This window comes from Pseudomonas sp. TWP3-2 (assembly GCF_049897765.1).
GTDB lineage: Bacteria > Pseudomonadota > Gammaproteobacteria > Pseudomonadales > Pseudomonadaceae > Aquipseudomonas.
Genome location: NZ_JAFCWW010000026.1, coordinates 1 through 57671, shown reverse-complemented (window position 1 = coordinate 57671; position 57671 = coordinate 1). Strand labels below are relative to the sequence as shown.

The 57671-nt window shown below is 59.1% G+C and carries 52 protein-coding genes, 1 tRNA gene and 2 pseudogenes (1 of these 55 running past the window's edge); 25 read left to right on the top strand and 30 right to left on the bottom strand.

Going from position 1 to position 57671, the window contains the following annotated elements:
• From ACP7EE_RS25375 to ACP7EE_RS25355, 5 genes and pseudogenes are all read left to right on the top strand, one after another.
• A protein-coding gene (locus tag ACP7EE_RS25375) for a TonB-dependent receptor (protein ID WP_426237614.1) crosses the window boundary here: on the top strand, window positions 1–1966 show its 3' portion. Its footprint begins 593 nt before the window's first position; 1966 of the gene's 2559 nt are visible here — the last part of the coding sequence; its start codon lies beyond the left edge, outside the window; its stop codon occupies window positions 1964–1966.
• A 111-nt stretch (window positions 1967–2077) separates the two neighbouring features.
• Entirely contained in the window at window positions 2078–2674 is a 597-nt protein-coding gene (locus tag ACP7EE_RS25370) for a biliverdin-producing heme oxygenase (protein ID WP_426237612.1), read from the top strand.
• Window positions 2675–2840: 166 nt separating this feature from the next.
• Window positions 2841–3230 (top strand): YbaN family protein, encoded by a 390-nt coding sequence (locus tag ACP7EE_RS25365; RefSeq protein WP_426237610.1) that lies wholly within the window; start codon window positions 2841–2843, stop codon window positions 3228–3230.
• 276 nt (window positions 3231–3506) lie between these two features.
• Window positions 3507–4862: pseudogene (locus ACP7EE_RS25360) on the top strand (HAMP domain-containing protein); the annotation flags it as partial.
• Window positions 4863–4964: 102 nt separating this feature from the next.
• Complete coding sequence (locus ACP7EE_RS25355) at window positions 4965–5720, top strand: methyl-accepting chemotaxis protein (RefSeq protein WP_426237628.1); 756 nt, start codon at window positions 4965–4967, stop codon at window positions 5718–5720.
• 222 nt (window positions 5721–5942) lie between these two features.
• Here the strand turns inward: ACP7EE_RS25355 and arcD (ACP7EE_RS25350) are convergent, their stop codons facing one another.
• Entirely contained in the window at window positions 5943–7370 is a 1428-nt protein-coding gene (arcD, locus tag ACP7EE_RS25350) for an arginine-ornithine antiporter (RefSeq protein WP_426237608.1), read from the bottom strand.
• Between the two features lie 401 nt (window positions 7371–7771).
• Between arcD (ACP7EE_RS25350) and arcD (ACP7EE_RS25345) the strand changes: the two genes are divergently transcribed.
• From arcD (ACP7EE_RS25345) to ACP7EE_RS25290, 12 genes are all read left to right on the top strand, one after another.
• Window positions 7772–9199 (top strand): arginine-ornithine antiporter, encoded by a 1428-nt coding sequence (gene arcD / locus ACP7EE_RS25345; RefSeq protein WP_426206246.1) that lies wholly within the window; start codon window positions 7772–7774, stop codon window positions 9197–9199.
• Between the two features lie 34 nt (window positions 9200–9233).
• Window positions 9234–10490, top strand: a complete 1257-nt coding sequence (gene arcA, locus ACP7EE_RS25340) for an arginine deiminase (RefSeq protein WP_426237606.1) — start codon at window positions 9234–9236, stop codon at window positions 10488–10490.
• 69 nt (window positions 10491–10559) lie between these two features.
• Window positions 10560–11570 carry an ornithine carbamoyltransferase gene (locus ACP7EE_RS25335; protein WP_426237604.1) on the top strand — a complete coding sequence of 337 codons (1011 nt, stop codon included), beginning with the start codon at window positions 10560–10562 and terminating at the stop codon, window positions 11568–11570.
• A gap of 160 nt (window positions 11571–11730) precedes the next feature.
• Window positions 11731–12660: a carbamate kinase gene (gene arcC / locus ACP7EE_RS25330; protein ID WP_426237602.1), complete on the top strand. Its 930-nt coding sequence runs from the start codon at window positions 11731–11733 to the stop codon at window positions 12658–12660.
• Between the two features lie 12 nt (window positions 12661–12672).
• Complete coding sequence (locus ACP7EE_RS25325; protein ID WP_426206249.1) at window positions 12673–13035, top strand: DUF5064 family protein; 363 nt, start codon at window positions 12673–12675, stop codon at window positions 13033–13035.
• Between the two features lie 258 nt (window positions 13036–13293).
• On the top strand, window positions 13294–14802 hold the full coding sequence (locus ACP7EE_RS25320; RefSeq protein ID WP_426237600.1) for a sigma-54-dependent transcriptional regulator: 1509 nt from the start codon (window positions 13294–13296) through the stop codon (window positions 14800–14802).
• 433 nt (window positions 14803–15235) lie between these two features.
• The gene (gene gcvH / locus ACP7EE_RS25315; RefSeq protein WP_426237598.1) at window positions 15236–15619 is read left to right on the top strand and encodes a glycine cleavage system protein GcvH; all 384 of its coding nucleotides are present in this window, start codon (window positions 15236–15238) and stop codon (window positions 15617–15619) included.
• 10 nt (window positions 15620–15629) lie between these two features.
• Window positions 15630–18482: an aminomethyl-transferring glycine dehydrogenase gene (gene gcvP, locus ACP7EE_RS25310; RefSeq protein ID WP_426237596.1), complete on the top strand. Its 2853-nt coding sequence runs from the start codon at window positions 15630–15632 to the stop codon at window positions 18480–18482.
• A 202-nt stretch (window positions 18483–18684) separates the two neighbouring features.
• On the top strand, window positions 18685–20061 hold the full coding sequence (locus tag ACP7EE_RS25305; RefSeq protein ID WP_420646321.1) for an L-serine ammonia-lyase: 1377 nt from the start codon (window positions 18685–18687) through the stop codon (window positions 20059–20061).
• Between the two features lie 154 nt (window positions 20062–20215).
• The gene (gcvT, locus tag ACP7EE_RS25300) at window positions 20216–21340 is read left to right on the top strand and encodes a glycine cleavage system aminomethyltransferase GcvT (protein ID WP_426237594.1); all 1125 of its coding nucleotides are present in this window, start codon (window positions 20216–20218) and stop codon (window positions 21338–21340) included.
• A gap of 402 nt (window positions 21341–21742) precedes the next feature.
• Complete coding sequence (locus ACP7EE_RS25295; protein ID WP_003227496.1) at window positions 21743–21955, top strand: cold-shock protein; 213 nt, start codon at window positions 21743–21745, stop codon at window positions 21953–21955.
• Window positions 21956–22052: 97 nt separating this feature from the next.
• Window positions 22053–22541: an RDD family protein gene (locus ACP7EE_RS25290; protein WP_420646319.1), complete on the top strand. Its 489-nt coding sequence runs from the start codon at window positions 22053–22055 to the stop codon at window positions 22539–22541.
• A gap of 54 nt (window positions 22542–22595) precedes the next feature.
• On the opposite strand, the gene nadA is transcribed toward ACP7EE_RS25290, so the two are convergent.
• The 19 genes from nadA to ACP7EE_RS25195 all read right to left on the bottom strand — a co-directional run bounded on the left by nadA (window position 22596) and on the right by ACP7EE_RS25195 (window position 37740).
• Window positions 22596–23654, bottom strand: a complete 1059-nt coding sequence (gene nadA / locus ACP7EE_RS25285; protein WP_426237592.1) for a quinolinate synthase NadA — start codon at window positions 23652–23654, stop codon at window positions 22596–22598.
• A gap of 270 nt (window positions 23655–23924) precedes the next feature.
• Window positions 23925–24000: transfer RNA gene (locus ACP7EE_RS25280), tRNA-Lys, on the bottom strand.
• Between the two features lie 63 nt (window positions 24001–24063).
• Window positions 24064–24756, bottom strand: coding sequence for a 7-cyano-7-deazaguanine synthase QueC (queC, locus tag ACP7EE_RS25275; protein WP_426237590.1), 693 nt, complete (start codon window positions 24754–24756; stop codon window positions 24064–24066).
• 1 nt (window position 24757) lies between these two features.
• The gene (gene queE, locus ACP7EE_RS25270; protein ID WP_401393477.1) at window positions 24758–25405 is read right to left on the bottom strand and encodes a 7-carboxy-7-deazaguanine synthase QueE; all 648 of its coding nucleotides are present in this window, start codon (window positions 25403–25405) and stop codon (window positions 24758–24760) included.
• A gap of 166 nt (window positions 25406–25571) precedes the next feature.
• On the bottom strand, window positions 25572–26408 hold the full coding sequence (gene ybgF / locus ACP7EE_RS25265; RefSeq protein ID WP_420646315.1) for a tol-pal system protein YbgF: 837 nt from the start codon (window positions 26406–26408) through the stop codon (window positions 25572–25574).
• Window positions 26409–26414: 6 nt separating this feature from the next.
• Window positions 26415–26912, bottom strand: a complete 498-nt coding sequence (pal, locus tag ACP7EE_RS25260) for a peptidoglycan-associated lipoprotein Pal (RefSeq protein WP_003178634.1) — start codon at window positions 26910–26912, stop codon at window positions 26415–26417.
• Window positions 26913–26964: 52 nt separating this feature from the next.
• Complete coding sequence (gene tolB, locus ACP7EE_RS25255) at window positions 26965–28245, bottom strand: Tol-Pal system beta propeller repeat protein TolB (protein WP_420646678.1); 1281 nt, start codon at window positions 28243–28245, stop codon at window positions 26965–26967.
• A 17-nt stretch (window positions 28246–28262) separates the two neighbouring features.
• On the bottom strand, window positions 28263–29345 hold the full coding sequence (gene tolA, locus ACP7EE_RS25250) for a cell envelope integrity protein TolA (protein WP_426237588.1): 1083 nt from the start codon (window positions 29343–29345) through the stop codon (window positions 28263–28265).
• Window positions 29345–29797 carry a protein TolR gene (gene tolR, locus ACP7EE_RS25245; RefSeq protein WP_401268701.1) on the bottom strand — a complete coding sequence of 151 codons (453 nt, stop codon included), beginning with the start codon at window positions 29795–29797 and terminating at the stop codon, window positions 29345–29347. The genes tolA and tolR overlap by 1 nt, the downstream gene beginning before the upstream one ends.
• Window positions 29798–29820: 23 nt before the next feature.
• Window positions 29821–30516, bottom strand: a complete 696-nt coding sequence (tolQ, locus tag ACP7EE_RS25240) for a protein TolQ (protein WP_008147369.1) — start codon at window positions 30514–30516, stop codon at window positions 29821–29823.
• Window positions 30506–30973, bottom strand: coding sequence for a tol-pal system-associated acyl-CoA thioesterase (ybgC, locus tag ACP7EE_RS25235; RefSeq protein ID WP_426237586.1), 468 nt, complete (start codon window positions 30971–30973; stop codon window positions 30506–30508). Before ybgC ends, tolQ begins: the two co-directional genes overlap by 11 nt.
• Before the next feature lie 127 nt (window positions 30974–31100).
• On the bottom strand, window positions 31101–32162 hold the full coding sequence (gene ruvB / locus ACP7EE_RS25230) for a Holliday junction branch migration DNA helicase RuvB (protein WP_426237584.1): 1062 nt from the start codon (window positions 32160–32162) through the stop codon (window positions 31101–31103).
• Window positions 32163–32771 carry a Holliday junction branch migration protein RuvA gene (gene ruvA / locus ACP7EE_RS25225; RefSeq protein ID WP_420646311.1) on the bottom strand — a complete coding sequence of 203 codons (609 nt, stop codon included), beginning with the start codon at window positions 32769–32771 and terminating at the stop codon, window positions 32163–32165.
• A 114-nt stretch (window positions 32772–32885) separates the two neighbouring features.
• The gene (gene ruvC / locus ACP7EE_RS25220; RefSeq protein ID WP_420646310.1) at window positions 32886–33413 is read right to left on the bottom strand and encodes a crossover junction endodeoxyribonuclease RuvC; all 528 of its coding nucleotides are present in this window, start codon (window positions 33411–33413) and stop codon (window positions 32886–32888) included.
• Between the two features lie 157 nt (window positions 33414–33570).
• On the bottom strand, window positions 33571–34317 hold the full coding sequence (locus ACP7EE_RS25215) for a YebC/PmpR family DNA-binding transcriptional regulator (RefSeq protein WP_420646309.1): 747 nt from the start codon (window positions 34315–34317) through the stop codon (window positions 33571–33573).
• A 133-nt stretch (window positions 34318–34450) separates the two neighbouring features.
• Complete coding sequence (gene aspS, locus ACP7EE_RS25210; protein ID WP_008080219.1) at window positions 34451–36226, bottom strand: aspartate--tRNA ligase; 1776 nt, start codon at window positions 36224–36226, stop codon at window positions 34451–34453.
• Window positions 36227–36334: 108 nt separating this feature from the next.
• Window positions 36335–36556 carry an FmdB family zinc ribbon protein gene (locus ACP7EE_RS25205; RefSeq protein WP_420646307.1) on the bottom strand — a complete coding sequence of 74 codons (222 nt, stop codon included), beginning with the start codon at window positions 36554–36556 and terminating at the stop codon, window positions 36335–36337.
• 113 nt (window positions 36557–36669) lie between these two features.
• Entirely contained in the window at window positions 36670–37017 is a 348-nt protein-coding gene (locus ACP7EE_RS25200; protein WP_420646306.1) for a ribbon-helix-helix domain-containing protein, read from the bottom strand.
• A gap of 252 nt (window positions 37018–37269) precedes the next feature.
• Window positions 37270–37740, bottom strand: coding sequence for a Dps family protein (locus ACP7EE_RS25195; protein ID WP_426206262.1), 471 nt, complete (start codon window positions 37738–37740; stop codon window positions 37270–37272).
• A gap of 333 nt (window positions 37741–38073) precedes the next feature.
• Between ACP7EE_RS25195 and ACP7EE_RS25190 the strand changes: the two genes are divergently transcribed.
• On the top strand, window positions 38074–38676 hold the full coding sequence (locus ACP7EE_RS25190; RefSeq protein ID WP_420651203.1) for a cold shock domain-containing protein membrane protein: 603 nt from the start codon (window positions 38074–38076) through the stop codon (window positions 38674–38676).
• Window positions 38677–38740: 64 nt separating this feature from the next.
• Here ACP7EE_RS25190 and ACP7EE_RS25185 read toward each other — a convergent pair whose 3' ends face one another.
• Both ACP7EE_RS25185 and ACP7EE_RS25180 read right to left on the bottom strand, forming a co-directional pair.
• Window positions 38741–38947: a SlyX family protein gene (locus ACP7EE_RS25185; RefSeq protein WP_420646303.1), complete on the bottom strand. Its 207-nt coding sequence runs from the start codon at window positions 38945–38947 to the stop codon at window positions 38741–38743.
• Window positions 38948–38950: 3 nt separating this feature from the next.
• The gene (locus tag ACP7EE_RS25180) at window positions 38951–39376 is read right to left on the bottom strand and encodes an HIT family protein (protein WP_426237581.1); all 426 of its coding nucleotides are present in this window, start codon (window positions 39374–39376) and stop codon (window positions 38951–38953) included.
• An 897-nt stretch (window positions 39377–40273) separates the two neighbouring features.
• Between ACP7EE_RS25180 and ACP7EE_RS25175 the strand changes: the two genes are divergently transcribed.
• Window positions 40274–41599, top strand: coding sequence for an OprD family porin (locus ACP7EE_RS25175; protein WP_420646301.1), 1326 nt, complete (start codon window positions 40274–40276; stop codon window positions 41597–41599).
• A 246-nt stretch (window positions 41600–41845) separates the two neighbouring features.
• Here the strand turns inward: ACP7EE_RS25175 and ACP7EE_RS25170 are convergent, their stop codons facing one another.
• Window positions 41846–42685 (bottom strand): mechanosensitive ion channel family protein, encoded by an 840-nt coding sequence (locus ACP7EE_RS25170; RefSeq protein WP_420646300.1) that lies wholly within the window; start codon window positions 42683–42685, stop codon window positions 41846–41848.
• 87 nt (window positions 42686–42772) lie between these two features.
• Window positions 42773–43258 (bottom strand): YajQ family cyclic di-GMP-binding protein, encoded by a 486-nt coding sequence (locus tag ACP7EE_RS25165; protein WP_007912755.1) that lies wholly within the window; start codon window positions 43256–43258, stop codon window positions 42773–42775.
• A gap of 140 nt (window positions 43259–43398) precedes the next feature.
• Here ACP7EE_RS25165 and ACP7EE_RS25160 point away from each other — a divergent pair, with 140 nt between their 5' ends.
• From ACP7EE_RS25160 to ACP7EE_RS25150, 3 genes are read left to right on the top strand one after another with little or no spacing between them, the layout of a single operon-like run.
• Complete coding sequence (locus ACP7EE_RS25160; protein ID WP_426237578.1) at window positions 43399–44316, top strand: putative 2-dehydropantoate 2-reductase; 918 nt, start codon at window positions 43399–43401, stop codon at window positions 44314–44316.
• A gap of 45 nt (window positions 44317–44361) precedes the next feature.
• Window positions 44362–46398, top strand: coding sequence for a sensor histidine kinase (locus ACP7EE_RS25155; protein WP_426237576.1), 2037 nt, complete (start codon window positions 44362–44364; stop codon window positions 46396–46398).
• 3 nt (window positions 46399–46401) lie between these two features.
• On the top strand, window positions 46402–46986 hold the full coding sequence (locus ACP7EE_RS25150; RefSeq protein WP_426237574.1) for a cob(I)yrinic acid a,c-diamide adenosyltransferase: 585 nt from the start codon (window positions 46402–46404) through the stop codon (window positions 46984–46986).
• Between the two features lie 195 nt (window positions 46987–47181).
• Here the strand turns inward: ACP7EE_RS25150 and ACP7EE_RS25145 are convergent, their stop codons facing one another.
• The 5 genes from ACP7EE_RS25145 to ACP7EE_RS25125 form a co-directional block, all read right to left on the bottom strand.
• Window positions 47182–48126 (bottom strand): Nudix family hydrolase, encoded by a 945-nt coding sequence (locus tag ACP7EE_RS25145; RefSeq protein ID WP_426237572.1) that lies wholly within the window; start codon window positions 48124–48126, stop codon window positions 47182–47184.
• Window positions 48123–48749: a glutathione S-transferase family protein gene (locus ACP7EE_RS25140; protein WP_426237570.1), complete on the bottom strand. Its 627-nt coding sequence runs from the start codon at window positions 48747–48749 to the stop codon at window positions 48123–48125. The genes ACP7EE_RS25145 and ACP7EE_RS25140 overlap by 4 nt, the downstream gene beginning before the upstream one ends.
• A gap of 164 nt (window positions 48750–48913) precedes the next feature.
• On the bottom strand, window positions 48914–50131 hold the full coding sequence (gene argJ / locus ACP7EE_RS25135; RefSeq protein ID WP_426206271.1) for a bifunctional glutamate N-acetyltransferase/amino-acid acetyltransferase ArgJ: 1218 nt from the start codon (window positions 50129–50131) through the stop codon (window positions 48914–48916).
• A 122-nt stretch (window positions 50132–50253) separates the two neighbouring features.
• Window positions 50254–52989, bottom strand: coding sequence for a preprotein translocase subunit SecA (secA, locus tag ACP7EE_RS25130; protein WP_426237568.1), 2736 nt, complete (start codon window positions 52987–52989; stop codon window positions 50254–50256).
• An 87-nt stretch (window positions 52990–53076) separates the two neighbouring features.
• Entirely contained in the window at window positions 53077–53298 is a 222-nt protein-coding gene (locus ACP7EE_RS25125) for a hypothetical protein (RefSeq protein ID WP_426206273.1), read from the bottom strand.
• On the opposite strand from ACP7EE_RS25125, the gene ACP7EE_RS25120 reads away from it, so the two are divergent.
• Window positions 53297–53752 carry a DUF721 domain-containing protein gene (locus tag ACP7EE_RS25120; RefSeq protein WP_420646291.1) on the top strand — a complete coding sequence of 152 codons (456 nt, stop codon included), beginning with the start codon at window positions 53297–53299 and terminating at the stop codon, window positions 53750–53752. The two genes, ACP7EE_RS25125 and ACP7EE_RS25120, sit on opposite strands and share 2 nt — an antisense overlap.
• Before the next feature lie 11 nt (window positions 53753–53763).
• Here ACP7EE_RS25120 and ACP7EE_RS25115 read toward each other — a convergent pair whose 3' ends face one another.
• A complete protein-coding gene (locus ACP7EE_RS25115; protein ID WP_426237565.1) occupies window positions 53764–55251 on the bottom strand; it encodes a helicase HerA-like domain-containing protein in 1488 nt (495 codons plus the stop codon).
• Window positions 55252–55439: 188 nt separating this feature from the next.
• Here ACP7EE_RS25115 and ACP7EE_RS25110 point away from each other — a divergent pair.
• Both ACP7EE_RS25110 and ACP7EE_RS25105 read left to right on the top strand, forming a co-directional pair.
• Window positions 55440–56471 (top strand): annotated as a pseudogene (locus tag ACP7EE_RS25110) (HAMP domain-containing protein); the annotation flags it as partial.
• A 93-nt stretch (window positions 56472–56564) separates the two neighbouring features.
• Window positions 56565–57329 carry a methyl-accepting chemotaxis protein gene (locus ACP7EE_RS25105; RefSeq protein ID WP_420646677.1) on the top strand — a complete coding sequence of 255 codons (765 nt, stop codon included), beginning with the start codon at window positions 56565–56567 and terminating at the stop codon, window positions 57327–57329.
• Window positions 57330–57671 lie beyond the last annotated feature (342 nt).

Here is a 57671-nt window from a genome sequence, read left to right as displayed (position 1 = left end):
GACTCAGGTCGACGGCGTGCAAGTGCCCGACAGCTTCTTCAACGGCCCGTACGCGCAGAGCAACCGCAATTACGTCGACCCGGAAATCGTCAAACGCGTGGAAATCCTGCGTGGTCCGGCCTCTGTGCTCTACGGCAGCAACGCCATCGGCGGCGCCGTCAGCTACTACACCCTCGACCCGGACGACATCATCAAGCCCGGCAAAGACGTCGGCGCGCGTCTGAAAACCGGTTACAGCTCCGCCGACGACAGCTGGCTGACCTCCGGCACCGTCGCTGGTCGGACCGGCGACTTTGACGGCTTGCTGCACTTGAGCCAGCGCAATGGTCATGAAAGCGAATCCTACGGCGAAACCGGCGGCACCGGCCTGAACCGCACCGAGGCCAACCCTGAGGATGTGCGCACCACCAACGTCCTGGCCAAACTCGGCTGGAACTACGCCGACGATGCGCGCTTCGGTCTGACCTACGAACACTACAAGGATGATCGCGACACTAACCAGTTGAGCGCCGTCGGCGGGCCATTCAACGCGGGACGTGGTTTCGGTTTCTACAAATCGCGCACCGGCAACGACACGGTCACCCGCGAGCGTTTCGGCCTGGAGCACAGTTTCGGTCTCGACAGCGCGCTGGCTGACCACATCAAGTGGTCGCTGAATTACCAGATCGCGAAAACCGATCAGCGCACCGAAGAAATCTACGCGCCTTCGCGCACTGTATTGCGCGAACGCGAGACCACTTACAAGGATCGCCAATGGGTGTTCGATGCCCAGGCTGACAAGGCCTTCGCCATCGCCGACACCGATCACATCGTCACCTACGGCACCACGATCAAGCAGGACAAGGTCACCGGTCTGCGCACCGGCAGCGGCACTTGCCTGACCGTGGCCGGCGCCTGCCGCGTGATCGGCGCGGCGAGCGCTGCCGATACCCTGACACCGGCCAGCGACTTTCCCGACCCGACCATCAACAGCTACAGCCTGTTTGCCCAGGATCAGATCAGTTGGGGCAACTGGACGTTCCTGCCGGGCGCACGTTACGACTACACCCAGCTCAAGCCGCACGTCACCGATGAATTCCTCGCCACTGCCGACCAGAGCGGCAACGGCTTGGTGAGCGACAAGACCAAGACCTGGCATCGTCTGTCGCCCAAGTTCGGCACCACTTACAGCTTCAACGACAATTACACCTGGTACGGTCAGTACGCTGAAGGCTTCCGCACGCCGACCGCCAAAGCGCTGTACGGCCGCTTTGAAAACCTCAGCGGGGGCTATCAGGTCGCACCGAATCCGGATCTCGATCCGGAAAAGAGCAAAAGCTATGAAACCGGTCTACGCGGGCAGTTCGAGGCCGGCACGTTCGACGTGGCCGTGTTCTACAACAAGTACCGTGATTTCATCGACGAAAACGCCATCACCCCCGGCTATTCCGAAACCACCTTCCAGAGCAACAACATCAAGCACGCCACCATCAAGGGTTTGGAACTCAAGGGCCGTCTGAACCTCGATACGTTCGGGGCGCCTGCCGGCCTCTACACGCAGGGCTCGATGGCCTACCTGTATGGCCGCAACGATGACAGTGGACAACCACTCAATAGCGTCAATCCACTGACCGGCGTGTTCGGCCTCGGTTATGACCAGGACAACTACGGTGCTCTGCTCAGCTGGACGCTGGTCAAGCGCAAGGATCGTGTCGACAGCAGCAGTTTCAAAACGCCGGATGGCACCAGCACGCAGTTCAAGACACCGGGTTATGGCGTGCTCGACCTCGCCGGGTTCTACAAGGTCACCGACGACGTGACGCTGAATGCCGGACTCTACAACCTGACCGACAAAAAGTACTGGCAGTGGGATGACGTGCGCGGTTACGACAGCGTTGGCGAAGCTTCGGTAACGCAACCGGCCAACCTCGATCGCCTGACTCAACCGGGTCGCAACTTCGCGATCAATCTGGTCTGGGACATCTGATCCGGACTGCCCCACGGCGCGCATTGAATGGCGCGCCGTGAGGTTTTTTTACTGTCCGGCGCATGCCCGAACGTCTCGTTATCAAGCGCCTCTTCTTTTCAAGGACACCTCATGACCACCACGGACAAAGCCCTGCGTTCGCAACGCCTGAACCAGATCACCCACGAGCCGCACGCTAAGCTCGACGCACTGGTCAAAGCCCACGCCCCGTTCGAAACCCGTGCCAACTTCGCGCGCTTCGTGGTTGCGCAATACCTGTTCCAGTCGGAACTGGTGGGGTTGTACAACGACCCTGAACTGCGCGAAATCGTTGCCGATCTGCCGGCGCGTTGCCGCGCGGATGCGGCCAAGGCTGACCTGGCTGATCTGGATACCGAAGTACCGGCGCCGGTTGCAGGCGCGGTGAAGAACCCGGGCAAGGCGCGCGCCTTGGGCTGGATCTTCGTTTCCGAAGGTTCGAAGCTCGGTGCGGCGTTTTTGATCAAGCGTGCGGTGGCGCTGGAGCTGAGTGAAAACTTTGGTGCGCGTCACTTGGGCGAGCCAGAGGGTGGCCGCGCTGAAGGCTGGAAGCGTTTTGTCAGAACCCTCGACGCACTGGAGTTTACCGCTGAGGAAGAAGCCGAAGTCGAACAAGGTGCGATCGATGCGTTCAACCGCTTCACGGTGTTGCTCGAACAGGCCTACTCAACCCAAGCCGAACCCGCCTGAAGCCACACTGCAAGAACCTGTGGGAGCTGGCTTGCCAGCGATGACGGAGTGTCAGCCAACATTTATGCCGACTGACACACCGCTATCGCTGGCAAGCCAGCTCCCACAGGGATCTACGCAAGTCTGTAAGATTCCCATCCCGCTTCAGAAGTAACTTGCTGAGCCCATGCCCCAACCCGCCCACTCCAAACTCGCCCGCCTGCTGTTCGGCCTGCTCGCCTATGTCAGCCTCGGCATCGGCCTGATCGCGATCGTCGTGCCCGGCCTGCCGACCACCGAGTTCATCCTGCTCGCCGCGTGGGCCGCGACGCGCAGTTCGCCGCGCCTGAGTGCCTGGCTGGAAAACCATCGCTTGTTCGGCCCGATCCTGCACAACTGGCGCAACGGCAGAATCATCGCGCGCCGCGCCAAGGTCAGCGCCACTGTCAGCATGCTGCTCTGCGCAACCTTGATGCTGGTGATGCTCGATCACGGCTGGCCGATCTATCTGGCCATTGCCGGCATGAGCATGGGCAACCTATGGATATGGTCACGCCCGGAAGCCCTCCCCGCTTAAATCCCTGTGGCGAGGGAGCTTGCTCCCGCTCGGCTGCGCGGCAGTCGTAAATCCGGCGAATACAGTTTTTCAGTGATACCGCATTTGCCGGGACTTGGGGCCGCTTCGCAGCCCAGCGGGAGCAAGCTCCCTCGCCACAAAAGCTCCTCACCACGAGGCCAGGACTTCACTGAAAAGCAGCCTCTTTTCAGCACATTGTCCTGCGCAAACGTTTAGCCTCTACCGTTCGTCGGCAAGCCTCTCATGCAAACCTGCCCCCGCGCCGATGAGCATTGAATGGCGCTGAATGGATTTGGCGAACCGGGTCCCTCTGACCGAAGCCAACAGCTTATCCATTTGCGAGAACACCCCATGTTCGACTCCCTGTCCATCCGCCTGAAAATCGTGCTGCTCTCCGGCCTGTGCCTGCTTGGCGTGGTCGCGCTGATCGTCGGCATGAACATCTACCAGACCAACCAGAACGACCAACTGGTCAGTGCCTCCAGCAGCAAGATGCTCACCGCCAGTGTGCAGAACCTGTTGCAGGCCAAGGCGGGCGAACAAGCGATTCGCCTGCAGAAAACCTTTGGCGAAAACCTGTCGGTGATTACCGCGCTGGCGGATCAGATCAAGGACCTGCGCACGATGGCCGCCAAGCGTTCGCTGGACGCCGGTGCCTTGCGCGAAGAGTTGAACCAGAGCCTGAAAACCGCGTTCGAGCGCAACAACAAAGTGCTCGGCATCTGGCTGGCATTCGAGCCCGATGCGCTGGACGGCAAGGACAGCGAATTCGCCAACGACGCTGCGCGCCAGTCCAACGAAGCCGGGCGTTTCGCCAGTTACTGGAGTCGTGCCGGCGGCGCCGCGCTCAATACCATCATGGTTGAAGAAGACCTGACCAAAACCACCATGAGTGTCAGCGGCACGCCCTACAACAGTTGGTACACCTGCCCTCGCGACAACAAGCGCACCTGCCTGCTCGACCCGTATGCGGACACCGTGGGCGGCAAGGAAATGCTCATGACCACGATTTCCGTACCGTTGCTGGTGGATGGCAAAGCCATCGGCGTGGTCGGCGTCGACATTGCGCTCGACGCCTTGCAAGCGGCAGCCGTTGACGCCCAGCGCGAGCTGTTCAGCGGAGCCGGGCACATGTTGATCGTGTCCGGCAGCGGTGTACTCGGCGCCTACAGCACTGACGCAAGCAAGGTCGGTAAAAGCATCGGCGACACCCTCGGTGCCGAAGGCAAGGAAGTGCTGCAACTCCTCGCCGCTGGCACGCCGAAGATTCTCGAACAAGGCGATTTGATTCGCGCGGTGTACCCGGTCAGCCCGATCAGCGACTCCAAAGCGTGGGGCGTAGTCATCGACCTGCCGAAACAAGTGCTGCTGGCTGATTCGGTCAAGCTCCAGGCAGTGCTCGACGATGCACAGGAAAGCGGCACCATGACCGCCATCTCGGTCGCCGTGGTCGCCGGTCTGGTCGGCTTGTTGCTGATCTGGCTCACCGCATCGGGCGTAACCCGTCCGATCAACAGCGTCGCCGAGATGCTGAAGAACATCGCCAGCGGCGAAGGCGATCTGACTCAACGTCTGAATTACAGCAAAAAGGATGAACTGGGCGAACTGGTGAACTGGTTCAACCGTTTCCTCGACAAGCTGCAGCCAACCATCGCGCAGATCAAACAGAGCATCACCGAAGCCCGCGGCACCGCTGATCAGTCTTCGGAAATCGCCCGCCAGACCAGCGAAGGCATGCAGGTGCAGTTCCGCGAGATCGATCAGGTTGCCACCGCGTCAAACGAAATGAGCGCCACTGCCCACGACGTTGCCAACAGTGCATCGAACGCGGCCAACGCAGCCAAAGGCGCTGATCAATCAGCCCGCGAAGGCATGTCGATCATCGAGCGCAGCACCCGCGACATCAATCAACTGGCCGACGAAGTCAGCAAAGCAGTGACCGAAGTCGAAGCGCTGGCGGTCAACAGCGAGCAGATCGGTTCGGTGCTGGAAGTGATCCGCAGCATCGCCGAACAGACCAACCTGCTGGCCCTGAACGCCGCAATCGAAGCGGCACGTGCTGGCGAAAGCGGTCGCGGTTTTGCGGTGGTGGCCGACGAAGTGCGCAACCTCGCCAAGCGCACCCAGGATTCGGTTGAAGAAATTCGCGTGGTCATCGAACGCATCCAGACCGGCACTCGCGGCGTGGTCGCGACCATGCATTCGAGCCAGACTCAGGCGCACAACAATGCCGGGCAGATTCGTCAGGCAGTGGATGCACTGGGCAAGATCAGCGACGCAGTGACGGTGATCAGCGACATGAACCTGCAAATCGCCAGCGCCGCCGAGCAGCAAAGTGCTGTGGCTGAAGAGGTCAACCGCAACGTTTCGGCGATTCGCACCGTGACTGAAACCTTGACCGGACAAGCCACTGAATCGGCAGCCATCAGTAGCCAGCTGAATGCGCTGGCAAGCCAGCAGATGAAGCTGATGGATCAGTTCCGCGTGTAACCAGGAAGCACCAGCGATGGCGGCAGGTCAGTTAATGCATCTGCTAACTGACACACCGCTATCGCTGGCAAGTCGAATCGTCGCACCGCAGCTCCCACAGGTTAAGAGGTGTTGACAGATTTTGTGTACGACTCGAAAACTGTGGGAGCTGCGGTGCGACGATTCGACTTGCCAGCGATGAGGCCCGACCTGTCACCACAAAATCTGATCAACCAAACATCCTCACAGCGACAACAACCCGCTATACAACCCATAAGCCGCCAACCCCGCCCCAATGATCACGCAGGTAAAAATCCCCTTCTCAACCATGGTGAACAACGGCTCACCCTGCTCGCGCTTGGCCTTGGCAAACAGGATCACGCCCGGCGCGTACAACAACGCCGACAGCAGCAGATATTTCACCCCGCCGGCATACAACAACCACACCGCGTAACTCAGGGCGATGCCGCCGATCAGCAGATCCTTGGTGCGCTCGGCCGAGGCGTGTTCGTAGGTTTCGCCGCGTCCGCTCAACAGCACTGCGTACGCCGCCGACCACAGGTACGGCACCAGAATCATCGACGAGGCGAGGTAAATCAGGCTGGTGTAAGTACCGGCGGAGAACAGCGTGATCAACAGGAAAATCTGGATCATCACGTTGGTCAGCCACAACGCATTGACCGGCACATGGTTGGCATTTTCCTTCTTGAGGAACGCCGGCATGGTCTTGTCCTTGGCCGTGGCGAAGAGGATTTCTGCACACAGCAGTGCCCACGACAGCAGCGCCCCCAGTAGCGAAATCGCCAGGCCAATGCTGATCAGCAGCGCGCCCCACGGACCGACCACATGTTCCAGCACCGCCGCCAGCGACGGGTTCTGCAAGCTCGCCAGTTCCGGCTGGCTCATGATCCCCAGCGACAGCACGTTGACCAGCACCAACAGCGCCAGCACGCCGACAAATCCGATCACCGTGGCACGGCCGACGTCGCTGCGCTTCTCCGCTCGCGCCGAGTACACGCTGGCGCCTTCGATGCCGATGAACACGAACACCGTGACCAGCATCATGTTGCGCACCTGATCCATCACCCCGCCGAAATTCGGGTTGCTCTGACCCCAGATGTCACGGGTAAAAATATCAGCCTTGAACGCGACGGCAGCGATGACGATGAACATGATCAACGGCACCACTTTGGCCACGGTGGTCAGCTGATTGATCAACGCCGCTTCCTTGATTCCGCGCATGACCAGAAAATGCACGGCCCACAGCAGCACTGATGCACAGGCAATGGCAATCGGCGTGTTGCCCTGACCGAACACAGGGAAGAAGTAGCCGAGGGTGCTGAACAGCAGAACGAAATAGCCGACGTTGCCCAGCCACGCGCTGATCCAGTAGCCCCACGCCGATGAGAAGCCCATGTAATCGCCGAACCCGGCCTTGGCATAGGCATACACCCCGGAATCGAGTTCCGGTTTACGGTTGGCCAATGTCTGAAACACGAACGCCAAGGTCAGCATGCCAATCGCGGTAATGCCCCAGCCGATCAAAATCGCCCCGGCATCCGCACGCGCCGCCATGTTCTGCGGCAGCGAAAAAATCCCGCCACCAATCATCGATCCGACCACCAGGGCGATCAGTGCGCCAAGGCGCAGCTTTTGCGTCGGTTGCGACATTCCAGTCTCCCTTTATCAATTTCTGAAGCCTGATTACGTTTAATAGATAACCCCAATTAACGTCGATTATTTATAGCCATAAACGCTAACGCTTAGCAGGAGTGTATGACTTTTGTGCGCTAGTCCTGATAAATCAATTCTGTACTGAAAACAGATGCCGAAAATTTGCCAAACGCAGAAAACCAACTAGCGTGTTAATTCGGAAGTAATACGATCCATTCCCAACCAAAACTGGAAAAGCCTTCTAGGACGGGCCTTACAGAGGATAGCTTTATGCCTTTACTTGGTGCCTAAGTCATTCATTAACAATGGAATGTGCCCATGCACTGATCCACGTCAGTTGTTTGAACAGTCAACAGATCTACCCTGTGAACTCTTCTCTCCGGCAATGGAGTCATGCAATGTCTGAAGCTCCCGGAAAACTACGATTAGGTGCACTGGTCGCCTTGGTAGTCGGTTCAATGATCGGTGGCGGGATATTCTCTTTGCCACAAAACATGGCAGCCAGCGCCGACGTCGGCGCAGTACTCATCGGCTGGGCCATCACCGCTGTCGGCATGCTCACCCTCGCTTTCGTCTTCCAGACCCTCGCCAACCGCAAACCTGACCTCGACGGCGGCGTGTACGCCTACGCCAAGGCCGGTTTCGGCGATTACATGGGTTTCTCGTCGGCCTGGGGTTACTGGATCAGTGCCTGGCTGGGCAACGTCGGTTACTTCGTGCTGCTGTTCAGCACCCTCGGTTATTTCTTTCCGGTATTCGGCGAAGGCAACACAGTTGCTGCAGTAATCGGCGCGTCGATTCTGTTGTGGGCCGTGCACTTTCTGGTACTGCGCGGGATCAAGGAAGCGGCGTTCATCAACCTCGTGACCACCGTCGCCAAAGTGGTGCCGCTGGTACTGTTCGTGTTGATCGCGGTGTTCGCTTTCAAGCTGGATATCTTCACCGCCGACATCTGGGGCATAAAAAACCCGGATCTGGGCAGCGTGATGAACCAGGTGCGCAACATGATGCTGGTCACCGTCTGGGTGTTCATCGGCATTGAAGGCGCGAGCATTTTCTCGGCGCGGGCGGAGAAACGTTCGGACGTCGGTAAAGCCACGGTGATCGGTTTCATCACTGTGCTGCTGTTCCTGGTACTGGTGAATGTGCTGTCGCTGGGGATCATGACTCAACCGGAACTAGCCAAACTGCAAAACCCGTCGATGGCTGCCGTGCTCGAGCACGTGGTCGGTCACTGGGGCGCGGTGCTGATCAGCGTCGGTCTGATCATCTCGCTGCTCGGGGCGTTGTTGTCGTGGGTGCTGCTGTGTGCGGAGATCATGTTCGCCGCCGCCAAAGACCACACCATGCCCGAGTTTCTGCGCAAGGAAAACGCCAACCACGTACCGGTCAACGCCCTGTGGCTGACCAACGCGATGGTGCAGATTTTCCTGATCATCACCCTGTTCTCGGCCAGCACTTACCTGTCGCTGATCTACCTCGCCACCTCGATGATTCTGGTGCCTTACCTGTGGTCGGCGGCGTATGCCCTGCTGCTGGCGGTACGCGGCGAAAGCTACGAAGGCTTCGCGGCTGAACGGCGCAAGGATCTGCTGATCGGCGGCATCGCCCTGATCTACGCGGTCTGGCTGCTGTACGCCGGCGGGGTCAAGTACCTGCTGCTCTCTGCTCTGTTGTATGCGCCCGGCGCGATCCTGTTCGCCAAGGCCAAGCTCGAACTCAAACAACCGGTATTCACCAACGTCGAGAAGCTGATTTTCGCCGCAGTGGTCGTGGGCGCTCTGGTAGCAGCCTACGGACTGTATGACGGCTTCCTGACTCTGTAATTGCCAAACGTTTTATCTCTGGAGGATCACTGCAATGACCACGGAAAAAGTTAAGTACGGCGTCCATTCCGAAGCCGGCAAACTGCGCAAAGTCATGGTCTGCTCCCCAGGTCTGGCCCATCAGCGGCTGACCCCGAACAACTGCGATGAACTGCTGTTCGATGACGTGCTGTGGGTGGCTCAGGCCAAGCGCGACCACTTCGACTTCGTGACCAAGATGCGCGAACGCGGGATCGACGTGCTGGAAATGCACAACCTGCTGACCGACATCGTCGCCAACCCGGAAGCGCTGGACTGGATTCTCGAGCGCAAGGTCACCGCCGATTCGGTGGGCCTGGGCCTGATCAACGAAGTCAAATCCTGGCTGAAAAGCCTCGAACCACGGCACATCGCCGAGTTCCTGATTGGTGGCGTGTCTGCCGATGATCTGCCGGACAGTTTCGGCGGCAAGACCATTCAGATGTTCCGCGACTTCCTCGGCCACTCCAGCTTCATTCTGCCGCCGCTGCCCAACACCCAATTCACCCGCGACACTACCTGCTGGATCTACGGTGGCGTGACCCTGAACCCGATGTACTGGCCGGCGCGCCGTCAGGAAACTTTGCTGGCCACCGCCATCTACAAATTCCACCCGCAATTCACCAACGCCGAATTCGAAATCTGGTACGGCGACCCGGACAAGGAACACGGCAGCTCGACCCTTGAGGGCGGCGACGTGATGCCGATCGGCAACGGCGTGGTGTTGATCGGCATGGGCGAACGTTCGTCGCGTCAGGCCATCGGCCAACTGGCGCTGAACCTGTTCAAGAACAAGGCCGTGGAAAAAGTCATCGTTGCCGGCCTGCCGAAATCCCGCGCAGCGATGCACCTCGACACCGTGTTCAGCTTCTGCGACCGCGACCTGGTGACGATTTTCCCGGAAGTGGTGAATCAGATCGTCGCGTTCACCCTGCGTCCTGACGAAAGCAAACAGGGCGGCATCGACATCCGCCGTGAAGAAAGCAGCTTCCTCGACACCGTGGCTGCTGCGCTCAACCTGCCGAAGCTGCGCGTGGTGGAGACCGGCGGCAACAGCTTCGCCGCCGAACGCGAGCAGTGGGACGACGGCAACAACGTGGTGGCCGTGGAGCCGGGCGTGGTCATCGGCTACGACCGCAACACCTACACCAACACCCTGCTGCGCAAGGCCGGGGTCGAGGTGATCACCATCAGCGCCGGTGAACTCGGTCGCGGCCGTGGCGGCGGTCACTGCATGACCTGCCCGATCATTCGCGACCCAATCGACTATTGATTTGTATGCCCTGCTTCGCGCCTATCCGGCGTGAAGCAGGCGGATAACCGAAACCCAAGGAGATCCATCATGGCTTTTAATATGCGTAACCGCAGCTTGCTGAGCTTGATGCACCACACCACTCGCGAGCTCAACTACCTGATCGACCTGTCCCGCGACCTCAAACGCGCCAAGTACACCGGCACCGAGCGTCCGCACCTGCAAGGCAAGAACATCGCGCTGATCTTCGAAAAAACTTCGACCCGTACCCGTTGCGCTTTCGAAGTCGCGGCCCACGACCAGGGTGCTCACGTCACCTACATCGACCCGGTGTCGTCGCAGATTGGCCACAAAGAAAGCATGAAAGACACCGCCCGCGTTTTGGGCCGCATGTTTGACGCCATCGAGTACCGTGGCTTCGAACAGGAAATCGTCGAAGAGCTGGCCAAGTTCGCCGGCGTGCCGGTGTTCAACGGTCTGACCGCTGAATTCCACCCGACCCAAATGATCGCCGACGTGCTGACCATGCGCGAACACAGTGACAAGCCGATGCACGACATCAGCTACGCCTACCTCGGCGACGCCCGTTACAACATGGGCAACTCGCTGTTGATGATCGGCGCCAAACTCGGCATGGACGTGCGCATCGCCGCGCCGAAAGCGCTGTGGCCGCACGCTGACTTCATCGCGCAATGCAAAGAATTCGCCGAAGAAAGCGGCGCGCGCATCACCATCACCGAAGACCCGAAAGAAGCGGTCAAGGGCGTGGACTTCATTCACACCGATATCTGGGTGTCGATGGGTGAGCCGGTGGAAGCGTGGGACGAGCGCATCGAGCAACTGCTGCCGTACCAGGTCAACAGCAACATGATGAAAGCCTCCGGCAACCCACGGGTGAAATTCATGCACTGCCTGCCGGCGTTCCACAACAGCGAAACCAAGGTCGGCAAAGACATCGCCGCACGCTATCCGCACCTGGCCAATGGCGTCGAAGTCACCGAAGAGGTGTTCGAATCCCCGGCCAACATCGCCTTCGAGCAAGCGGAAAACCGCATGCACACCATCAAGGCGATTCTGGTGTCGGCGTTGGCGGATATCTAATTGATCGACACGATCACTGTGGGAGCTGGCTTGCCAGCGATAGCGGTGTGTCAGCCGACAGAAATACTGACTGATACACCGCCATCGCGGGCAAGCCCGGCTCCCACAGGGATCGCATTCGTCCTGCACGAATTCACTGTTTTCTAGAAGGACATGCACCATGCGTATCGTCGTAGCTCTGGGCGGTAACGCCCTGCTCCGCCGTGGTGAACCGATGACCGCTGACAATCAGCGCGCCAACATCCGCATCGCCACCGAGCAAATCGCCAAGATTTATCCCGGCAACCAACTGGTCATCGCCCACGGCAATGGCCCGCAAGTTGGCCTGCTGTCGCTGCAAGCCGCCGCCTACACCTCGGTCGCACCCTACCCGCTGGACGTGCTCGGCGCGGAAACCGAAGGCATGATCGGCTACATCATCGAACAGGAACTGGGCAACCTGCTGGACTTCGAAGTCCCGTTCGCCACGCTCCTGACGCAAGTCGAAGTCGACGCCAACGACCCGGCCTTCAAGAACCCGACCAAGCCGATCGGCCCGGTCTACACCAAGGCCGACGCAGAAAAACTCGCCGCCGAAAAAGGCTGGGCGATTGCTCCCGATGGCGACAAGTATCGTCGTGTAGTGGCCAGTCCACGACCAAAACGCATCTTCGAAATCCGCCCGATCAAGTGGCTGCTGGACAAGGGCAGCATCGTGATTTGCGCGGGTGGCGGCGGCATTCCGACCATGTACGACGAGAACCGCAATCTCAAAGGCATCGAAGCGGTGATCGATAAAGATCTGTGCTCGGCGCTGCTCGCCGAACAGCTTGAAAGTGATTTGCTGGTGATCGCCACCGACGTCAACGCGGCGTTCATCGACTTCGGCAAACCGACCCAGAAAGCCATCGCCCAGGCCCACCCGGATGAACTTGAACGCCTCGGTTTCGCCGCCGGCTCGATGGGGCCGAAGGTCCAGGCAGCTTGCGAATTCGCCCGCAATACTGGCAAGGTCGCGGTGATCGGTTCGCTGGCGGACATCGAAGCGATTGTCCAGGGCACGGCCGGTACACGCATCAGCACGGCGAAACCTGGCATTACTTATTTGTGAGGAGAAACAGCAATGGCAACGTTCGACCCGGGACATTTGCACTTCGAGCGTCACGCTCTGACCAAGGATGATGTCAGCTACGACTTGCACCTTGACTATGAAGTCGTACAGGACGCCAAAGAAGGCAAAGGGATGCAGTTCACACTGCATGGTTCGATCGAAGGCAAGGACGTGAAGGAAACGTTCTTCCTGCCCAAGGACCAGGCGTACAACTTCGCCAGCAACGTCACAAAAATCCTGGAAAAGAACGGCATCCCCAAAGCGCACAGCAGCCTCGGTTCGAGTCACAAGTACTACGACCTGATGTTTGAGGACGTGCGGGTGCAGTTGAATATGAAATCGGGGGATCCGGTTAAACCCGAACATCTGGAGTGAACCTGAAAAGCCCCTCACCCTAGCCCTCTCCCAAGGGAGAGGGGACTGATTGGGGGATGCTCTGGAAATCCGTCGACCTGATCGTGCTTTGCCGAATCCATAATCGACTCGATTTCTCAGGTCGATGTATAGCGTCAGACATCTCGGTCAGCTCCCTCTCCCCGAGGGAGAGGGCTGGGCGGGCGGCGATCCGATGAGGGGGCTTTTGATTTAAGGCATACTTGCCACCCTCCGCAATCCAGAACCCAAATCCGCCCCATGCGTATCCACGTCAGTTTCATCGACCGCGTCGGCATCACCCAGGAAGTCCTGGCCCTGCTCGGTGGGCGCAACCTCAATCTGGATGCGGTGGAAATGGTCCCGCCGAACGTCTACATCGACGCCCCGACGCTGAGTCCGGATGTGCTCGAAGAGCTCAAAGATGCCCTGTTTCGCGTGCTTGGCGTCGAAGCGGTAACGGTGGTCGACATCCTGCCCGGCCAGCGCCGGCACTTGCAGCTTGACGCCCTGCTCGCGGCGATGACCGATCCGGTGCTCGCGCTCGACAGCGCTGGCAAGGTGCTGCTGGCCAACCCGGCATTGATCGCCCTGTACGGCCGCGAACCGGCGGGCGAAAGCGTCTCTGAACTGTTCAACGATCCGGGCCTGCTCGATACCTTGCTCGAATACGGTTTCCGCCTGCCGCTGCGCGAGATCACCGTCAACGGCCAGACCTTGCTGCTGGATGCCACGCCGATCACTGACGCCGGCGCCCTGCTGACGCTGTATCAACCGAACCGCATCGGCGAACAGCTCTCGGCGCTGCACCACGACCACGCCGAAGGTTTCGATGCGCTGCTCGGCGAATCCCCGGCCATTCGCACGCTCAAGGCCCGCGCTCAGCGCGTCGCAGCGCTTGATGCGCCGTTACTGATTCAAGGCGAAACCGGCACAGGCAAAGAGCTGGTAGCGCGCGCCTGTCATGCGATCAGTGCACGGCACAGTGCGCCGTTTCTCGCGCTGAACTGCGCGGCCCTGCCGGAGAATCTCGCCGAGAGCGAGCTGTTTGGCTACGCCCCCGGCGCCTTCACTGGCGCACAACGCGGTGGCAAACCGGGACTTATGGAACTGGCCAACCAAGGCACAGTTTTTCTCGACGAGATCGGCGAGATGTCGCCGTACTTGCAGGCCAAACTGCTGCGCTTTCTCAACGACGGCAGCTTCCGTCGGGTCGGCGGAGATCGTGAAGTGAAGGTCAACGTGCGCATCCTCAGCGCGACCCACCGCGATCTGGAAAAAATGGTCAGCGAAGGCACGTTCCGCGAAGACCTGTTCTACCGGCTCAACGTACTCAACGTCGAAGTGCCGCCGCTGCGCGAACGCGGTCAGGACATTCTGTTGCTGGCGCGCTATTTCATGCAGCAGGCCTGCGCGCAGATTCAGCGACCGGTCTGTCGTCTCGCCCCCGGCACCTATCCGGCGCTGCTGGGCAATCGCTGGCCGGGCAACGTGCGCCAGTTGCAGAACGTGATCTTCCGCGCCGCCGCGATTTGCGAAAGCAGCCTGGTGGACATTGGCGACCTCGACATCGCCGGCACCTCCGTGGCGCGGCAGACTGACAGCGATGTCGACAGTCTCGAACAAGCGGTTGAAGCTTTCGAAAAAACGCTGCTGGAAAAGCTCTACGTGAGCTATCCCTCGACCCGCCAACTCGCCAGTCGCCTGCAAACCTCGCATACCGCAATCGCCCACCGACTGCGCAAGTACGGCATCCCCAACAAACCTTAGCAACGACATAAGGCCCTGTGGGAGCTGGCTTGCCAGCGATGACGTCGGCACAGTCAACAATGAAGGTGACTGACACATCCCAATCGCTGGCAAGCCAGCTCCCACAGATTTTTGTGGTCACCTAAGCATCTGCGTCAAAAACGACCTCCATCTGTACTGAAAGCGCTACAGCGGAACGATATCGTTCCACCCTCCTCCGATCACTGCTGTGCAAGGCTTTGATCCGCTTCAGCTTTTTTCCTCGCCCCATGCTGTAGCGATATCGCTACAGCCCTTGGTTAAACATTTCCGCCTAAGATTTCTAACCAGCTGATTCATATAGACTTTTTAACCTTGGCCGCAATCTTGCTAACCCAACCCTCATAAATAAGGGCCTCTGCGCCCGAGTATTCCACCGCGTCCACCAGACGAGTCTGGCCCCTGAGGAGTTTCCATGAGCGAGTTGCGTTTCACTGAAGATCACGAATGGCTGCGCGCCGAAGCTGACGGTTCCGTCACCGTCGGTATCACCGCTTTCGCGCAGAACGCCTTGGGCGACGTGGTGTTCGTGCAACTGCCTGAGCTGCAGGCTTACGACAAAGGCGCTGAAGCCGCCACCGTCGAATCGGTGAAAGCCGCCAGCGGCGTGTACATGCCGCTCGATGGCGAAGTGCTCGAAGTCAATCCGGCGCTGGACGCCAGCCCGGAACTGGTCAACGAAGATCCGCTGGGCCAAGGCTGGTTCTTCCGCTTCCAGCCAAGCGACGCCGCCGCTGTCGGCAAACTGCTTGATCAAGACGCCTACGACCGTCTGATCAAAGCCCAAGCCGAAGCCTGAGGAATCTGACATGACCCAAGTAAATCTCGGCACCCAAAACGAATTCATCGCCCGTCACATCGGCCCGCGCGCCGGTGACGAGCAGGCCATGCTCAACAGCCTCGGTTTCGACTCGCTCGAAGCCTTGAGCGCCAGCGTGATTCCGGAAAGCATCAAGGGCACCAGCGTGCTCGGCATGGACGACGGTCTGAGCGAAGCCGATGCACTGGCGATGATCAAAGGCATCGCCGGCAAGAATCAGCTGTTCAAGACCTACATCGGCCAGGGCTACTACAACTGCCACACGCCGTCGCCGATCCTGCGCAACCTGCTGGAAAACCCGGCCTGGTACACCGCTTACACGCCGTACCAGCCAGAAATCTCCCAGGGCCGTCTCGAAGCGCTGCTGAACTTTCAGACGCTGATCAGCGACCTCACCGGTCTGCCGATTGCCAACGCCTCCTTGCTCGACGAAGCCACCGCCGCTGCCGAAGCCATGACCTTCTGCAAACGCCTGAGCAAGAACAAGGGCAGCCACCAGTTCTTCGCCTCGATCCACAGCCACCCGCAAACCCTCGACGTGCTGCGCACCCGTGCCGAGCCGCTGGGCATCGACGTGGTAGTTGGCGACGAACGCGAACTGACTGACGTGACGCCGTTCTTTGGCGCGCTGCTGCAATACCCGGCGAGCAACGGTGATGTGTTCGATTACCGTGAACTGACCGAACGCTTCCACGCCGCCAACGCACTGGTCGCCGTCGCGGCCGATCTGCTGGCGCTGACTCTGCTGACTCCGCCGGGCGAGTTCGGCGCTGACGTGGCCATCGGTTCCGCACAACGCTTTGGCGTGCCGCTGGGCTTCGGTGGCCCGCACGCGGCGTACTTCTCGACTAAAGACGCGTTCAAGCGCGACATGCCCGGCCGTCTGGTCGGCGTTTCGGTTGACCGCTTCGGCAAACCGGCGCTACGTCTGGCAATGCAGACCCGCGAGCAACACATCCGTCGCGAGAAAGCCACGTCGAACATCTGCACCGCGCAAGTGCTGCTGGCCAACATCGCCAGCATGTACGCCGTGTATCACGGCCCGAAAGGCCTGACGCAGATCGCCAATCGTATTCACCACCTGACGGCGATTCTGGCCAAGGGTCTGAGCGCTTTGGGTCTGCAGGTCGAGCAAGCGAATTTCTTCGACACCCTGACCCTGGCCACTGGCGCGAACACTGCTGCCCTGCACGACAAGGCGCGTGCTCAGCAGATCAACCTGCGTGTGGTCGATGACCAGCGTCTGGGTCTGTCGGTGGATGAAACCACCACCGCCGCCGACATCGAAACCCTGTGGAGCCTGTTCGCTGACGGCAAAACTCTGCCGGACTTTGCTGCTCTGGCCGCTGCGGTCGAAAGCACCATCCCCGCCGCGCTGCTGCGTCAGTCGCCAATCCTCAGCCACCCGGTGTTCAACCGTTATCACTCGGAAACCGAGCTGATGCGCTACCTGCGCAAACTGGCGGACAAGGATCTGGCGCTCGATCGCACCATGATCCCGCTGGGTTCGTGCACCATGAAACTCAACGCCGCCAGCGAAATGATTCCGGTGACCTGGGCTGAATTCGGTGCGCTGCACCCGTTCGCTCCAGCCGAGCAAAGTGCCGGTTATCAACAACTGACCGACGAACTGGAAGCGATGCTCTGCGCCGCTACCGGTTACGACGCAATCTCGCTGCAACCGAACGCCGGTTCGCAAGGTGAATACGCCGGTCTGCTGGCGATCCGCGCTTATCACCAGAGTCGTGGCGATGAACGTCGTGACATCTGCCTGATCCCCTCGTCCGCCCACGGCACTAACCCGGCCACTGCCAACATGGCCGGCATGCGCGTGGTCGTGACCGCGTGCGATGCGCGTGGCAACGTCGATATCGAAGACCTGCGCGCCAAGGCCATCGAGCACCGCGAACATCTCGCTGCGCTGATGATCACCTACCCGTCGACCCACGGCGTGTTCGAAGAAGGCATCCGCGAAATCTGCGGGATCATTCATGACAACGGCGGCCAGGTGTACATCGACGGCGCCAACATGAACGCGATGGTCGGCCTCTGCGCACCGGGCAAGTTCGGCGGCGACGTGTCGCACCTGAACCTGCACAAAACCTTCTGCATCCCGCACGGCGGTGGCGGCCCGGGTGTCGGCCCGATTGGCGTGAAATCGCACCTGACGCCGTTCCTGCCTGGCCACGGCCATATGCAACGCAAGGAGGGCGCGGTCTGCGCGGCACCGTTCGGCAGCGCGAGCATTCTGCCGATCACCTGGATGTACATTCGCATGATGGGCGGCGCCGGTCTGAAACGCGCTTCGCAACTGGCGATCCTCAATGCCAACTACATCTCCCGTCGCCTGGAAGAGCACTATCCAGTGCTGTACACCGGCAGCAACGGTCTGGTGGCGCACGAGTGCATCCTGGATCTGCGTCCGTTGAAAGACAGCAGCGGCATCAGCGTCGATGACGTCGCCAAGCGCCTGATCGACTTTGGTTTCCACGCGCCGACCATGTCGTTCCCGGTGGCTGGCACGCTGATGATCGAGCCGACCGAAAGTGAATCCAAGGAAGAACTGGATCGCTTCTGCGACGCCATGATCCGCATCCGCGAAGAAATCCGCGCAGTGGAAAACGGCACACTGGACAAGGAAGACAACCCGCTGAAAAACGCACCGCACACGGCCGCCGAATTGGTAGGCGAGTGGACGCACCCGTACAGCCGCGAGCAAGCGGTGTACCCGGTAGCGTCGTTGATCGAAGGCAAATACTGGCCGCCGGTCGGTCGCGTCGACAACGTGTTCGGCGACCGCAACCTGGTCTGCGCCTGCCCGTCGATCGAAAGCTACGCTTAAGGAATGAGGGGCAGGCTTGCCCGCCCCCTTCTCCAGAACAAAACAATTCCCTGTGGGAGCTGGCTTGCCAGCGATGAGGGTGGATCAGTCTCCATCTCTGTTGCCTGACACACCGCCATCGCTGGCAAGCCAGCTCCCACAGGTAGATGTACCCAGTCTGAATTTCCGCCAATTCCTATAACAAGAAACCGGAGAACAACTCATGTCGTTAAGCGTGTTCGACCTGTTCAAGATTGGCATCGGCCCCTCCAGCTCCCACACCGTCGGCCCGATGCGTGCCGCCGCGCGTTTCGTCGAAGGCTTGCGTCGGGAAAATATGCTGTCCGCGACCGCGAGCGTCAGGGTTGAGCTGTACGGATCCCTCGGCGCCACCGGCAAGGGCCACGGTAGCGACAAAGCCGTGCTGCTCGGTCTGGAAGGTGAACACCCGGACACCGTTGATACCGAAACCGTCGCCGCACGTCTCGCGCAAATCCGTGGCAGCGGACAATTGAATCTGCTCGGTGAACACAGCATTGCGTTCAACGAGAAAGAACACCTGGCGATGATCCGCAAGCCGCTGGCCTATCACCCCAATGGCATGATTTTCCGCGCGTTCGATGCAGCCGGTTTGCAGATCCGCAGTCGCGAATATTATTCAGTCGGCGGTGGCTTCGTGGTCGATGAGGACGCGGCCGGTGCCGACCGCATCGTCGAAGACGCGACACCGCTGACTTTCCCGTTCAAAAGCGCCAAGGACTTGCTCAGTCATTGCGCAACCTATGGGCTGTCGATCAGCCAACTGATGCTGACCAACGAAAGCGCCTGGCGCCCGGAGGCGGAAACCCGCGCCGGGCTGCTGAACATCTGGCAAGTGATGCAGGACTGCGTGGCCGCTGGCTGCCGCAACGAAGGCATTTTACCGGGCGGGCTGAAGGTCAAACGCCGGGCGGCGGCGCTGCATCGGCAACTGTGCAAGAACCCGGAATCGGCACTGCGCGATCCGCTATCAGTGCTCGACTGGGTCAACCTCTACGCGCTCGCGGTCAACGAAGAGAACGCTAATGGCGGGCGCGTCGTTACAGCGCCCACCAACGGTGCGGCGGGGATTGTCCCGGCAGTGTTGCATTACTACATGCGCTTCATCCCCGGCGCCAATGAAGACGGTGTAGTGCGCTTTCTGCTGACCGCTGCCGCGATCGGCATTCTGTACAAGGAAAACGCTTCGATCTCCGGCGCCGAAGTCGGCTGTCAGGGTGAAGTCGGCGTCGCTTGCTCGATGGCCGCCGGCGCCTTGTGTGAAGTCCTCGGCGGCAGCGTTTCGCAGGTGGAAAACGCCGCCGAAATCGGCATGGAACACAACCTCGGTCTGACCTGCGATCCGATTGGCGGGCTGGTGCAAGTGCCGTGCATCGAGCGCAACGCGATGGGTTCGGTGAAAGCGATCAACGCGGTGCGCATGGCATTGCGTGGCGACGGCCAGCACTTCGTCTCCCTCGACAAAGTCATCCGCACCATGCGCCAGACCGGCGCCGACATGAAAAGCAAATACAAAGAGACCGCCCGCGGCGGTCTGGCGGTCAACATTATCGAATGCTGATCACGTAATTAACGCCCTCTCCAAAGGGAGTGGGCTGCAACTCAATGTCCTCTCTCGGGAGAGAACACCAAACTAGCCCCCTCTCCCTCCGGGAGAGGGCTGGGGTGAGGGGCTCTTGATCTTGCCCCTGCACCAACATTTCAAGGAGTTCCGCATGTCCACCGAACAACTGTCGAAAACCCCGCTCCACGCACTGCACATCGAACTCGGCGCGCGCATGGTGCCGTTCGCCGGCTACGACATGCCGGTGCAATACCCGTTGGGCGTGATGAAAGAACACCAGCACACCCGCGAGCAGGCCGGGCTGTTCGACGTGTCGCACATGGGCCAGATTCGCCTGACTGGGGCCAATGCCGCCAAAGCTCTGGAAACCCTGGTGCCAGTCGACATCATCGACCTGCCGGTCGGCATGCAGCGCTACGCGATGTTCACCAATGAAACCGGCGGCATCCTCGATGACCTGATGGTCGCCAACCTCGGTAACGACGAACTGTTCCTGGTGGTCAACGCGGCGTGCAAGGATCAGGATCTCGCGCATCTGCAGAAGCACATCGGCGCTGAGTGCAAGATCGAGCCGCTGTTCGAAGAACGCGCCCTGCTTGCTCTGCAAGGTCCGGCAGCCGTGACCGTGCTCGCGCGTCTGGCGCCGGAAGTGGCGCAAATGACTTTCATGCAGTTCAAGCGCGTGACACTGCTCGGCGTGGAATGCTTCGTCAGCCGTTCGGGCTATACCGGTGAAGACGGCTTCGAAATCTCGGTGCCAGCCGCCGACGCAGAAAAACTCGCCCGCGCCCTGCTGGCCGAACCTGAAGTGGCAGCCATCGGCCTCGGCGCGCGCGACTCGCTGCGCCTGGAAGCCGGTCTGTGCCTGTACGGCCATGACATGAACACTGAAACCACGCCAATCGAAGCCAGCCTGCTGTGGGCAATCTCCAAGCCACGGCGCGCTGACGGTGCACGCGCCGGCGGTTTCCCCGGCGCTGACACTATCTTCGCCCAACAACAGAACGGCGTGGTGCGCAAACGCGTGGGTCTGCTGCCCCAGGAACGCACACCGGTCCGCGAAGGCGCGGAAATCGTCAACGAAGCGGGCGAGATCATCGGCAGCGTGTGCAGCGGCGGTTTCGGTCCGACCCTGGGTGCACCTCTGGCGATGGGTTACATCGACAGCGCCTATATCACCCTTGATACGCCAGTCTGGGCAATCGTCCGTGGGAAAAAGGTGCCGCTGCTTGTAAGCAAAATGCCATTTGTTGCGCAACGCTACTATCGTGGTTGATTGACTGTTTCTATAAGTAACGCGATTGCGTTATGCGTGCACTAATGTGTAACGCAATCGCCATAAAATAGTGCAGCGGCTATACATCGATTCGAATATGAACCCGGCTTATAACGTTCGAAAACAATTGAACACTTCAATCGAATAAGCTCAGTCCAGTGAACAACTAACTACCAGCAGGCACAGTAAAACCGGGGCCTTCGCGGGGCTTGTTTTTTCTTTGGTAGTTGGCGTAAAGTTTGTCCACTGTGTTTGCATGGGTCAGCTTTGAATCGTGACCTGGGCAGTAGCCTACAAGTTAGCTACATCCCGCTCGACGTTTTCTTACTCTCCTGCAACCAGCCCCAGTACTCTTTCATGGGAAAGAGGCTGTCATCAATTTATGCGTCAAAGGAATAAGAAATGTCCACACGTCAGAGCGGTACCGTCAAGTGGTTTAACGACGAGAAAGGTTTTGGTTTCATCACTCCAGAAAGCGGTCCGGATCTGTTCGTGCATTTCCGCGCCATTCAGGGCAACGGCTTCAAGAGCCTGAAAGAAGGCCAGAAAGTCACCTTCGTGGCGGTGCAGGGCCAAAAAGGCATGCAGGCTGACGAAGTACAAGCAGAAGCCTAACCTTCTGTAACGAAAAAGCCCCTGATATTGATATCAGGGGCTTTTTTGTGCGCGCGAATCCGTAAAATGCCGGCTAACTTTCCGTCCAGAGGCTGCCATGTCGAAACACCTGCTCGTTCCACAGGGCGATTTCCCAACCGTGGGCCTCGGCCGGCGCCTGGCAGCGATGTTCTATGACTTTCTGCTGTGCACTGCCCTGCTGATTGTCACTGGCGGCATTTACAAGATGATTCAGGCTGCAATCATTGGCGAAGAGCGCCTGCGGGTGTTGACCGATGCCGGGCAACTGGATGGCGATCCGCTGTATTCCACCGTGCTGGTGCTGGTGCTGTTTGGCTTCTTCGCCAAGTTCTGGACCCATGGCGGGCAGACGCTGGGGATGCAGGTGTGGGGCATTCGCGTGCAGAACGCCGACGGCACGGCGATCAGCCTGTGGCAGGCGCTGCTGCGCTTCATGGTGTCGATTGCGTCGTGGCTGTGCGTTGGGTTGGGATTCTTCTGGTCGCTGTATGACAAGCAGAAGCGCACTTGGCATGACATCTACTCCGATACCCAGGTAGTGCGGGTACCGAAGAAACAAAAGTAGCGTCACCGATCACTGTGGCGAGGGAGCTTGCTCCCTCGCCACAACAGCGGGGAATCAGGCGTTACCGGCCAACTTCAGCCGCGCAGCCTGAGTGAAATCCAGCATGCGCTTGAGCGGGCGAATCGCCTGGGGAATCAGCGCCGGATCAACGAAGATCTCGCCAGTCCCCTCTTGCAAGCACTTGAGCGTGCGCTCAAGCGTGTTCATGGCCATCCACGGGCAATGTGCGCAACTGCGGCAGGCTGCGCCATTACCGGCGGTTGGCGCCTCGATGAAGACCTTGTCCGGGCACAGCTGCTGCATCTTGTAGAAGATGCCGCGGTCAGTGGCGACGATCAGGGTCTTGTTCGGCAGCGATTGCGCAGCGGCAATCAGCTGACTGGTGGAACCGACGGCATCCGCCAGTTCGATCACCGCAGTCGGCGACTCCGGGTGCACCAGAATCGCTGCGTCCGGATACAGCGCCTTCATGTCTTCAAGCTGCTTGGATTTGAATTCCTCGTGGACGATACAGGCACCGTCCCACAACAGCATGTCGGCGCCGGTCTTGCGCTGAATGTAGGTGCCCAGATGCTTGTCCGGGCCCCAAATGATGGTTTCGCCGTTGTCCATCAGGCTCTCGACGATCTCCAGCGCGCAGCTGGATGTCACCACCCAGTCAGCCCGGGCTTTGACCGCTGCGGAAGTGTTGGCGTACACCACCACCGTGCGCTCCGGATGCTGATCGCAGAACGCCGAGAACTCATCGACCGGGCAACCGAGGTCCAGCGAGCAAGTCGCCTCAAGGGTCGGCATCAGCACGCGTTTTTCCGGGTTGAGAATTTTCGCGGTCTCGCCCATGAACTTCACGCCGGCAACCACGACGGTCTTGGCCGGATGGGCGTTGCCGAAGCGGGCCATCTCCAGAGAGTCGGAGACGCAGCCACCGGTTTCTTCGGCCAGGGCCTGAATGATCGGATCGCAATAGAAGTGGGCAACCAGCACCGCGTCCTGAGCCTTGAGCTCGGCGGCGATGGCAGAACGGTAATGCGCCTCTTCCTCGGGCGTCAGCGGTTTGGGCTGTTTGGCGTCGAGGTGGGCTTGAACCAGAAGGCGTTCGGAAATCTGCGTCATGTTCGCAAGACCTGCAGGCGCGTTCGCGCGAAAGTCGAGTATACACCCGGCTCCGGACCGCTTGAGGGTACCGCCGGGAGAGTGATTTATATCAGGCACGGACAGCGTTGAAGCTGCGCAAGGCTACAGAATATCCCGTTGATACAAAAGATGATTCTGACCTGCGTCATGACGCGGAGCAGGATTGGAGATATGTCGGAATTGCAGGCAAAAAAAAACCCGGAAATCCTCACTTGCGTGGGCCTTCCGGATTTTCTAAACCGCCAAAAATGGTGGGTCGTGTGGGATTCGAACCTACGACCAATTGGTTAAAAGCCAACTGCTCTACCAACTGAGCTAACGACCCGCTGTGTGGTGGCGCGTATAATACTGATTTTTAAGGACTATTCAACACCTTTTTTGAAATAAATCAGAAATAAGGTGTTGGGTCGCTGATTCCGGCGGCCGCAAAGCCCTCGGAACGCAGACGGCAGCTGTCGCATTTACCGCACGCACGGCCTTCGTCATCAGCCTGGTAGCAGGAAACCGTCAACGCGTAATTCACGCCGAGCTTCACGCCCTCCTGAACAATCTGCGCCTTGCTCAGGTTTTGCAGCGGCGCTTGAATGCGGAAACCGTTGCCTTCCACGCCAGCCTTGGTCGCCAGATTGGCCATGCGCTCGAAAGACTCGATGAACTCCGGACGGCAATCCGGGTAGCCCGAATAGTCCACTGCGTTGACACCAATGAAGATGTCGCGCGCGCCAAGCACCTCAGCCCAACCCAGTGCCAGCGACAGGAACACCGTGTTGCGCGCTGGCACGTAAGTGACCGGAATGCCTTCACCCAGCGCTTCTGGAATGTCGATGCTGGTGTCGGTCAGGGCCGAGCCGCCCATGCCATCCAGATTCAGGCCAATCACTTTGTGCTCAACCGCCCCCAGATCACGGGAAACACGCGCAGCGGCATGCAGTTCAGCGTGCGAGCGCTGGCCGTAATCGAAACTCATGGTGTAGCAGGCGTAGCCTTCAGCGCGGGCCATGGCCACGACAGTTGCCGAGTCCAGGCCACCGGAGAGCAGGATTACCGCACGTCTTTCGCCAGTGTTCAGTTGTTCAGTCATTTCAGCGCCCCGGCTCGTCATTCCACAGATATTTATGCAGCTGCAGTTGCAAACGCACCGGCAGATTGTCCGCCACCACCCAGTCCGCCAGATCCCGAGCGTTCAGGTCGTGGTGACTTGGGGAAAACAATACTTCGCCGGCACGCCGCTCAAGACCGTACTGGATCAGCTTCGATACTGCCCAGTCATAGTCTTCCCGCGAACAGATGACAAACTTCACCTGATCGTTAGGGGTCAACAGCTCGATATTTTCGTAACGGTTGCGATGCGCTTCTTTGGAGCCTGGGGTCTTCAGGTCGACTACGCGGCTTACGCGCGGATCGACTGCGGAGACGTCGAGGGCGCCGCTGGTTTCCAGCGAAACTTCGTAACCGGCATCACAAAGCTGTTTGAGCAACGGAATGGCGTTGGGCTGCGCGAGCGGCTCGCCACCGGTGACACACACATAGCGCGGACGGAAACCGGCCACTTGTTCGAGGATGTCGTCGAGAGTGCGAATCGTGCCGCCGCTGAAGGCATAGGCGCTGTCGCAGTATTGGCAACGCAGAGGGCAACCGGTCAGGCGCACAAAAACAGTGGGCAGCCCGGCAGTCCGCGTTTCCCCCTGCAAAGAGTAGAAAACTTCGGTGATTCTCAATGTGTCTTGCATAGTCGCCACGGGCGTAACAGCTAAACAGGCTGTCCGCCTCCGTCAGGCACTTCAAGCAATCCCGCCAACGCGTAGACCACAAGAAGCGTGTTTCAGAAAAAGGGCGTGAATTCTAACGAAAAAACCCGCAACAAGTGCGGGTTTCTTCGAATCGGTTCAAACAGCCTTACATGCGCTGCAGATCGCGTTGGGCCAACTGAGCGGCGGAAGTGCCCGGGTATTGGGCCACCACCTGTTGCAGAATGCCTTTGACCTTGTCGGTGTGACCGAGGCGGCGCTCTACATCAGCGAGCTTGTACAGCGAATCCGGCACTTTGTTGTGCTTTGGATAGAGCTGCGAAACCTTGGCAAACGCCTGACCTGCACCTTGCAGATCGCCTTTGGCCAGGTTCACTTCGCCCAACCAGTACTGGGCATTGCCCGCGTATTGGCTGTTCGGGTATTTACGCAGGAAAGCGCTGAAAGCCTGGCTGGCCTTGTCGAAATCCTTGGCTTTGATCAGGTCGAAAGCGGCATCGTAATACAGCTTCTCTTTGGCCGGATCAGCCGGCTCACCACCTGCGGCAGGCGCCTGGGCGGCAGCAGCCCCGGCTCCAGCGGCAGCACCGGCAGCAGCACTTGCATCGCCACCGGCAGAAGAATTCTCGGGAGTCGCGGCAGGTGCAGCACCGGATCCTATGCGCCGATCAAGATCCTGGTATCGCTCCAGGGATTCTTGCTTCATGCGCGCAACCTGATTCTGCAGTTCTTCAATCACGCCTTGCTGGCGCGAGATCTGATCCTGCATCTGTTGCAATTGGTTGAACAGCATGCCGTTTGCCGAGGCAGGGGCCGAAGCCGCTCCCCCGGCATAGGCGCCGTTCGTACCGTAACCCGCAGGCGGATAACTGCTCCCGCTATTGTTATAACCGGAGTTGTCATCGACCACAGGAACCGCAGCCCACGCCGCAAGCGGCGCGAGGCTGAGAGCCAAAACAGTTACAGCACGACGGCACGTTCGCATATCGAATTACTTACGCAGTTCGACGCGACGGTTTTGAGCCCAGGACTGCTCGTCGTTGCCGGTAGCAACTGGACGCTCTTCGCCGTAGGAAACCAGTTCCAGCTGAGCTGGGGAAACACCTTGCAGTACCAGGTAGCGTTGAACGGCTTTCGCACGACGCTCGCCCAGTGCCATGTTGTACTCACGAGTACCACGTTCGTCGGTGTTGCCTTCCAGAACAACGCGAGCGCCGTTTGCTTTCAGGTCTTTGGCGTGAACGTCCAGAGCGCGCATGGCTTCTGGCTTCAGGTCCGAGCTGTCGTATTCGAAGTAGAAGGTGGTGATTGCGCGCAGAGCAGCTTCTTCGCTCAGGGAACCGTCAACGGCACCAGTGTTTGCGCCGTAACCAGCGTTTGGATCAACAGCGCCTTCACCGGCGTTGTCGCCGCCTTTGGACGAGCAACCTACAGCTACAGCCATGGCCAGAGCCAGCGCAGCAAATTTACCAAACTTCAGCATTTCCATCGTGAAACTCCTAATGAACCCCAGTGTGTTAAGTAAAACGTGTAGCGCCCGCTCACTTCAGGTAAGGGGACCAGGACGGTTCTCTGACTTCGCCTTGAGCGGTAGGAAGCGGGAGCCTAACGCGTCCATTAATGGACACGAGCATCAAGACTCCCCGGCCCTGTTGGCGGGTGGCGTAGATTACCATGGTGCCGTTGGGCGCAACAGTAGGTGACTCGTCCAGAGTGCTATCAGTTAGGATTTTTACACTTCCGCGCTGCAAATCCTGGGCTGCCACCTTGAAATTAGTGAATCCGTCCTGACGATGGATCATCACCAGGGTCTTTTCATCCGCCGAAAGCTTAGGGTTGGCGTTGTAGTTACCAATAAAGGTCACTCGCTCCGCACCGCCGCCACTTGCGCTGGTTTTGTAGATCTGCGGTTTGCCGCCACGGTCCGAGGTGAAGTAGATGGTCGAACCATCCTTGCCCCAGTACGGTTCGGTGTTGATGCCAGGACCTGCAGTGACGCGGTTGATCTGACGCGAAGCCAGATTCATCACGTAGATGTCCGGGTTACCGTCTTTCGACAGTACGAACGCCAGGCGATCACCATTCGGCGACCACGCTGGTGCGCCATTCAGGCCTTCGAAGTTGGTGATCTGCTCACGGCGACCGGTGTCGATGTTCTGCATGAAGATCCGCGGACGCTTCTGCTCGAACGACACATAGGCAATGCGCTTGCCGTCCGGTGCGAAACGCGGCGACAGGATTGGCTCGCGCGATTGCAACAGAGTCACAGCGCGGGCACCGTCATAGTCCGAACGCTGCAGGGTGTAACGGGTGTTCTTCTCGGAGAAGCGTTCAGCCGTTACATACAGCAGACGCGTCGAAAACGCACCCTGGATACCGGTGAGCTTTTCGAACGACTGGTCGGAGATGAAGTGCGCCATGTCGCGCAGTTGCTCGGTAGTACCGGAGACACTGCCGTCAGCGACTTTCTGCTCGGTCGCCACGTTGAACAATGCCCACTGCACTTGCAGCCGGCCGCCGGCCGGCACAATGCTGCCGACCATCATGTATTGAGCACCCACCGCCTTCCAGTCACGGAAGATGATTTCGCTCGGCTGGCTTGGCTGGCTGATCATGTTTTGCTTTGGAATCGGCGAGTAGTAGCCCGAGTTACGCAAATCGTTACCAATGATTTCAGCCATGTCGTCCGGCAGTACCGCACCGCCCTGGAAGGCGAACGGTACGACCGCAATCGGAGTAGCCCGATCGCTGCCGCTGGTGACCAGAATGTTCTTTTCATCTGCTGCCGCGAAACCTGCCATACAGCAGATCACGACCAGCATTCCTCGAAGAAGGTTTCTCACAAGGCTAGATCCTCAGGTGTGAATGTCATCTTGAATGAACGATACGGAGCGAAATCGCTCGGCTTCATTCCCTGCATTTCCGTCAAACGTCCAATATTCTTGACCGCCGCGACTGCCGAAGCATCGAACGGACCGTCGCCACTGGATTTGGCCACGCCGACCGAAGTCACCGTACCGTCCGGCAACATGCCGATTTGCAGCACGACCGTCATGCCTTTGCGTGCCGAAGGAGGACGTGCCCAACCTTCCGCTGCTCGCGCACGAATCAGGTCATCGAAACTGCCCGCGACTTCGTCACCCTGCTCATCGGCCAAGGCTTGCTGGCGCTGCGGCGTGTCGGAAAGCAAATCGGCCAAGGCCTGAGCCTTTTTGTCTTCGGTCGATTTACGGGCCGCTTCCTGCGCTTTTTTCTTCGCAGCGTCGGCAGCAGCTTTCTTCTTCGCGTCTTCGGCGACTTTCTTCTTCGCCTCTTCAGCTTCAGCTTTCTTCTTGGCGTCTTCGGCGGCTTTCTTCTTCGCGTCTTCGACGATCTTCTTCTTGGCTTCTTCAGCAGCGGCTTTCTTGGCCTCTTCTTCAGCAGCCTTTTTGGCTTCTTCTTCAGATTTCTTCTTGGCTATATCAGCCAATTGTTTCTCTTCAGCCTTTTTGGCTTCGGCGGTCTTCTTGGCTTCGTCGGCTTTCTTGGCTTCATCAGCCTTCTTCGCCTCGTCCGCTTTTTTCGACTCGTCGGCCTTCTTGGCTTCCTCGGCTTTTTGAGCCGCTTCTTCTTTCTTTTGTTCCGCAGCGGCCTTGATCTCTTCCTGCTCGACCTTTTTCTGTTCCATCTGCTCGACTTCGGTCTGACGCGCGGCGGATTTCTTCGCCTCACCCGCAATCTTCTGATTGGTCTGGGTGGTCGCCTGACTTTTCGATTTCAGTTGATACAAGGTCGCCTGGACAATCGGCTTGGCCGGCGGCAGCTCAGGTGTAAAAGCGAAACTGACGAACAGCATGCCGAATACCAGCACGTGCAAGACAATCGCCCAGACACTAGGCCAGAAGAAGCTTTCCGAGGCAGACGGCTCTCGCAGTGGCTGCATCAGGGGGCCTCGGTAATCAAGCCAACATTACCGACCCCGGCTTTCTGCAACCCGCCCATGGCGCCCATGACGGAACCGTAATCGACAGTCTTGTCGCCACGAATGAACACTTGGGTACGCTTGCCGTTACCGTTGCCGGCAGCGATGATTTTTGTCACCGCGCTGGTCATCTGCGGCAGGGTCATGGCCCTGTCCTGTTGCTTCTCGGTGTCGACTTCGCTGCCAAGGTTCCAGTAGTAGGTCTTGTCAGCCTTGATCGAAATGGTCAGGACCTGGGTGTTGTTGTCCTGCGGCAAGGCTTCGCTGGAAACCTTGGGCAGATCAACTTTCACGCCCTGATTGAGCATCGGCGCGGTCACCATGAAGATGACCAGCAGTACCAACATCACGTCGATGTATGGCACTACGTTCATCTCGGCGACCGGCTTGCGCTTTTTGCGAGCTCGAGCGATTAAAGCCATTGGAAATTACCTGCTTATTCTTCGCTGGTGTGCACTTTGCGGTGCAGGATCGCCTGGAATTCATCGGCGAAGGTGTAGTAACGGCCCAGCAGGGTTTCGCTGCGGGCAGCAAAACGGTTGTAAGCGATTACCGCAGGGATTGCCGCAAACAGGCCGATCGCCGTAGCGATCAGGGCTTCGGCGATACCCGGAGCCACAGTGGCGAGGGTCGCTTGCTGGGCAGTGGCCAGGCCACGGAAGGAGTTCATGATGCCCCACACCGTACCGAACAGACCGATGTACGGGCTGACGGAACCTACGGTGGCGAGGAACGGCAGGCTCTGCTCGAGCTTCTCTTCTTCACGCGAAATAGCTACGCGCATGGCACGCGCCACACCTTCCATCACCGCCTCAGGATCAACGCCTGGCTGCTGACGCAGACGGGAGAATTCCTTGAAACCGGCACGGAAGATCTGCTCCACGCCCGAATCCGGATCAGGATTGCTGCCAGCCTGGCGGTAGAGTTTGGACAGATCGATACCCGACCAGAAGCGCTCTTCGAAGCTCTCCAGGGCGCGTCGACCGGCGCGCAGCAGATTGCTGCGCTGAAAGATCATGATCCATGAGGTCACCGATGCGGCCACCAGGATCAACATTACCAACTGCACCACGATGCTGGCATTGCTGACCAGGCTCCACATGGAGGAATGGTCGACGACGTTAGCTTCCACGCTTTATCTCCTGCTTTGAGTGTGTACCCGTGCCGACCGCGCTGGCGAAAGCCGCACGCAAGTCTTCGGGAAGGGCCCGGGGTTTCAAACTGTCGGTGCGCACGCAGGCCACCAAAAACTGCCCTTCGCAGAGCAGCACATTATCCGTCGCCCGCCTGACCTGCTGTTTAAAGCGCAGGCTGGCACGGTTCAATTCGATTACTTCAGCGCTTACCAGAAGCTCGTCGTCCAGTCGCGCCGGCGCGTGGTAACGCGCTTCGCTGGAATGCACGACAAACAACAGATCCTCCCCTGCCAACTGCGATTGGGCAAAGCCCAGTTCACGCAGCCGCTCGGTTCGAGCCCGTTCCATAAACTTGAGGTAATTAACGTAATACACGATGCCGCCCGCATCGGTGTCCTCGTAATAAACGCGACAACGATGTGCGAACGGCTCTAACCCGTTTTGCGCGCGCATACTCTAGTGCTTACTCCTCGGGTTGCCAATCCAGCCAGGCAACTGTTTTTCATCGATCTGCGGCTTTATCGCGAAAGTACCGTCGTCGGACAGCACAAACCCGGAATAAATCGGCACGCAATGTGTATTAATCGTCCGCAGCATCGAGAAACTCGTCTACCACGGGCATCTCGCCCATTCGTGTCGGAATGTTTAAACCAAAGTGCAGATACGCGTGACGAGTCACGACCCGGCCGCGCGGTGTGCGCATGATGTAACCCTGCTGGATCAGATACGGCTCGAGCACGTCTTCAATGGTGTGGCGCTCTTCGCTGATCGCCGCCGCCAGACTGTCGATACCCACCGGTCCACCGTCGAATTTTTCGATCATGGTCAACAGCAGTCGCCGGTCCTGATGATCGAAGCCATGTTCGTCGACATCCAGCAGATTCAGCGCCAGATCGGCCACTGCCTTGGTGATATGGCCCTTGGCGCGGACTTCGGCAAAATCCCGCACGCGGCGCAGCAAACGGTTGGCAATCCGCGGCGTACCACGGGCGCGACGCGCGATCTCGAACGCACCTTCCGGATCCAGCGGCAAGCCAAGAATGCTCGCCGAACGACTGACAATCGTCGACAGATCGGCGGTGCTGTAAAACTCCAGACGCTGGACGATGCCAAAACGGTCGCGCAACGGGTTGGTGAGCATGCCCGCACGCGTAGTTGCGCCAACGAGGGTGAACGGCGGCAGATCAAGCTTGATCGAACGCGCCGCCGGCCCTTCACCGATCATGATATCGAGCTGAAAATCTTCCATCGCCGGGTACAGCACTTCTTCGACGATTGGCGACAGGCGATGGATTTCATCGATGAACAGCACGTCATGCGGTTCGAGGTTGGTCAATAACGCCGCCAGATCACCCGGCCGCTCGAGTACAGGGCCGGAAGTGCTCTTGATCGACACGCCCATTTCCTGGGCGATGATGTTCGCCAGCGTGGTTTTACCCAGACCTGGTGGGCCGAAGATCAGCGTGTGGTCGAGGGATTCGTTGCGCCCCCGTGCAGCCTGGATGAACAGCTCCATCTGCTCGCGAACGGTCGGCTGGCCGATGTATTCGGCCAGGCTGACAGGACGAATCGCCCGGTCCTGGACTTCTTCGCGCTCACGCGGTGCAGGCGTGGCGGTGATCAGACGATCAGCTTCAATCACTTAAATCATTCCCTTCAGGGCGCGTCGGATCAGGTCTTCGCTGCTCAGATTTTTATCTTTAATCGCGGTAATCGCTTTGCTCGCCTCCTGCGGCTTGTAGCCCAGGGAGACCAGCGCGCTGACTGCATCGGTTTCGGCGGTGTTGACTGGCGCCGGGCCGTCGGGCTGGTTGGGCACCAGCGCGAACATCGCGGGCACGGTTTCCCAGGCTTTGAAGCGATCCTTCAACTCAACCAACAGGCGCTCGGCGGTTTTCTTGCCTACGCCAGGGACCTTGGTCAACGCCGAGGTGTCCTGGGACTGCACGCATCGCACCAGCTCATCGACTTCCAGGCTCGACATCAGCGCGAGGGCCAATTTCGGCCCTACACCATTGAGACGGATCAACTCGCGAAAAAAGTCTCGCTCACGCTTGCCGGAAAAACCATAGAGCAGTTGCGCGTCTTCGCGTACGACCAAGTGCGTGTGCAGGGTCAGCGGTTCGCCGACCGACGGCAGGCGATACAGGGTGGTCATCGGCACTTCGAGCTCATAGCCGAGGCCGTTTACATCGAGAATCAGGTGCGGTGGCTGTTTTTCAGCCAGAGTGCCGCGCAAGCGTCCAATCACGTTTCAGATCCTTGAGCGTTGGCCAGCCGTGGGCTGGCGACTGTCGGAACAAGGGTTTCAGGCCGACGACCCAGGCGCGAAACCCGCATTCCACAAATTTGATTGCTGATGCTATCAGAGACGCAGGCGCCCGCCACGACTGCGTGCCGCTCCCAGACCATGCGGCAACAGACTGGAACGCGTATGCGCGTGACAAATGGCAATCGCCAGGGCGTCCGAGGCGTCGATCTGCGGTTTGCTGGTCAGCTTGAGCATGTGCATGACCATCATTTGCACTTGTTCTTTATTGGCGGCGCCGGTGCCGACCACGGCTTGTTTGACTTGAGTCGCGGTGTATTCAGCGATCTCCAGGCATTCCTCGGCACCGGCAACGATGGCCGCGCCACGGGCCTGACCGAGTTTCAGCGCCGAGTCGGCGTTCTTCGCCATGAACACTTTTTCGATGCCCATGGTCACCGGGCCGTAGGTCTGGATGATTTCGCGCACGCCGCGATAAACGATTTGCAGACGATCAGGCAGCTCACCGGCGCCAGTGCGAATGCAGCCCGAGGCTACGTAAATACAACCGCCACGCCCGGTATCGCGTACCACGCCATAACCGGTAATGCGCGAACCGGGGTCGATACCAAGAATTAAAGTCATAACGCCTGCGGAATCGAAAAAAACACCAACTTCAATACAACCAATAACAACTGTGGGAGCTGGCTTGCCAGCGATGACTATGTATCAGGCGACATCATTGCCAGATGTGCCGACGCCATCGCTGGCAAGCCAGCTCCCACATTGAATCTAGTCGCTGTTAACCGAGCTGCGCAGCCACTTCCTCGGGAATGTCCGCGTTGGAATAGACGTTCTGCACGTCATCCAGGTCTTCCAGCATGTCGATCAGCTTGAGCACCTTCTCCGCGCCCTCCAGATCCAGCTCGGCGCTGGTGGTTGGCAGCATGACGATTTCCGCGTCATCACCTTTGAAGCCAGCGGCTTCCAGCGCGTTACGCACGGAGTAAAAACCGGCGAACGACGTGAACACCTCAATCGAACCGTCTTCGTGGGTGACCACGTCATCGGCGTCGGCTTCCATCGCCGCTTCGATCAACGCATCTTCATCAACGCCCGGCGCGAAGGATATCTGCCCCTTGCGCTCGAACAGATACGCCACCGAGCCGTCGGTGCCCAGATTACCGCCGCACTTGCTGAACGCATGGCGCACGGCCGCTGCGGTACGGTTGCGGTTATCGGTCATGCACTCGACCATCACTGCCACGCCGCCCGGGCCGTAGCCTTCGTAGCTCAGCTCGACCATATCGTCGGTGTCGGCAGCACCGGCACCACGAGCAACTGCGCGATCAATGATGTCGCGGCTCATGTTCGCACCGAGAGCCTTGTCCAGCGCCAGACGCAGACGTGGATTGGAACCCGGATCGCCGCCACCCTGACGGGCCGCAACGGTCAGCTCACGAATCCACTTGGTGAAGATTTTGCCTTTCTTGGCATCCTGACGTTCTTTGCGGTGCTTGATGTTCGCCCACTTCGAATGACCCGCCATAACTCGCTCCGAATTCTCTTTGAAACGTTGCCCGCCCTGCGCTTGCAGCGGCCGGCAAACAAAAAATCTCGACCGTTTTCAGTCTCTACAGAAAGAAAAAAGGCGCATCCGAAGATGCGCCTTCAGGCCCGTGTTACTCAGCCTTTGGCGTTTCGCGCAAACGAATGTGCAATTCGCGCAATGCCTTGGCATCCACCACACCCGGCGCTTGCGTCATGACGTCCGCAGCACTCTGGGTTTTCGGGAAGGCGATCACTTCACGGATCGACTGGGCGCCAGTCATCAGCATCACCAGACGATCCAGACCGAAGGCCAGACCACCGTGCGGCGGTGCGCCGTATTTCAGGGCGTCGAGCAGGAAGCCGAATTTCTCTTCCTGTTCTGCTTCGTTGATACCCAGCAGACGGAATACCGCTTGCTGCATTTCCTTGCGGTGAATACGGATCGAACCGCCACCCAATTCAGTGCCGTTGAGCACCATGTCGTAGGCACGCGACAGAGCGCCGGCCGGGTTGGCTTCCAATTCTTCTGGCGAGCACTTCGGCGCGGTGAACGGGTGGTGCAGCGCGGAGAAGCTGCCGTCGTCGTTCTCTTCGAACATCGGGAAGTCGACAACCCACATCGGTGCCCACTTGCAGGTCAGCAGGTTCAGGTCGTGACCGAGCTTGATACGCAGCGCGCCCAAGGCCTCGCTGACGATCTTGGCCTTGTCGGCGCCGAAGAACACGATGTCGCCATCAACTGCACCCACGCGATCAAGGATGGCGTTGAGGTTTTCCAGCGGAATGTTTTTCACGATCGGCGATTGCAGACCGTCAACACCGGCAGCGCGCTCGTTGACCTTGATGTAAGCCAGGCCCTTGGCGCCGTAAATGCCGACGAACTTGGTGTAGTCGTCGATCTGCTTGCGCGGCATGCTCGCCCCGCCTGGAACGCGCAGTGCGGCGATACGGCATTTCGGGTCGTTGGCCGGGCCGCTGAACACTTTGAAATCAACTTCTTTGAGCTGATCGGCAACGTCTACCAGTTCCAGCGGAATACGCAGGTCCGGCTTGTCGGAACCGTAGCGGCGCATGGCTTCTTCGAAAGTCATGTGCGGGAATTCGCCGAATTCCAGATCCAGCACTTCCTTGAACAGGTTGCGGATCATTTGCTCGGTCAGGCCCATGATCTCTTTTTCATCGAGGAAACTGGTCTCGATGTCGATCTGGGTGAATTCAGGCTGGCGGTCAGCACGCAGGTCTTCGTCGCGGAAGCACTTGGCGATCTGGTAGTAACGGTCGAAGCCGGCAACCATCAGCAGTTGTTTGAACAGCTGCGGCGATTGCGGCAGGGCGAAGAACGAACCGGCGTGGGTACGGCTTGGCACCAGATAGTCACGCGCACCTTCAGGGGTGGCACGGGTCAGGATCGGCGTTTCCACGTCGAGGAAGCCGTTCTCGTCGAGGAAGCGACGGATGCTGGTGGTCATGCGCGAACGCAGACGCAGCTTCTCGGCCATTTCCGGGCGACGCAGATCGAGGAAGCGATAGCGCAGGCGGGTTTCTTCGCCCACGTCGGAGAACTCGTTCAGCGGGAACGGCGGGGTTTCCGACTCGTTCAGCACTTCCAGTTCGTAGCCCAGCACTTCGATCATGCCCGACGCCATGTTGGCGTTGGTCGCACCGGCCGGACGCAGACGCACCTTGCCAGTGATCTTCACTACGTATTCGCTGCGCACGCGATCGGCGGCGGCGAAGCTCTCGGCGCGATCCGGATCGAATACCACCTGGGCCAGACCATCACGGTCACGGATATCGAGGAAAATCACCCCGCCGTGGTCGCGGCGACGGTGAACCCATCCGCAAAGGGTAATTTCCTGACCTTCCAGGCTTTCGTTCAACTGGCCGCAATAATGGCTGCGCATCATGGTAGTGGTTCGCTTCTCGTAATTCGAAATTCGGTGGAGATCCCGCCGCACTCAAGCACTGTGCGACATGCAGGAACTCGCGCGTGTCGTTTGACCTGGGTCTGAACCCTAGTCAGATTTGTCGCCGCCGGCCAGATTCTTCTTCGTGCCGGTCTTGAAATCGGTTTCGTACCAACCGCTGCCGCTCAGGCGAAAGCCGGGCATGGACAGCATCTTCTTGAGCTCTGGCGCCTGACAGGCAGGGCAGTCGACCAGTGGGGAATCGCTGATCTTTTGAATGGCTTCCAACTGATGACCACAGGAAGCACATTGGTAATCGTACATCGGCATGGAGGTGTCTCGGCGATCAGATTGCTGCCGCATGCAGGGTCGCGCGGCGAAAGGGCGAGATTATATCCATTAAATGCGGCCTGTGCAGCCGTAAGACTGCACAGGCCGTCGTGTTATTCGCTGTGCCGTGCAGTGCCCGCCGCAGAATCCTTGAGGCCATGCAGCACACACACCACTCGCACCAGACCGCTGAAGTTTTTCACGCCGCCATGGCGCAGATGTACTTCACGATCCACCCGCGACAGCAATGTGCCGATCGAACAGCAATGGTCATGCGCCATGCTGTGCAGAATATTCCAGTACACCTGCTCAAGTCGCATGCAGGTGGCAAAACCGTTCAAACGCACCGACCGTGATAAAGGCCGGATCAACCCCATGTCGAACTCGCCGAGAAACGGCTCGCCCGACATGCTCCGCTGCGATTCGACAACCCTGTCACTTCGCCTGTCTCCATCTGCCATATCGTTGACACTCCTTTGCCATCGCTACTGGTTATCAAGGCAACATCCAGTGGCCTCATTAAAAGCGCAGCGGCAAAGGGTTAGCCAGATGACTTTATGACCATCTGCGTAGGATAAGCCAACAGAACATGGCGGATCATGGAGCGCGCAACTCGCTTCCGAGTTTCCTACAGAAGCCGTTGCTTTTTCCCGGCGTAGAAACAGAAATCGGCAGCAGCGCACGAACAGCATCTGTTCATGCGCCAAGGGCCGTCAGCCTTCGAGCAGCGCGCGCAACATCCACGCGGTTTTCTCGTGAACCTGCATGCGCTGGGTCAGCAAATCGGCTGTCGGCTCGTCGCTGACCTTGTCCAGCAGTGGAAAAATGCCCCGTGCAGTGCGAGTGACTGCTTCCTGGCCGGCGACCAGTTGCTTGATCATGTCCTCGGCACTCGGCACGCCCTCCTCTTCTTTAATAGAGGACAGGCGCGCGTAGGTCGAATAAGCGCCCGGCGCCGGGAATCCGAGTGCGCGAATGCGCTCGGCGATTGAATCCACCGCCAGCGCCAGTTCGTTGTATTGCTCCTCGAACATCAAGTGCAGGGTGCGGAACATCGGCCCAGTGACGTTCCAGTGGAAGTTGTGGGTCTTCAGATACAGCACGTAGGTGTCCGACAACAGCCGCGACAGCCCTTCGACGATGGACTTGCGGTCTTCTTCGCTGATACCGATATCGATTGCCATGCTTACCCCCTAGAGGCGATTGAATTTCATCCAACAGGTGCTGACCCACTCTAGCAAGGCAATCGGCGCCTCGCAGCCCCAAATCGGGGCGATAGCTGCGACAAATCGACCGACTATCTACCAACCGCCAACCAACCATCTGCCACTGGCCGGGCTGATTTGAGTAGCTGCGGGCTTTGCTGTTAAATAGGCAGCGTGTCGCCAGGCCTTTTTTCCGGGCTTTTGCGCATAGGCTGATGCCGGGCACGTGTCCAACGCCTCTTTATTTTTCTCGAAGCGAACCGTGCGCCTTCAGCTCTTCCTTGTGAGCCGTCATTAACGTGAGCCAATAAAATGTTGAAAATCGTCCACCTGCTAATGGGCGCAGCGGCTTTGCTGCTGTCGTTCATACCTAGCTTGAAATCCGAAGCACTTCCTTACCTGCAACAACCCGATGCACTTTACCTGGCCTTTTTCGGCCTGCTGAACCTGGTCCTCGCTCCAGTCATCCCTTACTGGAACAAAGGTCCTCGCCAGCATCTGCAAAATCTGGTCAGCGCGCTGTTGGTGCTGACTGTCGTCCTGCAGACCCTGACACTGATCGCGCCTATGCCGGAAATCGCCGGCCAGCCAGCAGTGTTGTTCAGTCTGATCATTGCCCTGGTTGCCGTGGCCCTGCACCTCGCCGCCAGTTTCTACCGCTCTTCACCTGCGGCCGCAGCGCAGAACTACGACATGACCAACCGTGATACCGGTACGGTCAAGTGGTTCAACACCTCGAAAGGCTTCGGCTTTATCTCCCGGGATTCCGGCGATGATATCTTCGTGCACTTTCGCGCCATCCGTGGCGAAGGCCACCGCGTACTGGTCGAAGGCCAGCGCGTGGAGTTCTCGGTGATGAACCGTGACAAAGGCCTGCAAGCCGAGGACGTGATCGCCGCCCTGCCGCGACGCTGATCCAGGCTGCAAAAAAACCGCGAACAGCCTGGCTGTTCGCGGTTTTTTTATGGCGGGTGATAATTCAGTAGTGCGGCGGCGGTGCGTCTTCTTCGAAAACCCCGAACCCGCCGGACATCTCTTCCTGACGCTTGAGCAGTGCAGCCATCTGCAACTGCAGTCGATCAACCACCCGTTGTTGCTCCACCAGCACGTCGTTCAACGACTGAATGGTGTCGTCCTGAAATGCCAGGCGGCTTTCCAGATCATTGACGCGTTGTTCAAGACTCATCACTCATTCCTCCGCAAAAGTGCAAACGTCAGCCAGCACCTGACGCAACTGTTCGCGAATCACCGCTACCTGCTCGGCGTTGTACGGCTTGGCCGGGTGCTTGCCCCACACCGGCGCAGGCCATGCGGCGTCGTCGCGTTTGCGCACGATCACATGCATATGCATCTGACTGACGACGTTGCCCAGGGTTGCGACGTTCATTTTGTCAGCATCGAACAAATCCTTGAGCACCTCGGCCAGCGCCGTGGTTTCTTGCCACAGCTGCTGCTGGTCGGCGACATCCAACTGAAACAACTCGCTGATATCTTCGCGGCGTGGCACCAGGATGAACCACGGGTAGTTGGAGTCGTTGGACAGCAGCAGTCGGCACAGCGGGAAATCACCGATGGTCAGCGTGTCCTGTTGAAGTCGTGAATCTAAAGCAAACACTGCATGCACTCCTGGCCGATCTACATTAAACAGTTTGCCGGCGTTCCTCGCGGACAGCCGGCAAACCTCAGGATGGCAGCATACCTTCGAATGACCAGAGCTTCACGACCAACGCACCGGCGTCGATTTATCCGACGCTCCGAGATGGACCATTTTCGGCTCTCGCGCACCAACACCGAACCCGCGCGACCTCTGAGCCAGCCAAAATGATCAGCCAACAGCGCCCGGTTCTACGTCACCACATGGCCCGACTGTGTGAATTCGGTATAGCGGGAAAAATTTTTTGCACCAAAACCGCTCAGCGCGTCTACGCTCAGTGCGTCGGGCATCCGCCAAATACTCACCTGTGGGGTGAACCGGTAACGCTTTTGGTTGTCACGCGGTTTTCCCAGGAGGGACAACACCATGGCATCGATGGCGTCAAGCCCAGACCAAAAGGGACATGGAACCCAGTATTTATAAGGTTTTTACAGCGACAGGCAGCCTGCAGAAAAAATAACCGTGAACAAATCATGGTTTGTGCACGCTTGTTGCATTCATACCCATATGGACTATAAGCGCACCACGGGAAGTGGTGGCCTTAAGCCCCAAAAGAACAGTGGCAGGGTTGCCCGATGGAGATTCAAGTGTTTTGCCAGGGACTCTTTTTTACTGATGCCAAAAGCTCGGAAAACAGCGATAAAGTTGTGAATCCGGTTGCATCGGAACTGTGAATTTGCGACATCTACCCAACCATTTGCGACAGCGTCGTAAAGAAGCTGAAAGGTTAGATTAGCAAGTATCGCCAACATGGTCGGCGTGATATAAGTTTGCGCCGACACAAAAAGAAAGAGCCGCCCAGATAATAAAACAGGTGGGACGGCAGTACTCTTCTAAAAACCAAAGGAGCAAATCACGATGCGCGTGATGAAGTGGAGCATGATCGCCCTGGCTGTTGCAGCAGGCACCTCGCAGTTCGCAGTAGCGTCTTCTCAAGACGAATCCAAAGGCTTCCTGGGCGATCAAAGCCTGAAGCTGAAGACTCGTATGGAGTACATGAACCGCGACTATAAAAACGGTGCAGGCAACAGCACTTCCGGCACTTCCGGCTATCGTCAGGATACCGGTGTCAGCCAACTGCTGACTTACGAATCGGGCTTCACTCAAGGTACCGTCGGCTTCGGTCTCGACGCCATGGCCATGGGTTCGGTGAAACTGGACGGCGGTTCGGGTCGCCGTGGTAACGGTCTGTTCGCCAACGACAGCGACGGCAACCCGGAGAAATCCCAGGGCAAGATCGGCGGCGCAGTTAAATTCCGCGTATCCGACACCGTTCTGAAATACGGTCAGCAATTCGTTGCCAGCCCGGTCTTCGCTACTGACGACAGCCGTATGCTGCCGGAAGTCGCCACCGGTACTCTGATCACTTCGAAAGAGATCAAGGGTCTGGAACTGAGCGCAGGTCGCTTCACTTCCCTGAGCAAGCAAACCGGCATGGGCCGTGACAGCATCGGCGGTCTGCCTGATGAAAACGGTTTTGGCGGCAAAGGCCTGACCAACATCAACATCTTCGGCGCCAGCTACGCTTTCACCGACAACTTCACCGGTGCAGTGGCTGCTTCCGACGCTGACGACTACTTCAAGAAGTACTACGTCAACCTGAACTACACCTTGCCAATCAACGACGACCAGTCGCTGAACTTCGACCTGAACGGCTACCACACCAAAGGCGACAGCCGCGGTGATCTGGTTGACGCAATCGGCGACGGCACCACCGGCGTAGACAACAACCTGTGGTCCCTGGCTGCTGCTTACAGCATCGGTGCCCACAAGTTCACCCTCGCCCACCAGCGCTCCAGCGGCGACAACGCTTACTACTATGGCGTTGACGGTAACAGCACGATCTTCGTAGCCAACTCCATTCAGATCTCCGACTTCGTGGGCCGCGACGAGCGCTCCTGGCAAGCTCGCTACGACCTGAACATGAAAACTTACGGCGTACCTGGCCTGAGCTTCATGACCCGTTACGTAATGGGTGACAACATCACCACCAACGGTCTGGGTGAAGGCAAGGAAAACGAGTGGAACGCCGAGTCCAAGTACGTGATCCAGGAAGGCCCGGCCAAAGACCTGTCGTTCCGTCTGCGTTACGCCATGTACCGTTCGAACGGTGCTTACAGCGGTTACTCGTCTGACAACAACGACACTCGTCTGATCGTTGAGTACCCACTGAACATCCTCTAATAGGGATATCCAGCTGACGTACTGTAGAGCTCCGCTCTAACAAGAACCGCTCACCCGATAAAGGTGAGCGGTTTTTTTACGCCAGAAGTTTGAGTCTCCGATTCATTACCTGCCAGACGCGCAACAATAGCCAGCTATCTATTAGCCAGCAAACAGTCCTGTAACGTATAAAAAAACCCAAGAGTGCGAACAGCTCTTGGGTTTTATTATTGAAACTGACCTGGAAGCCAAGTATCAACATTGTTACTAAATGGCAGGTTCCTGAACTACACGAATCACCCGCTGCGGAAACGGGATATCGATACCGGCAGTTTTCAAACGGTCGCGCGATTGTTCGTTAAACATGAACATCACATCCCAGTAGTCTGCAGTTTTAACCCACACACGCAGGGAAACAGTGATCGAACTGTCGCCCAGTGTCGAGATAACCGCCTGCGGCGCCGGATCTTGCAGAACACGCTCATCGTTGGCCAGATCCAGCAGCACCTGACGGGCCTTTTGCAGATCGGCTTCGTAATCTACACCTACATCGAACACAACCTTGCGGGTCGGCTGACGATTGGTGTTGGTGATGATGCCGTTCGACAGATTGCCGTTGGGCACGATGATGGTCTTGTTGTCGCCGGTACGCAGCACGGTGTGAAAAATCTGGATGCTGTCGACAGTACCCGACACACCCTGCGCTTCGATCCAGTCACCGATACGGAACGGACGGAACAGCAGAATCAGCACGCCGCCAGCGAAGTTCGCCAGGCTGCCTTGCAACGCCAGTCCGATAGCCAGACCAGCCGCACCAATCGCTGCAACGAACGAAGTGGTTTCAACGCCGATCATCGACGCGACGCTGACAATCAACAGCACTTTGAGAATGATGTTGGCCAGGCTGCTGATAAAGCCTTGCAGCGCCAGATCGGCATTACGCAGAGCCAGCAGGCCGCCGAGCTTGGTGGTAACTTTGTTGATCAACCACCAGCCGATGGCCAGGGTAAGGACGGCCAGCAGCACGCGGCTGCCGTATTCCATGATCATCGGAATCCACGCTTGGGACGCCTTGACCAGGTTGTCGACCTCAGTATTCAAATCCATGTTCTATCTCCTGATTTCCGGCCATTCGGCGCACGAAAAAAAACGGCAGAAAACCGCCGGGGATCCCGCAGGGTCCGCGGATAATGCTTAGTCGCGGAAGTTGTTGAACTGCAGCGGCATGCCGAATTCCTTGGCCCGCAGCGCAGCGATGGCTTCTTGCAGGTCATCACGCTTCTTGCCGGTCACGCGCACTTGCTCGCCTTGAATAGCGGCCTGCACTTTGAGCTTGGCGTCCTTGATGTGGCCGACGATTTTCTTCGCCAGCTCCTTGTCGATGCCTTCCTTGAGCACGGCGTCCTGCTTCATCAGTTTGCCCGATGCGTAGGCGTCCTTGACCTCAAGGCACTGCACGTCGATCTTGCGCTTGACCAGGGCCAGCTTGAGGATTTCGATCATCGCTTCCAGCTGGAAACCGGCTTCAGCGGTCAGGCTGACGGTCAGGTCCTTTTCCTTGAATTCAAAGCTGCCCTTGCCTTTCAGGTCATAACGACGATCGAGTTCCTTCACGGCGTTCTCGACCGCGTTGGTGAGTTCGTGTTTGTCCAGTTCGGATACCACGTCGAACGACGGCATGTAATCTCTCCAATAAAAAGGCGCGCTGGTTGCACACGCAGCGCGCTTGGCTTGCGGTTAAAATCGCGCTCATTATAACGGGGATTTCCCCGGCGACACGGCGAGCCGCACATGCCTTCCATCACTCGAGCGAAAAACTGATGTCCACTCCCTGGCACATTCTCGGCGCCGGCAGCCTCGGTACGCTGTGGGCGACACGTCTGGCGCGCGCCGGATTGCCGGTTCGCCTGATCCTGCGCGATGCCCAGCGTCTGCAGAGCTACCAAGCGTTCGGCGGCTTGACGCTGGTGGAGCACGGCGAAGCCAATACCTACGCGATCCCCGGTGAAACGGCGGACAGTCCCGAACCGATCCGTCGTCTGCTGGTGGCCTGCAAGGCCTACGACGCGGTCAGCGCGGTAGCCCGCGTGGCTCATCGCCTGGCGCCGGATGCCGAGCTGATCCTGTTGCAGAACGGCCTCGGCAGTCAGGAGGCAGTTGCCGCACGGGTCCCGCACGCGCGCTGCATCTGCGCTTCGAGCACCGAGGGCGCGTTTCGTGACGGTGACTGGCGCGTGGTGTTCGCCGGTCACGGTTATACCTGGCTGGGCGACGCGGCACATCCCGTCGCACCGATCTGGCTGGAGGACCTCGACGCGGCGCAGATTCCCCACGAATGGAGCACCGACATCCTCACCCGACTGTGGCGCAAACTGGCGCTCAACTGCGCGATCAACCCGCTGACGGTGCTGCACGATTGCCGCAATGGCGGCTTGCAGCAACATCAGTGTGAAGTCGCCACCTTGTGTGCGGAACTCAGCGATTTGCTTGAGCGTTGCGGGCAACCGGCAGCAGCGCAGAATCTGCAACAGGAAGTCGAACGGGTCATCCAGGCTACGGCGGCGAATTTCTCGTCGATGTATCAGGACGTGGCCAACCAGCGCCGCACGGAAATCAGCTATCTCTTGGGCCATGCCTGCAAAGTCGCCGCACGGCATGGTCTGAAGCTCGCCCATCTGAACCAGTTGCAGCAGCGCCTGATCAGCCATCTGCAACGCCTCGGATTGCCCAGCGACTGAGCAGCGGCTACGCTGGCCACTTGTTCCTTAGCTGCGATAAACCTGATGCCATTGCGCCAGCGTCTCGAAAACCTGCCGGTCGGCCAGAAACTGCTGGCCGCCCTGCTGGTGCTGTTGACCACCGTTCTGCTGGTGGCCAACCTGACCTTTATCAGCGCCGCCTATTACATCTCCCAGGAAAGCATGGCGCCACAGGCGCTGCAGACCATTGGCCGACTGATCTCGAATCCGAGTCTGGTGAGTGAGGCGTTGCAGTCGCCGCAGAGTGCCGATCGCCTGCTCAAGGAACTCAACAGTTATTCGCCACTGCGCGCCGCCGCGCTGTATGACGGCAAGGGTGAGCGCCTGGCGCAATTGCAGCACGGCGATCAGCTCAAGCTGCCGGAGCGCTACCGGCATATCGAAGCCTGGCAACTGACCGAGTTTCGTACCAATCAGGTGATCACCTTGCCCCGCCCCGGCACCGCGCCGGGCCACTTGTTGCTGGTGGCCAGCAGCGAACTGCCGATGGCGTTTTACACCGGCACACTAACGGCCAGTCTGGGGATTCTGATTTTCAGCGTGCTGTTGTGGCTGGTGATTGCGCGGCAAATCAAACGCCTGATCACTCGGCCGATCCATCAACTTGAAGAACTGTCACGTCAGGTGACCCGCGAAGAAAACTACGCACTGCGCGCCTCACGCGGCAACCATGACGAAATCGGCAGCCTCGCCGAAGCCTTCAACACCATGCTCTCGCGCATCGAGGCTCGCGAGCAGCAACTCAAACGCGCCCGCGACGACTCGCAAGCCGCCTACGATCAGGCGCAGGGGTTGGCTGAAGAAACCCGCCACACCAACCGCAAACTGGAGCTGGAAGTCCAGGTGCGGAGCAAGATCGAGAAGAAGCTCACCGGGTTCCAGAACTATCTCAACAGCATCATCGACTCAATGCCCTCGGCGCTGATCGCCCTCGACGAGCAGCTCTATGTCACGCAGTGGAATCAGGAGGCCAGCGCCCTCTCCGGCACCCGCCTCGACGAAGCGCTGAACCAGCCGATCTTCCTCGCCTTCGAGCCGCTCAAGCCGTTCTTGCCGCAGCTCAAGGAAACCGTCGAGCAACACACGGTGGCGAAAATCGAGCGCGTGACCTGGTTCAAGGACGACGAACCGAAGCATTACGCGCTGACCTTCTACCCGCTGATGGGCGGCGCCGGGCGCGGCGTGGTGATTCGTATCGATGACATCACCCAGCGCCTGTCGCTGGAAGAAATGATGGTGCAGTCGGAAAAAATGCTTTCGGTTGGCGGCCTCGCAGCGGGCATGGCTCACGAGATCAACAACCCGCTCGGGGCGATCCTGCATAACGTGCAGAACATCCGCCGTCGGCTCTCGGCGGATCTGCCGAAGAACCTCGAAACTGCCGAGCAGTTGAGCATTGAACTGGACACGGTGAATACCTACCTGCAAGCGCGGGAAGTGCCAAAACTCCTCGACGGCATTCAACAGGCTGGCGCGCGGGCGGCGAAAATCGTTACGCACATGCTCAGCTTCAGCCGCCGCAGCACCCGGCAAATGGCCCCGTGCGATTTGCCGGCGCTGATCGATCAAGCGGTGGAAATCGCCGGCAACGATTTCGATCTGGCGATCGGTTTCGACTTCAAGGGTCAGGCGATCATCCGCCAGTTCGACCCGGCACTGGGTCCGGTGCCGGGCACCGCTAACGAGCTGGAACAAGTGCTGCTCAACCTGCTGAAAAACGCCGCGCAGGCGATTCATCAGCGCGCAGACGACAGCGAACCGGGGCGGATCATTTTGCGCACCAGACTCAATCCACCGTGGGCCGAGATCCAGGTCGAGGACAACGGCATCGGCATGAGCGAGAGTGTGCGCAAGCGTACCTTCGAGCCGTTTTTCACCACCAAGGAAATCGGCCAGGGCACCGGGCTGGGCCTGTCGGTCTCGTATTTCATCATCACCAACAACCACAAGGGCCAGATGGAAGTGCAGTCGGCACCGGGCCAGGGCACGTGTTTCACGTTGCGCCTGCCGCTGAGCCAAGCGGCGCCCATCGTTCCTGAAACCAATCAACTACCGAGGTAACCCATGGGCTTTCGCCTGTCGAAGATCTACACCCGCACCGGCGACAAAGGCGAGACCGGCCTTGGCGACGGCCGCCGCGTACCCAAGGATCACCCGCGCATCGAGGCCATCGGCGAGGTCGATACGCTGAACAGTCAGGTCGGTGTATTGCTCGCCGGGCTGATTGCCGAGCGCGAGACGTTCCCCGGCTTGAATGAGCTGATCGATGTGTTGGCGCCGTGTCAGCATCGCTTGTTCGACCTTGGCGGCGAGTTGGCGATGCCCGAGTATCAGGCGCTGAACATTGCCGAAATCGAGCGGCTGGAAGCGGCGATTGATGTGTGGAACGAAGAGTTGGGGCCGCTGGAGAATTTCATTCTGCCGGGCGGGTCGATGCTGATTGCGCAGGCGCATGTTTGCCGGAGTCTGGCGCGCGGAGCCGAGCGTCGCTGCCAGCATTTGAATGCGCTGGAGCCGTTGGCCGGGGTGGGTTTGGCTTATATCAATCGGCTGTCGGATTTGTTGTTTGTGGCGGCGCGGTTGATTGCGCGGCGGCAGGGGATTGCGGAGATTTTGTGGCAGCCGGCACTAAAACCTGCAGATAAGTAGCGTCTGCACCGACGCCATCGCTGGCAAGCCAGCTCCCACAGGGTTTTGCGGTGAACACATGCTTTGTGAACACCGCCGCTCACTGTGGAAGCTGGCCTGCCAGCTCCCACAGGTTTTTTCGGTGAACACCAGTTTTGTGTACGACCGAGAATCCTGTGGGAGCTGGCTTGCCAGCGATGAGGCCATTAGCCTCACTCAGGCCTTAGGCCAGAACGCGCGAATTCCCGCTACGCCCTGAGCACCAACGCCCCAAGCCTTCTCACGCTCCGCCGGGCCAACCCCACCCAACACAAACACGGGTTTGCTGAACCCTTCAATCAACGCCTGAGCCTGCTCCCAGCCCAACGGCTGTGCGTCCGGATGAGTCAATGTCGGCAGCACCGGCGACAGGGTGACGAAATCCACACCCATTTGCTCGGCCAGCGCCAGTTCTTCGGCGTTATGGCAGGACGCCGCCAACCAACGCCCCGCCGGCAGCGGACGACCTGCGGCCGCATGCTTGCGCAGTTGCGCCGAGGTAATGTGCCAACCGGCGGACGGAAAATCCCCCAGCCATTCGAACGGACCCTTGATCATCAACTGCGCCTTGCCGGCGCACAGGCCCGCCGCGTCCACCGCGAGATCGCGGTACTTCGGGTCGTAGCCGTTGGGCGCGCGCAGCTGGATCAGTTTGATGCCGTCGGCAATCGCCTTCTGGATGCCGCGCAGCAAGGCCGGGGTTTCCAGATCTTCCGGAGTGATCAGGTATTCGGCCGGCAAGCGCGCAGCAGCAACGATTGGCTGATTGGCCGCAGGGAATTCATAGTCGCCCAGCGCCCGCGCGGTGACCCACGCCAGTGGCTGGCCTTCGGCACCGTGCGGCTCGCCGGTAAATTGCGAGACTTCCCAGACATCCAGCAAAACCTGTTTGTCCGGGTAATCGTGCTGCACCTTGATCAGCGGCCGGGCAGCACCGACGACGATGCCCAACTCTTCGTGCAGCTCACGGGCCAGCGCGGTTTCGACGGACTCATCCGCTTCGACCTTGCCGCCGGGGAATTCCCACAGACCGCCCTGATGCTGGGTGTCGGCGCGGCGGGCGATGAGGATCTTGCCGCTGCTGTCACGAATGACGGCGGCGGCGACGTGTACACGTTTCACGGCTGCAATTCCTCCAGTCCGGCCTTTTGCCAGGCTTTGAAGGCCGGCCATTGGTAGACGGTTTCAACATAGGCTTCGTCGACCGCCGGCAACTGCACTTGATAGGTGCGCAGGCGCACGGCAATCGGGGCGAAAAAAGCATCGGCCAAAGTCGCGCGACCGAACAGGAAAGGCCCCGGTTCGTTGGCAGCGGCGCGGCATTCAGCCCACAACGCGAGCATGCGCTCGATATCAACTTTTACTTCCGGCGGCACTGGGTTGAGTGGCGCGTCGCGACTGAGGTCGAATGGCATGTGATTACGCATGGCGAAGAAACCGGCGTGCATCTGTGCGCAGGCCGAACGCGCCTGCGCACGCGCACCGATATCGGTTGGCCAGAGACCGGCGAACTGCTCGGCGAGATACTCGGCAATCGCCAGCGAATCAGCGACCGTGCCGTGGGCGGTTTTCAGCAGCGGCACCTTGCCGGTTGGCGAATGCTTGAGCAGATTCTCGCGAGTGTCGGGCTTGCCGAGTTTGATCAGTTCTTCGGTGTAGGCAGCGCCCGTCAGCTCCAGCGCCAGAGCCGCGCGCAGAGACCAGGAGGAAAGCAGTTTGTCGCCGATGATCAGGTGCAGGCTCATGGTTGGATGCCTTTTTTGACAGAGTAACAAGCCAGAATCTCTAGCGTTTGTTCGTGCGTCATCGCGGGCAAGCCCGCTCCCACAGTGATCGCGTCGTACACATGATTTACTTACAACGCTGAACCTGTGGGAGCGGGCTTGCCCGCGATGGGGTCCACTCGGTCTTACGTACGGTACTCAGCGTTGATCTTCACGTATTCATGCGACAGGTCGGTGGTCCAGATGGTTTCGCTGCACTCGCCACGACCCAGCTCGATGCGGATGGTGATTTCTTCCTGCTGCATCACCGCCGAGCCCTGGGCTTCGGTGTAGGTCGCGGCGCGGGCGCCACGGCTGGCGATGCACACGTCGCCAAGGAACACGTCGATCTTGCTCACGTCCAGATCCGGTACACCGGCGCGGCCGACGGCGGCGAGAATACGGCCCCAGTTCGGATCGGAGGCAAACAGCGCAGTCTTGATCAACGGCGAGTGGGCCACGGTGTAGCCGACGTCCAGGCATTCCTGGTGATTACCGCCGCCATTCACTTCAACCGTCACAAACTTGGTCGCGCCTTCGCCGTCACGCACGATGGCCTGCGCCACGTCCATGCACACTTCGAACACAGCCTGCTTGAGCTTGGCGAACAGCTCGCCTTCCGCGCGGGTGATTTCCGGCAGCGCAGCCTTGCCGGTAGCAATCAGCATGCAGCAGTCGTTGGTCGAGGTATCGCCGTCGATGGTGATGCGGTTGAACGACTTGTTCGCGCCGTCGAGAATCAGGCTGTGCAGCACGTCGCGGGAAACTTTGGCGTCGGTGGCGATGTAGCCGAGCATGGTCGCCATGTTCGGACGGATCATGCCTGCGCCTTTGCTGATACCGGTGACGGTGATGGTCACGCCATCATGCTGGAACTGGCGGCTGGCGCCCTTCGGCAGCGTGTCGGTGGTCATGATGCCGGTGGCGGCAGCTTCCCAGTTGTTTTCCGACAGGTCATCCAGCGCCGCTTGCAGCGCGCCTTCGATCTTTTCGACCGGCAGCGGCTCACCGATCACACCAGTGGAGTACGGCAGGATCTGCTCAGCAGCAACACCGGTCAGCTCGGCCAGTTTGGCAGTGGTGCGCTCGGCGGCAGCCAGGCCCGGTTCGCCGGTGCCGGCGTTGGCATTGCCAGTGTTGGTCAGCAGGTAGCGCACGGCATTCTGCACGCGCTGCCTGGCGAGAATCACCGGCGCTGCGCAGAACGCGTTCAAGGTGAACACGCCCGCGACGGTGGAGCCTTCGGCGCAGCGCATCACGACGACATCTTTGCGCCCCGGGCGCTTGATGCCGGCCGAGGCGATACCGAGTTCAAAACCGGCAACCGGGTGCAACGTTGGCAAAGGACCAAGACCAACAGCCATGAATGCGCTCCTTACTCAATGATGTCAGCACCGCCAATCAAAGCGGTGGTGATTTAAATGGCAAAACGCCGCGACGGCTGGTGCCGGTCGCGGCGCGGGTATTTCAGCGATTGGAACGGGTTTTACTGGATCTGCCCGTGGCAATGCTTGAATTTCTTGCCCGAACCGCAGTAGCACAGTTCGTTGCGGCCCTGGCGCTGTTCAGCGCGAACCGGTGCGGCGGCGAGGGCTACATCGACCTCTTCACCCAGCAGTTCCGGCGCTTCCAGACCTGGAGCCTCGGCGTGTTCGAACTGCATGCGCGCAGCCAGTGCTTCGGCTTCCTGACGCAGACGTTGTTCTTCGGCTTCCGGATCTTCGCGGCGGACCTGAACGTGCGACAGCACACGGATCGAGTCGCGCTTGATCGAATCCAGCAGCTCGGAGAACAGCGTGAACGACTCGCGCTTGTATTCCTGCTTCGGGTTCTTCTGCGCATAACCACGCAAGTGGATGCCGTGACGCAGGTGATCCATGGTCGCCAGGTGGTCTTTCCACAGGTCGTCGAGTACACGCAGGACGATCTGCTTCTCGAACGAACGCAGTGCGTCGGCACCGGCCTGATCTTCTTTCTCGTTGTACGCGGCCATCAGCTCGGTCATGAGCTTCTCGCGCAGGGTTTCTTCGTACAGGTGATCGTCTTCGTCGAGCCATTGCTGGATCGGCAGCGCCACACCGAAGTCGCTCTGCAGCGAAGCTTCCAGACCGGCGACATCCCACTGTTCTGGCAGCGATTGCGGCGGAATGTGTGCGCTGACAGTCGCGTTGAGCACGTCCTGACGGAAGTCAGCGATGGTTTCGCCAATGTTGTCGGCGGCCAGCAACGTGTTACGCATGTGATAGATCACCTTACGTTGTTCGTTGTTGACGTCATCGAACTCGAGCAGTTGCTTGCGAATGTCGAAGTTGCGGCCTTCAACCTTGCGCTGCGCCTTCTCGATGGCGTTGGTCACCATGCGGTGCTCGATCGCTTCACCGGACTGCATGCCCAGGGCTTTCATGAAGTTCTTCACCCGGTCAGAGGCGAAGATGCGCATCAGGCTGTCTTCCAGCGACAGGTAGAAACGGCTCGAACCGGCGTCACCCTGACGACCGGCACGACCACGCAACTGGTTGTCGATACGACGCGACTCGTGACGCTCGGAGGCGATCACCTGCAAGCCGCCGGACTCCAGCACTTGCTGGTGACGCTTCTGCCAGTCGGCCTTGATCTGGGCGATTTGCTCAGGGGTCGGGTTTTCCAGCGACGCGACTTCAACTTCCCAGTTGCCGCCCAACAGAATGTCGGTACCACGACCGGCCATGTTGGTAGCAATGGTCAGCGCGCCCGGACGACCGGCCTGCGCAATGATTTCGGCTTCTTTTTCGTGGAACTTGGCGTTCAGAACCTTGTGTTCGATGCCTTCCTTCTCAAGCAGACGCGACATGTGCTCGGAGGTTTCGATGGTCGCAGTACCCACCAGCACCGGACGGCCAGAGGCCATGCTTTCCTTGATGTCGTTGACGATCGCTGCGTACTTCTCTTCGGCGGTCAGGAACACCAGGTCGTTGTAGTCTTTACGCGCCAACGGCTTGTTCGGCGGAATGACCATCACGGCCAGACCATAGATCTGGTGGAATTCGAACGCTTCGGTGTCAGCGGTACCGGTCATGCCGGACAGCTTGTTGTACAGACGGAAGTAGTTCTGGAACGTGGTCGACGCCAGAGTCTGGCTCTCGGCCTGGATGTTCAACTGTTCCTTGGCTTCGATGGCCTGGTGCAGGCCCTCGGACAGACGACGACCCGGCATGGTACGACCGGTGTGTTCGTCGACCAGTACCACCTGACCGTCCTGCACGATGTATTCGATGTTGCGATGGAACAGTTTGTGCGCACGCAGACCGGCGTAAACGTGGGTCAGCAAGCCCAGGTTGTGTGCCGAGTACAGGCTCTCGCCTTCGGCCAGCAGGCCGACGCCGGTGAGCATTTCTTCGATGAACTGGTGACCGGCTTCGTTGAGTTCGACCTGACGGGTCTTCTCGTCGATGGTGTAGTGGCCAGCCTTGGTGACTTCGCCTTCGACTTCTTCAACGTGCAGTTCCAGCTGCGGGATCAGTTTATTGATCTCCATGTACAGCTTGGAGCTGTCCTCGGCCTGACCGGAAATGATCAGCGGGGTACGTGCTTCGTCGATAAGGATGGAGTCGACTTCGTCGATCACGGCAAAGTTGAGTTCGCGCTGGAATTTTTCTTCCATGCTGAACGCCATGTTGTCGCGCAGGTAGTCGAAACCGAATTCGTTGTTGGTGCCGTAGGTGATGTCAGCGGCGTAGGCAGCGCGCTTCTCTTCCGGCGGCTGGAACGGCGTCACGACGCCGACGGTCAGGCCGAGGAATTCATACAGCGGGCGCATCCAGTTGGCGTCCCGGCGGGCCAGGTAGTCGTTCACCGTCACAACGTGCACGCCCTTGCCGGACAGTGCGTTGAGGTAAACGCCCAGGGTTGCCACCAGGGTCTTGCCTTCACCGGTACGCATTTCGGCAATCATGCCTTCATGCAGGGTCATGCCGCCGACGAGCTGGACATCGAAGTGGCGCATGCCCATGACACGCTTGCCGGCTTCGCGGGCGACCGCAAAGGCTTCAGGCAGCAGTTTGTCGAGGGTTTCCCCTTTGGCGATGCGGGCCTTGAACTCGGCAGTCTTGGCACGCAATTGATCGTCCGAAAGGGCTACCATTTGCTCTTCGAAGGCATTGACGTGCTGGACCGTCTTGAGCATGCGTTTGACTTCACGCTCGTTCTTGCTTCCAAAAAGTTTCTTTAACAAAGGCGCAAACATATCGGCAGGATCTTCCACACTAAAGGGATGGAGGGCGGCCCCGTGAGTCGCCCGAGCAGCCCTCATGGCCGCATGCGAACGAGCATTCTACCCGGAAACGGTGGTGAGGAAAGTGGCGATGTTCCACGATACTGGCACGGCGCTGTTACGGGGCTCACTTAAAATAGGGGCGTTTTCTTCAACTTCAAGCTGTTTCAGAAAGAAGTTAGTCGTTGATTTAATGAGTAAACCGCCAGCAAAAGCAATGGGCGAGTGAGTTGGAGGCTTTCTGCTAACATGGCGACTCTGCAACTTCAGGTGTTCGATCATGGCATTCCGCCCTCTTACGGCCAGAGCACCCGCCGTTCTGCTGCGCGAAGCCCGGCCGCTTAAAGCCATCTTTGGCCATGCACAACGCCTCGGTCATCTGCAACGTCTGGTCGACAGTCAGCTGCAACCCGCCGCTCGCGAACATTGCCTGGTGGCATCGTGGCGCGAAGGTCTGCTGCAACTGGTGGTGACCGACGGCCACTGGGCGACGCGCCTGCGCTACCAGCAAAAACGCCTGCAACGGCAATTACAGATGTTCGACGAATTCGCCAATTTGACGCGAATCCAGTTCAAGGTGCGGCCGCCGACCCTGCAACCGGGAGCGGCCACTCACTCGATGGATTTGTCGACGGATGCGGCGGCGACCATTCAGTCCACCGCCGAAGGGATCAGTGATCCGAATTTGCGGGCGGCGCTTGAACGCTTGGCGGCGCACGCCAAACCCAAATCCTGACCGTTGGCTGATTAGCGGCGCTTGCTGCCGCCGAGCAATGAACCCATCAAACCGCGCACCAACTGTCTACCCAGCGAATTCGCCGCCTGGCGCATCGCCGACTTGAGCGCCTGCCCGGCCGCCGTGCCGAGGAACTCCCCGGCCTTGTCCGCCAGACTCGGTTCCTCAGCCGCCGGCTTACCCGGTGCCGCCTCGGCCTCCGGCGCCAGTCCTTTGCGCCCCATCAGGATTTCATAGGCCGACTCACGGTCAATCGGCTTGTCGTAACGGCCCTTGAACGGTGACCCGGCGATCAGCACTGTGCGCTCGGTTTCAGTCAACGGCCCGATCCGTGATTGCGGAGGCGCCACCAGCACCCGCTGGACCATCTCCGGCGTGCCTTTGTCCTGCAGGGTGCCGACCAGCGCCTCGCCGATACCGAGTTCAGTCAGCACCGACAACGCATCGAACGCCGGATTCGGCCTGAAACCATCCGCCACCGCACGCAAGGATTTCTGTTCCTTGGCGGTGAACGCGCGCAAACCGTGCTGGATACGCAGACCGAGTTGCGCCAGCACATCATCCGGCAAGTCGCCGGGTGACTGAGTGACGAAATACACGCCAACGCCTTTGGAACGAATCAAGCGCACCACTTGCTCCAGCCGCTCCTGCAATGCCTTGGGCGTATCGGCGAACAGTAAGTGCGCTTCGTCAAAGAACAACGCCAGCAGCGGTTTGTCAGCATCGCCGCGCTCCGGCAGTTGTTCGAACAGTTCCGCCAGCAGCCATAGAAGGAAGGTCGCATAGACCTTCGGCGCTTCGTGCACCAGACGACTGGCATCCAGCAAATGAATCCGTCCACGACCATCAGGTGCCGGTTGCAGGATGTCTTCAAGTTGCAGTGCCGGTTCGCCAAACAAGGCTTCGGCGCCCTGCTGTTCCAGCGTCGCCAATCGACGCAACAGCGCCTGACTGGAACCGGTGGTCATCAGCGCCGCATCCTCGCCGAGCATCTGCGGATTGTCCTTGAGGTGATTGAGCAGCGCCTTCAAGTCCTTCAGATCCAGCAGCAACAGCCCTTCGCGATCCGCCACTTTGAACGCCGCGTAGAGCGCCGCTTGCTGGCTGTCGGTCAACTCCAGCAGCGCACCGATCAGCAGCGGGCCCATTTCGCTCAATGTCGTGCGTAACGGATGACCGGACTGCCCATGAATGTCCCACAAAGTCACCGGATACGCCTGCGGCTGATGATTGAGCCACGGCATGCCGGCGATACGCTCGGCGATCTTGCCCTGTGGATTACCGGCGGCGCCCAGGCCGCACAGGTCACCCTTGATGTCGGCGGCGAACACCGCCACTCCGGCGTCACTGAACGCTTCGGCCAGACGCTGCAAAGTGACGGTCTTGCCCGTACCGGTCGCGCCGGCCACCAGGCCATGACGGTTGGCCAGGCGCATGGCCTGGGCGATCGGTTGCCCGCCGAGATCGGCGCCGATGATGAGTTGCGATGAGTCAGGCATTTTGTCACCCAATGGTTAATCTTTGATCGAACATGGCCGATAGCTAAAGGTGAGAAACCAGATTGAAAACCAGTCGGACATTTCCCTAAGGAGAGACGGAAATATCAACTTGCTTTCACCCCTGCCCACATTGCGCGTCCTTATAAAAGCACGCCTTGGACAATAAGACCTTAGCGGAACCCCAAGCCATGAACAAAAACCTGCGCTTCAGCCATAAAATTTTGCTTGCCGCCGCTCTCATCGTCATTGCCGCCTTCGCCTCGTTCACGCTGTACAACGACTGGTTGCAACGCAACGCGATTCGCGAAGACCTCGACAATTACCTGACCGAGATGGGCGAAGTCACCGCCGACAACATCCAGACCTGGCTCAGCGGACGGATCCTGCTGATCGAGAACGCCGCACAGAATATCGCGGTGAACCCGGAATCATCCGTTGTCGCCAACCTGCTGGAACAGAAAGCCCTGACCTCGACGTTCATGGCTTCCTACCTCGGCGACGCCACCGGCCACTTCACCATCCGCCCGGACGTGAAGATGCCGGATGGTTTCGATCCACGCGTGCGCCCTTGGTATAAAGGTGCCGAATCCAGCAGCACCCCGACCCTGACCGAACCCTACATCGACGCGGCCACCGGTCAGACGATCATTTCCATCGCCACCGCCTCGAAGAAAGCCGGCCAGAGCGTCGGTGTGGTGGGCGGCGACCTGAGCCTGCAAACCCTGATCGACACCCTCAGCGCCCGGGATTTCTCCGGCATGGGTTACGCGTTCCTGGTCAGCGCCGACGGCAAGATCCTCGTGCACCCGGACAAGGCCTTGGTGATGAAATCACTCAAAGACGCCTATCCGCAGGACACTCCGCGCATCAGCAGCGACTTCAGTGAAGTCAGCGTCGATGGCAAAACCCGCATCGTGACCTTCACCGCGATCAAAGGCCTGCCCTCGGTTAACTGGTACATCGGCCTGTCGGTGGACAAGGACAAAGCCTTCTCGATGCTCAGCGAATTCCGCACCTCGGCGGTGATCGCCACGGTCATTGCAGTGGCAATCATCCTTGCCCTGTTGGGTATGCTGATCCGCATCCTGATCCAGCCGCTGCACGTGATGACCCGCGCCATGGAAGACATCGCCGACGGCGAAGGCGACCTGACCAAACGCCTGACCATTCAGAATCAGGATGAATTCGGCGTGCTCGGCACCGCGTTCAACCGCTTCGTCGAGCGTATTCACGGCTCGATCCGCGAAGTGTCGTCGGCCACCGGCCAGGTCAACGAAGTTGCTCTGCGGGTAGTCGCAGCGTCGAACTCGTCGATGTACAACTCCGACCAGCAAGCCTCGCGCACCAACAGCGTGGCCGCCGCGATCAACCAGCTCGGCGCCGCCGCCCAGGAAATCGCGCGCAACGCTGCACAAGCTTCGACTCAGGCCAGCGATGCGCGTGGTCTGGCGGAAGACGGCCAGCAAGTGGTGGATCGCAGCATCAAGGCAATGAATCAGTTGTCGAGCATGCTTAGCGCGTCGAGTAGCAACATCGAATCGCTGAACAGCAAAACCGTGAACATCGGCCAGATTCTCGAAGTGATCACCAGCATCTCCCAACAAACCAACCTGCTGGCGCTCAACGCCGCCATCGAAGCAGCGCGCGCTGGTGAGGCTGGACGTGGGTTTGCGGTGGTGGCGGACGAAGTGCGCAATCTGGCGCATCGCACCCAGGAATCGGCGCAGCAAGTGCAAACCATGATCGAGGAGCTGCAGGTTGGCGCTCGCGAATCGGTGAGCACCATGAGCGAGAGTCAGCGCCACAGTCAGGACAGCGTGGAGATTGCCAACCTCGCCGGTGAGCGCCTGAACAGCGTGACCCAGCGCATTGGCGAAATTGACGGGATGAACCAGTCGGTGGCGACCGCGACCGAAGAGCAGACGGCGGTGGTTGAGTCGATCAACGTGGACATCACCGAGATCAACACACTGAACCAGGAAGGGGTGGAGAACTTGCAGGCGACGTTAAGGGCTTGTTCGGATCTGGAGCAACAGGCTTCGCGGTTGAAGCAGTTGGTGGGTAGTTTCCGCATTTAAGATCAAAAGCTTTACCCCCTCACCCCAACCCTCCCGAAACGTCGGACCGCCCCCAAGGGGGCGAGGGGGAAAGGGAGCAGATCTTCAAGCTGTTCAAAACCTGAGTTCGACTCAAGACTTTCAGGTCGATGTATTCCGTAAAAACCCCACGGTCAGTCCCCTCTCCCTCCGGGAGAGGGCTAGGGTGAGGGGCTTGGCGCCCTCAATCCCAGCACATAAACCTCTGCAGTGGTCTAATTTCCCCGGACACCCCGATAGGTGGAAAATGCATCTATCGAGGAGTTATTCATGACCAAAAAACGCAGGGCATTCGACGACAGCTTCAAGCTGCAAGTCGTGAAG

Bases quoted from the DNA above. Each gene is read 5' to 3' on its own strand.
- ACP7EE_RS25370 (WP_426237612.1), top strand. From the start codon at position 2,078: ATGACCACCACGGACAAAGCCCTGCGTTCGCAACGCCTGAACCAGATC.
- ACP7EE_RS25365 (WP_426237610.1), top strand. From the start codon at position 2,841: ATGCCCCAACCCGCCCACTCCAAACTCGCCCGCCTGCTGTTCGGCCTG.
- ACP7EE_RS25355 (WP_426237628.1), top strand. From the start codon at position 4,965: ATGCAGGTGCAGTTCCGCGAGATCGATCAGGTTGCCACCGCGTCAAAC.
- arcD (WP_426237608.1), bottom strand. From the start codon at position 7,370: ATGTCGCAACCGACGCAAAAGCTGCGCCTTGGCGCACTGATCGCCCTG.
- arcD (WP_426206246.1), top strand. From the start codon at position 7,772: ATGTCTGAAGCTCCCGGAAAACTACGATTAGGTGCACTGGTCGCCTTG.
- arcA (WP_426237606.1), top strand. From the start codon at position 9,234: ATGACCACGGAAAAAGTTAAGTACGGCGTCCATTCCGAAGCCGGCAAA.
- ACP7EE_RS25335 (WP_426237604.1), top strand. From the start codon at position 10,560: ATGGCTTTTAATATGCGTAACCGCAGCTTGCTGAGCTTGATGCACCAC.
- arcC (WP_426237602.1), top strand. From the start codon at position 11,731: ATGCGTATCGTCGTAGCTCTGGGCGGTAACGCCCTGCTCCGCCGTGGT.
- ACP7EE_RS25325 (WP_426206249.1), top strand. From the start codon at position 12,673: ATGGCAACGTTCGACCCGGGACATTTGCACTTCGAGCGTCACGCTCTG.
- ACP7EE_RS25320 (WP_426237600.1), top strand. From the start codon at position 13,294: ATGCGTATCCACGTCAGTTTCATCGACCGCGTCGGCATCACCCAGGAA.
- gcvH (WP_426237598.1), top strand. From the start codon at position 15,236: ATGAGCGAGTTGCGTTTCACTGAAGATCACGAATGGCTGCGCGCCGAA.
- gcvP (WP_426237596.1), top strand. From the start codon at position 15,630: ATGACCCAAGTAAATCTCGGCACCCAAAACGAATTCATCGCCCGTCAC.
- ACP7EE_RS25305 (WP_420646321.1), top strand. From the start codon at position 18,685: ATGTCGTTAAGCGTGTTCGACCTGTTCAAGATTGGCATCGGCCCCTCC.
- gcvT (WP_426237594.1), top strand. From the start codon at position 20,216: ATGTCCACCGAACAACTGTCGAAAACCCCGCTCCACGCACTGCACATC.
- ACP7EE_RS25295 (WP_003227496.1), top strand. From the start codon at position 21,743: ATGTCCACACGTCAGAGCGGTACCGTCAAGTGGTTTAACGACGAGAAA.
- ACP7EE_RS25290 (WP_420646319.1), top strand. From the start codon at position 22,053: ATGTCGAAACACCTGCTCGTTCCACAGGGCGATTTCCCAACCGTGGGC.
- nadA (WP_426237592.1), bottom strand. From the start codon at position 23,654: ATGACGCAGATTTCCGAACGCCTTCTGGTTCAAGCCCACCTCGACGCC.
- queC (WP_426237590.1), bottom strand. From the start codon at position 24,756: ATGACTGAACAACTGAACACTGGCGAAAGACGTGCGGTAATCCTGCTC.
- queE (WP_401393477.1), bottom strand. From the start codon at position 25,405: ATGCAAGACACATTGAGAATCACCGAAGTTTTCTACTCTTTGCAGGGG.
- ybgF (WP_420646315.1), bottom strand. From the start codon at position 26,408: ATGCGAACGTGCCGTCGTGCTGTAACTGTTTTGGCTCTCAGCCTCGCG.
- pal (WP_003178634.1), bottom strand. From the start codon at position 26,912: ATGGAAATGCTGAAGTTTGGTAAATTTGCTGCGCTGGCTCTGGCCATG.
- tolB (WP_420646678.1), bottom strand. From the start codon at position 28,245: ATGCTGGTCGTGATCTGCTGTATGGCAGGTTTCGCGGCAGCAGATGAA.
- tolA (WP_426237588.1), bottom strand. From the start codon at position 29,345: ATGCAGCCACTGCGAGAGCCGTCTGCCTCGGAAAGCTTCTTCTGGCCT.
- ybgC (WP_426237586.1), bottom strand. From the start codon at position 30,973: ATGCGCGCGCAAAACGGGTTAGAGCCGTTCGCACATCGTTGTCGCGTT.
- ruvC (WP_420646310.1), bottom strand. From the start codon at position 33,413: ATGACTTTAATTCTTGGTATCGACCCCGGTTCGCGCATTACCGGTTAT.
- ACP7EE_RS25215 (WP_420646309.1), bottom strand. From the start codon at position 34,317: ATGGCGGGTCATTCGAAGTGGGCGAACATCAAGCACCGCAAAGAACGT.
- aspS (WP_008080219.1), bottom strand. From the start codon at position 36,226: ATGATGCGCAGCCATTATTGCGGCCAGTTGAACGAAAGCCTGGAAGGT.
- ACP7EE_RS25205 (WP_420646307.1), bottom strand. From the start codon at position 36,556: ATGCCGATGTACGATTACCAATGTGCTTCCTGTGGTCATCAGTTGGAA.
- ACP7EE_RS25200 (WP_420646306.1), bottom strand. From the start codon at position 37,017: ATGGCAGATGGAGACAGGCGAAGTGACAGGGTTGTCGAATCGCAGCGG.
- ACP7EE_RS25195 (WP_426206262.1), bottom strand. From the start codon at position 37,740: ATGGCAATCGATATCGGTATCAGCGAAGAAGACCGCAAGTCCATCGTC.
- ACP7EE_RS25190 (WP_420651203.1), top strand. From the start codon at position 38,074: ATGTTGAAAATCGTCCACCTGCTAATGGGCGCAGCGGCTTTGCTGCTG.
- ACP7EE_RS25185 (WP_420646303.1), bottom strand. From the start codon at position 38,947: ATGAGTCTTGAACAACGCGTCAATGATCTGGAAAGCCGCCTGGCATTT.
- ACP7EE_RS25175 (WP_420646301.1), top strand. From the start codon at position 40,274: ATGCGCGTGATGAAGTGGAGCATGATCGCCCTGGCTGTTGCAGCAGGC.
- ACP7EE_RS25170 (WP_420646300.1), bottom strand. From the start codon at position 42,685: ATGGATTTGAATACTGAGGTCGACAACCTGGTCAAGGCGTCCCAAGCG.
- ACP7EE_RS25165 (WP_007912755.1), bottom strand. From the start codon at position 43,258: ATGCCGTCGTTCGACGTGGTATCCGAACTGGACAAACACGAACTCACC.
- ACP7EE_RS25160 (WP_426237578.1), top strand. From the start codon at position 43,399: ATGTCCACTCCCTGGCACATTCTCGGCGCCGGCAGCCTCGGTACGCTG.
- ACP7EE_RS25155 (WP_426237576.1), top strand. From the start codon at position 44,362: ATGCCATTGCGCCAGCGTCTCGAAAACCTGCCGGTCGGCCAGAAACTG.
- ACP7EE_RS25150 (WP_426237574.1), top strand. From the start codon at position 46,402: ATGGGCTTTCGCCTGTCGAAGATCTACACCCGCACCGGCGACAAAGGC.
- ACP7EE_RS25140 (WP_426237570.1), bottom strand. From the start codon at position 48,749: ATGAGCCTGCACCTGATCATCGGCGACAAACTGCTTTCCTCCTGGTCT.
- argJ (WP_426206271.1), bottom strand. From the start codon at position 50,131: ATGGCTGTTGGTCTTGGTCCTTTGCCAACGTTGCACCCGGTTGCCGGT.
- secA (WP_426237568.1), bottom strand. From the start codon at position 52,989: ATGTTTGCGCCTTTGTTAAAGAAACTTTTTGGAAGCAAGAACGAGCGT.
- ACP7EE_RS25120 (WP_420646291.1), top strand. From the start codon at position 53,297: ATGGCATTCCGCCCTCTTACGGCCAGAGCACCCGCCGTTCTGCTGCGC.
- ACP7EE_RS25125 (WP_426206273.1), bottom strand. From the start codon at position 53,298: ATGATCGAACACCTGAAGTTGCAGAGTCGCCATGTTAGCAGAAAGCCT.
- ACP7EE_RS25115 (WP_426237565.1), bottom strand. From the start codon at position 55,251: ATGCCTGACTCATCGCAACTCATCATCGGCGCCGATCTCGGCGGGCAA.
- ACP7EE_RS25105 (WP_420646677.1), top strand. From the start codon at position 56,565: ATGTACAACTCCGACCAGCAAGCCTCGCGCACCAACAGCGTGGCCGCC.